Here is a 55,667-nt window from a genome sequence, read left to right as displayed (position 1 = left end):
TCGAGGGCTAGGCGAAGGCCAAGGCCGCCCGGGCCCGGTCGGCCAGGGCGAAGAAGCGCTCCTTGGTGAGGGGAATCTTTCCCGTCACCAACCCTTTCCCGGGCTCATAGTGGGCGTGCAGGTGGATATGGGCCCGGGGAAGCCGGATGCCGATGCGCTTCAGCTGGGCATGCCGGGGGGAGACATCCGCCAGGAGGAAGGGCTCGCCCAGGGCGTCGGAAAGGGAGGCGGTCATGATGGTGGTGGGGAGGGCGTAAGGGCGCTCCATGCGGTAGATGAAGTCGGGGAAGTCGGCCTCCTTCTCAAACCGGACCCCCTTTTCCCGGGCATACTCCCGCATCCAGGAGAGGAGCTCCACCCAGGCCTCATAGAGTTCCCGTTCATGCGCGGCGCTCATGGCCCCAAGTATACCCTACCGATCCAGCGTTTAAGAACGGTGTAAGGTCCCGCGACTACCTTGGGCAGTGAGGGGGTGATAAGATGAAAAATCCTCCCGCGGCTAAAGGTTTGGGTTGGCTTTGGACAGGGATTTTCCTACTGGCGCTAAGCTTGAGCGGCTGCAGCCCACGAAGCGCCGATAACTCCTTGGGAACACGCTGGACCCTGAGGCAGTCTGGGACGTCCGCCCACCTCTTTAGCGTGGCTTTCGGTAACGGCGTGTACGTGGCAGTGGGAGGGAATGGAACCATCCTCACCTCAACGGATGGCGTAGTCTGGACACCGCGCTCCTCGGGAACCACGGCCCTCCTGCGCAGCGTGATCTATGCCAACCAGCGCTTCGTAGCGGTGGGGACAGGTGGGACCATCCTGGTTTCCCCAAATGGAGCCACCTGGAACTCGCAAACCTCGGGAACCGATAAGGAGCTCCTAGGGATTACCTACGGCAACGGACGCTATGTAGCCGTGGGCCGGAGCGGCACGGTGTTGACCTCCTCCGATGGGACGATCTGGAATAGCCAAAACTCCGGAACTGACAACGACCTAGAGGGCATCGCCTTTGCCAACGGCCGTTTCCTTGCCGTAGGTGGCAGGGGTACCATCTTGATCTCCAGTGACGGCACCACCTGGTCCCCTCGCCCCTCCAACACCCTGGTCACGCTGGAAAGCGTGACCTTCGGAAGAAACCGCTGGCTGGCCGTGGGTGGGGGTGGCGTAGTCTTAACCTCCCCCGATGGAACCACCTGGTCCTCCTTAAACTCGGGCACCACCAAGTACCTCACCAACCTTACTTTCGCAGCCAACCTTTTTGTGATTGTGGGCGAGAACGGCACTATCCTGACCTCCCCTGATGGGTCCAGCCTAATCGCGCAAAGCTCTGGGGTAGGCGATTGGCTCGAGGGAGTTAACTTCGCCAACGGGCAGTTCGTGGTGGTAGGGAGAAGCGGAATAATCCTCACCTCGCCTTGAAGGACCGCGAATCCCGATTAAGAAGCCTGGGCCCTATGCCCAGGCTTCTTAATAGACAAACTCCCGGATGTCGTACCGGGCCACCCTTAGCCCCATCCGGCGCAAGGCCGAGGCCCAAGCGGCCAGCTCCTCCTCCACCTGGGGAAGGGGCTCCAAACCCAAGGCGGCATAAGGGGTACCCGGCTCCACCTGGAAAGGGGATAGGTAGACCACGTCCTCCTTCCCCAAAGGGAGCTCGGCCAGGAGGGCCAGGCTTTCCCGGCGGTGGGCCTCGGCATAGGCCACGCCCCCTGCCCCCACCAGGAGGATCACCCCCAGGGAAACCCCGGCCCCTTTGAGGCTTCGCCCCAGGGAGAGGGCTTCCCTCGGGTGCCCGGGCTTGTTGAGGAGGGCCAAAAGGGGGGCGTGTCCTGTCTCCAGACCCACATACACCCGCCCCAGGCCCAAGGCCTTTAGCCTTTCCCACCAAGAGGGCTCCTTCCTAACCCCGGTGAAAAGGTCCAGGAAACCCAGGATGGCCTCCTGAGGAAAGACCCGGCGCACCTCTTCCAGAAGGGGAAGAAGGGGCTCGCCTAAGGCCAGGGCATTGCCATCCCCCAGGAAAACCCCCTTCCGCAATAGCCTTCCCTTGCCCAGTAGCTCCAACACCCGCTCCACATGCTCCCGGAAGGCCTCCGGGCTTCGTTTTTGAAAGGGGCGGTCCTGGTAAAAGGAGCAGAAGGCGCACCGGTTCCAGGTGCATCCCGTGGTGGCCTGGAGGACCACGGAGAGGTAGGCATCGGGAGGAAGGATGCTCACGGGCCAGGCGTAGGCCCTCCGGTAGGGGGTGGGGTCCAGAAGCCCCTCGGGGGTCCAACGGAGGACCTCGGCCCGGCGCACGGGGTCCTGCAGGTGGGCCTCCGCCAGCTCCAGGATCTCCCCGTAGACCTCCAGGGCCTCCCCTTCCCCCAGGCGGCGCCTTTTCCGCGCCTCCTCCCGGTAACGGAGGTGCAGGCTCCCATCCAGCGACCGCTTGTAGGTGAGCCCCTGGCGGAAGTAGTGGTAGGGCCGGCCCTCCCGGTCAAAGGAAAGGACCCGATCCCCCAAGGAGAGGACCGTGGCCTCGAGGCGAAGAAGCTCCACGAGCCCAGGTTAGCCGATGGCGGCTTCCAAGGGGGGAGGGCCGTTAAAATAGAGCCCGTGGCGGTTTCGGCCCTGAAGGGCCTCCTTCCCCCCGAACGCCTTCCACGCATCACCCCTCTGGGCGGCTTTGAAGCCCGGGTGTACACGGATGGAGACCAGGTCTACAAGGTATACCGCCCACAGGAAGCCCATCTGGCGGCCCTCGAGGCCAGGAGGATGGCCCGGGCAGGCCTGGGAAGCTTGGTGCTGGGAGTGGCCCAGGTGGCCGGGCACGGGGTCCTCATCACCCGCCGCTTCCCGGGAGAGCCCTTTACCCCCAAGTTCTTTACCCCCAAAGCCCTGGCTGCCCTTTCCCACCTCTTCCTCTCCCTCCACCGCCTGCCCGAGCCCGGCTACGTGGAACACCAGGAGCTCCAGGAACGGCTTGAGCTATTCGCCGAAAGCCTCCACGAGATACCCGAAGCCCGCTCCCTGATCCAAGCCCTAAAGCGGGAAGTGGGCATGGCGGCAGGCGTGGAGCGCCGTTTTTGCCACCGGGACGCCTGGGCGGGAAACCTCCTCCTCAAGGTGCCGGAGAGCCCTTTCCAGGAAGGCCCCGAGGTGCTCCTGGTGGACTGGGTCCGCTCCGGAGGCGACGATCCCGCCCGGGACCTGGCCCTCCTGAAGACGGGAAGCCTAGACCTTTTGGGAGAGGAGGCCGCCCGAAAGGTCCTCTTTCGCCTGGCGCGCTTCTACCCAAGGGAGGTACGGGAGCGACTGGCCTTTTACGTGCCTCTCACCTACCTCCACGATCTCCACTGGTTTCGCACCAAGAAGCCCGAGGGTTTCCAGGAAGCTCTGGAGGAAAAGCTCCCCCGGGCCCTGGGCTTCTTCCAAGACTGCTTTCCCCCAAGAAAGCGGGCATGCTAGGCTTTGGGGGATGAGGATCACCCTGGTGGACCACCCCCTGGTCCAGCACAAGCTGGCCCACCTTCGCGACGCGCGCACGGGCGCCAAGGACTTCCGTGAACTGGCCGAGGAGGTATCCCTCCTCATGGCCTACGAGGCCATGCGGGACCTGGAACTCACGGAGACAGAGGTGGAAACCCCCGTGGCCCCCGCCCGGGTCAAGGTGCTTTCCGGGAAGAAGCTGGCCCTGGTGGCCATCCTGCGGGCTGGTCTGGTCATGGTGGAAGGTATCCTCAAGCTGGTGCCCCATGCCCGCGTGGGGCACATCGGCCTCTACCGGGACCCCGAGTCCCTCCAACCCGTTCAGTACTACGCCAAGCTTCCCCCCGACATCCACGAGCGCCGGGTCTTCCTCCTGGACCCCATGCTGGCCACGGGAGGTAGCGCCAGCCGGGCCCTCTCCCTCCTCAAGGAAAAGGGGGCCACGGGGATCAAGCTCATGTGCCTCATCGCCGCCCCCGAGGGCCTGGAGCGCATCGCTCAGGACCACCCGGACACCGAGGTGGTGGTGGCCGCCATAGACCAACGCCTGAACGACCACGGCTACATCGTCCCCGGCCTAGGGGATGCCGGGGACCGGATCTACGGGACCAAATGACGGAACTCCTTAGGAAAATCGGGGTGGCCGAGCCCGGGGGCACCGGCTGGCTCACGGTGGTCTTTGTCTTCCTCCTGGCCCTCTTTTTCACCTGGCGCTTCCTGCCCCAGGTGCGCCGCTTCGCCCTCAAGGTGGGGTGGGCGGACATGCCCAACGAAAGGCGCCTCAACCGGGAGCCCCTGCCCAACGCCGGGGGCCTCGCGGTCTATGCAGGCGTGGTCCTTGCCTTGGTGGTGGCGGCCTTTTTAAGGCCTATCCTGGTGGAGCACGTTCTTATCCAGGTCCTGGCCATCCTCCTCGGGGGGGCCTGGCTGGTGCTGGTGGGCTTCATCGATGACCAGTTCGCCCTCCCTCCCCTTTTCCGCCTCTTTGCCCAAACCCTCTCGGCCCTCCTCCTCATGGCGGTGGGGGTGCGGTTTGAGGCCGCCTTCGGCACCCCTTTGGACCCCGCCTTGGGGCTTTTCCTCACCTGGCTTTGGGTGGTGGGCCTTACCAACGCCTTGAACCTGATGGACGGCTTGGACGGTCTGGCCGCGGGCATCGCCTACATCAGCGCCATGAGCCTCCTCTTCGTGAGCGCCCAGTTCCCCTACTGGGCCGCAGGCACCCTGGTCCTGGCCGCCTTAGCCGGGGCCGCCTTAGGCTTTCTGCGGCACAACCTCCACCCCAGCCGCATCATCCTGGGGGATGCCGGGGCCTACTTCCTGGGCTACACCCTGGCGGCCACCGCCCTTCTGGGCAACCTAAAGCTCACCACCTTTTTAGGGCTCTTGCCACCCGCCCTCTTCCTCCTCCTGCCCATCCTGGACACCACCCAGGTGGTGGTGCGCAGGCTTTTAAGGGGGCAGAACCCCCTTTCCACCCCGGGCAAGGACCACATCCACCACCGGCTTCTCGCCCGGGGGCTTTCGCAAAGGCGGGTGGCCTTCCTCCTCTGGGGCCTGGCCCTCCTCTTCAACCTCCTGGCCATGGCCTATCTGGGGATGCCCAAGGAGGCGATTTTGGCAAGCTTCTTGGCCACAGTCTCGGGCCTGGGCTGGGTGACCTACCGCCGCCTAAGGGCCCTGTGGAAGGGGGTGGAATAGCATGAAGCGGGTGGTTCTAGCCTTTGGAACCCGGCCCGAGGCCACCAAGATGGCCCCGGTCTACCTGGCCCTGAAGGGGCATCCCCATATCCAACCCCTAGTCCTCCTCACGGGGCAGCACCGGGAGCAACTCAGGCAGGCCTTGGGGCTTTTTGGCATCCGGGAGGACAGAAACCTGGACGTGATGCAAGAACGCCAGGCCCTCCCCGACCTGGCGGCCCGCATCCTGCCCCAGGCCGCCAGGGCCCTGGAGGAGCTGCGGGCGGACTATGTGCTGGTGCACGGGGATACCCTCACCACCTTCGCCGTGGCCTGGGCGGCCTTTCTGGTGGGGCTTCCCGTGGGGCATGTGGAGGCAGGCTTAAGAAGCGGCAACCTCAAGGAACCCTTCCCCGAGGAAGCCAACCGCCGCCTCACCGACGCCCTCACCGACCTGGACTTCGCCCCCACCCCGCTGGCCCGGGAAAACCTGTTGCGGGAAGGCAAGCCCCCCGAAACCATCCTGGTCACCGGCCAGACCGGGGTGGATGCCGTGCTCTTGGCCGCCCGCCTAGGCCAGCTTCCCCAGGGACTTCCTCCGGGGCCCTACGTGACCGTCACCATGCACCGCCGGGAGAACTGGCCCATACTTTCCGAGCTGGCCCGGGCCTTAAGGAAGGTGGCCGAGGCCTTTCCCCACCTCACCTTCGTCTACCCCGTGCACCTGAACCCCGTGGTGCGGGAGGCCGTCTTTCCCGTGCTCAAAGGGGTGAGGAACTTTATCCTGCTGGATCCCCTGGACTATGGCCCCATGGCCGCCCTCATGCGGGAAAGCCTCCTTCTCGTCACCGACTCCGGCGGGCTGCAGGAGGAAGGGGCCGCCTTGGGGGTGCCGGTGGTGGTGCTCAGGAACGTGACGGAAAGGCCGGAAGGCCTGGAAGCGGGCATCCTCAAGCTGGCAGGCACGGATCCCGAAAGGGTATACCGGGTGGTGGCCGGGCTTTTGCGAAACCCGGAGGAACTGGCCCGCATGCGCCAGGGCAAAAACCCCTATGGGGACGGCAAGGCGGGAGTCCGGGTAGCCCAAGGGGTGGCCTGGCGCTTGGGCCTCGGGCCTAGGCCGGAGGACTGGGCTCCGTAGGCCAGGCACGCAGCTGGTACAGGCCCACCAGGAGCACGGCTCCCCCTAGGACCAAGGCGGCCAGCTGTCCTCCCAGATGTTCAAAAAGGAGGCCGGTGAGGTAAGCCCCCAAAGGCCCGGTTCCCAGCATCACCAGGCTGTACACCGCCATGACCCGGCCCCGGATCCGGTCGGGCACGGAAAGCTGCACCAGGGTATTGGCGTTGATGAGCACGGAGATCATGCCAAACCCCCCCAGGGCCAGAAACAAAGAGGCCAAGGAGGCCTGGGGCAGGTAAAGGCCGAGATGCGCCAGGGAAAGGAGAAAAACCCCTAGAAGTAGCCTCTTCGGCTTGGGCTTACCGGTAAAGGCCATGACCAAGGCCGCCCCCAAGGCTCCAAGCCCCACGCTGGAAAGCAAGGCCCCATACCCGGTGGCGGAAAGACCCAGCACCAGCCGGGCATAGGCGGGCACCAGGGTCTGGAAGTTCATCCCCAGGAGGCTGGCAAACAGCACCAGCCCCACCACCCGGCGCACCAGAGGGTTTTCCAGGACAAACCGCACCCCCTCTTGGGCCTCCCGCCACCAGCGGCCATCCCCCTCCTCGCCCCTGGAACCGGGGGGCACCTGACGGAGGACCCAAAGAAGGGGCAGAAAGGAAAGGGCGTTGGCCAGATAGGCCACCCCCACGCCGAAAAGGGCGATCAAAACCCCGGCCAGGGCTGGCCCCAATAGCCGGCTCAGGTTGAAACCGAAGGAGTTTAAGGCGATGGCCCCGGGGTAGCGGTCCCGGCCCGCCAGCTCCACGGTGAAGCTTTGGCGCACGGGAAGGTCCATGGCATTCAGGGCCCCATAGAGGAAGGCGAAGAGGAGCACGTGGCCGTAGCGCACCCACCCTGTGAGGATGAAAAGGGCCATGAGAAGGGCCAGGAGCATCATGCCCCCCTGGGTGAAGAGAAGGAGGTTCCGCTTGGGGTACCGGTCCGCTAAAACCCCAGCGGGAAGGGAGAAAAGCAAGGAGGGCAGGAACTGCAAGGCCACCACCAGCCCAAGCCGTTCGGCGCTCCCCGTAAGGAGAAGAACCAGCCAGGCTTGGGCCGCCGCCTGCATCCAGGTGCCCATCTGGGAGGTGAAAAGGGCCAGCCAGTAGGCGCGGTAAAGGGGATCCCGGAGGAGGGCCAAGGCCAGCACCCCCCTATCCTAAGCCTGACTGACCGGTCATTATCAAGGCCCCCATCGCCACCCCCCTATACTTGAGGCATGTTCCAGCGCGGCCTAACCCTTTTCCGCCTCCTGGGGATCCCCATCCAACTGGACCTTTCCCTTCTCCTGATCCTGCCCCTTTTGGCCTTCCTCATTGGGAGCAACCTGCCCATCTACCTGGAGCTTTTTGGCCTGCCGCAAGACCCCAGCCTCCTCCAAGGCCCTTGGCCCTTTCTTCTGGGCCTTTTGGCCGCCTTGGGTCTTTTTTTCTCCGTGCTCCTGCACGAGCTCGGCCATGCCCTCACCGCCCGGCGCTTCGGCATTGAGACCAAGCGCATCACCCTCTGGCTTCTCGGAGGTGTGGCCCAGATGGAGCGCATCCCCCAAGAACCCAAAAAGGAGCTCTGGGTGGCCCTGGCAGGCCCAGGGGTGAGCTTCGCCCTGGCCCTTTTTTTCCGCATGGCCCGGGTAGAAACCGGGGCCTTGGGCTTTCTCACCCACTACCTAGCCCTGGTGAACCTGATGCTGGGGCTTTTCAACCTCCTCCCTGCCCTGCCCCTGGATGGGGGACGGGTCTACCGGGCGCTGTTGGCCTTCAGAAAACCCTACCTCCAGGCCACCCGGCAGGCCCTGGCCTTAAGCCAAGCGGTGGCCTGGGCCCTGGGGCTATTCGGTTTGGTGGTCTTCAATCCCTTCCTGGTCCTCATCGCTTTTTTCGTGTACATGGCCTCGAGGGCCGAGGTGGAAGCCACCCTCCTGGCCCAGGCGCTAAGTGGGCTCAAGGTCAAGGACCTCATGACCCCAGAACCCTTGGTCATCCCCCCCTCCCTTCCCGTCCAGGAGGTCTTGAGCCTGGCCTTGGTCCATAAGGTTTCCGGCTTCCCCGTGGTGGAGGAGGGGCGGGTTTTGGGGGTGGTGGGCCTCGAGGGCCTGGAGGGCGCCAACCCCCTGGCCCCAGTGGCCCACTACCTGAAGGAGCCCCTGGTCCTTTCCCCTGAGGAGGACGCCCTCACCGCCTTAGAACGCATGGCGGAACAGGGGTATGCCCGGGCCCTGGTGATGGCAGAGGACCGCCTCGTGGGCATCCTCAGCAAAACCGACCTCCTAAGGGCCTTCCAGGTGCGCATGCTGGGGCGTCCCTCACCTTGACAGGCGGAGGGCACTGGGGTAGGTTAGGGGCGCAAAAGCAGACGGGAGGTGACCATGAAGAGAATCCTTATCCTCATCGGCTTGGTGGTCCTAGGACTGGCCCTAGCCCAGAAACCCAAGGTGGTGATCGGCACGGGCAGCACCGGAGGGGTCTTCTTCTACTACGGTACCGCCCTGGCCGACATCCTGAACAAAGCGGGGGTGGCGGAGGCCCAGCCGGTGCAGACCGGCGGCTCCTACGACAACCTCCAGCTCCTGCGGGACCGCACCTCGGGCACCACCTATTACTGCGCCCTCACCACCACCGACTCCGCCTATGTGGCCTACACCGGGGAGGAGCCCCGCTTCAAGGACCGCCCCGCCAAGAGCCAACGGGTGCTCTTTTACATGTATCCTTCCTTCATCCACATCGTGACCACGGAAAAAAGTGGCATCAAGGTGGTGCAAGACCTTAGGGGCAAGCGGGTCTCCACCGGCCAGCCGGGCTCCAGCACGGAAAACCTGGCCCTTCTGGTCCTCCAGGGGGCCGGGGTCAAGCCGGAAACCTTCGCCAAGCGGGAGCGCCTGCCGGTGGCGGAAGGGGCCAAGGCCCTGGCCGAGGGCACCCTGGACGCCTTCTTCTGGGTGGGGGGTGTGCCCACCAGCTCCATCGTGGAGCTCTCCCAAACCCTGGCCCGCAAGGGGGACCGGATCTACCTGATCCCCATTGACCCCAAGAGCACCACCGCCCAGGTGGCCATGAAGAAGTTCCCGGGCTTGGTGGATCCTTACAAGGTGCCCAAAAACGTATACAACACCCGCACCGATGTGCCCGGGCTGGCCACGGGCAACATCGTGGTGTGCCCGGATAGCCTTCCCGCGGAAGCCGGCTACGCCATCATGAAGGCGGTCTTTGAGAACCTGGATACCCTGCGCACCGCCGTGGCCGCCGCCAAGGACACCAGCCTCGAGGCCACCGCCAAGCTCTACGGCAAACTCCCTATCCCCTTCCACCCGGGAGCCGAGCGGTACCTGAAGGAAAAAGGCCTCATCAAGTAGGCCATGAAACCGCCCGGGTGCCCTGGAACCCTCCAGGCCCCGGGCTTTTTTGGAGGAAGCTATGGAGCTGGAACACCCCCAAACCCCAGCCACCCCTTTATCCCGGTTCACCCACTGGATCCTGATCCTTGGAGCCCTTTATAGCCTCTATCTAGTCCTCCACCCCTTCACCCCCTTGGCCCGGGCGGAGATACCCATCCTGGACATCGTTCAGCTCCAGCGAAGCACCCACGTCCTCTTCCTCCTTTTGGGAGGCTATCTGGTTTCCTTCTACCTTCCCCGGAAGCGCACCTTTGGTTCTTGGGTTTATTTCCTTTTCACCCTCATCCCCCTTTACAACTTCCTCGTCCCCAGCGTCCCCGGGCTAAACCTGCCCTGGGAGGCTAAGGCGGTGGGCCTCCTCTACTGGGCAGTGGCGGCCTTGCCCGCCCTCCTCCCTGGTCTAAAGCGGCCCGCAGACCTCCTGGCCGTCCTCCTGGCCCTCTTTCCCACCCTCTACCAGCTCCGCTTCTTTGAGGAACTGGTCTACCGGGCCGTGCTTCCCGAACCCTGGGACATGGCCATGTCCTTCGGGCTCATCATGCTGGTCCTGGGCCTCGTCTACCGCCTTCTGGGCCCGGTGATGCCGGTTCTGGTCCTCTTCTTTTTCAGCTACAACCTCTACGCCGACCTCTTCCCCGGGGCCTTTAGGGGAAGCCGCCAAGGCATAGACCTCCTCCTGGGCAAGACCTATAACGAAACCGAGGCCGGCATCTACGGCCTCATCACCGGGGTTTCCGCCAAGTACCTGGTCTACTTCACCCTGCTTTCCGGCATGATCGGGGCCTTGGGTCTGGGAAAGGTGGTGGCCAACCTGGCCTTAGCCCTGGTGGGCAAGCACCCCGCCACCCCGGGGCGGGTCACGGGGTTGGCCAGCGTGTTCATGGGCATGTTCTCCGGATCGGGCGCCGCCGATACCCAGTTCGTGGCCGCCCTGACCAAACCCCTCTATGAAAGGGCCGGCTATGACCGCCTGGTGGCGGCGGGCTTGGTGGCCACCGCCGGCACCATCGCCCTCATCACTCCCCCGGTCATGGGCTCCATCGCCTTCATCATGGTGGAGATCCTCCAGATCCCCTACCTGAAGGTGATCGTCATGGCCTTGGGGCCGGCCCTGCTTTACCTGACCGCCGTTTTGGCCTTCAACGAGTTCTATTCCCGCAAGGCGGGCCTGCCTCCGGTGGGCGCTGAGCTGGGCATGAGCCGGAGGGCCTACGCCCTGCGCTATAGCACCCTCTTCTTGCCCATTCTGCTCATCATCGCCATGCTCTACCTGGGCTACGAGGTGCGCACCGCCGCCAGCCTGGCCCTCCTCTTCTTCATCCTCTTGACCTACCTGGACCCCACCCTGAGGCCCAAGGGGATAGCCCCCATCTTCCAAGGGCTAGCGGATGGCTTCCGCACCCTACTTCCCATCGGCACCGCGGTGACCGCCGCCAACCTCATCTTCGCCATGATGGTGATAAGCGGCCTTCCCTCCAAGTTCAGCCAGCTTTTGCAACAGGTCTCCGGGGAAAGCCTGCTGCTCGCCACCCTCATCACCGCCATCTTCAGCCTGGTGCTGGGCATGGGGGTACCCCCCACGGCCACCTACGTGCTCACCTCGGCCCTCACCGCCCCCGCCATCATCGCCCTGGCTAAGCAAAACGGCATCCCCGACTCCGCCGCCCTCCTCGCCACCCACATGTTCCTCTTCTACTATGCGGTCCTGGCGGATGTAACCCCGCCCGTGGCCCTCTCCGCCTACGCGGCCAGCAGCGTCTTCGGCACCAACCCCCTGATCACCGGGGTCTACGCCGCCCGGGTAGCCCTTTCCAAGTACCTGGTGGGATTTTTCTTCCTCCTCTCCTACTCGGGCACCGCGCTGCTCATCATCCCTGTTCTGGAAAACTCCCCCCCAGGGGAGGCGTGGCCTTTGGTTCTGGAGCGCTTCCTCTCTGTAGCCGCAGGCATCGTCTACCTGTCTGCCTCCGCAGCGGGTTACACCCGCAGGCCCTTGAAGCGCTGGGAGGCCTGGGCTTTGGGCATTCTGGCCGTATTGCTCTTTGTGCCCTACGGGCTTCTCAACCTGGTGGCCTTCCTCCTGGGGCTTCCCTTCTTCCGCAAAGGGTTGACGGGAGCGCGCAAAGAGGCTTAGCGTAAGACCGAAGGCAAGGAGGTAGAACGATGAAAAGAATCCTCTTGGTCCTTTTGGCCTTGGCGGGCCTGGCCCTGGCCCAAAAACCCAAGGTGGTGGTGGCCACAGGCGGCGTGGGGGGCGTGTACTTCTACTATGGCACCACCCTGGCGGAGATCTGGAACAAGGCCGGGGTGGCCGAGGCCCAGGCCATCCAGACGGCAGCCTCCATAGACAATCTGCTTCTTTTGGAAAACCGCACCGGCGGAGGAACCTACTACTGCGCCACCGTGTTGCCGGACTCCGCTTATCTGGCCTACACCGGGCAGCACGACCGCTTTAAGGACAAACCCGCGAAAAACGTCCGCATCCTCTTCGCCATGTACCCCAACTTTTTGCACATCGTCACCCGGGAGGGCACCGGCATCCGGGTGGTGCAGGACCTAAAGGGCAAGCGGGTATCCACCGGGGCCCCGGGCTCGGGGACCGAGGTGGAGGCCCTACTGGTACTGCAGGCGGCGGGGCTATCCCCCAAGGACTTCGCCAAGCAGGAACGCCTAGGGGCCCAGGAGAGCGCCAATGCCCTCTCTGAGGGCAACATCGACGCCTTCTTCTGGTCGGGGGGCCTGCCCACGGGGGCCATCACCGAGCTTGCGGCCTCCTTGGCCCGGAAAGGGCAACGAATCCACCTGGTGCCCCTAGACCCCAAGAGCACCGTGGTCCAGACCTTCCAGAAGCGTTTCCCCGGCCTTGCCGGCCCCGGGTTGATCCCCAAGGCCATCTATGGTACCCGGGCCGACACCCCCACCCTCACCTTCTGGAACCTCTTCGTCTGTCCGCAAAGCCTGCCTGAGGAGGCTGCGTATGCCCTCACCAAGGCCACCTTTGAAAACCTGGCCACCCTACGCCAGGCGGTGGCCGCCGCCCGGGATACCAGCCTGGAAAACGCCGTGCGCTTCGTGGGAGGTACCATCCCCTACCACGAGGGGGCCCTGCGGTACTTCCGGGAAGCCGGGGCCTTGAAGTAGGGCCGTGAAACCCGCTCCCTTCCCCACCAAGCTGGCCCAGCTCCCGAGGAGCTGGGCTTTTTGGTCGGCCCTGGTCCTCCTGGCCCTGGTGCGGGTGGTGGCGGTGGAAGAGGGGACCAAAAGGCGGTATCTGCTCCTCACCCCCTGGGAAAAGGGGCAGGTGGAGTTCGTGAACACGGTCACGGGGAAACCCGTCCTTGTGGAGTTTCACCCGCTTTGGGCCTTCCAGGGCTTCCAGGTCTACACCGACCCGGAAACGGAAGCCTACTATACCGCCGGGGAATACCCCTGGAACCAGGCCCTGGCCAAGGAGCGGCGGAAGGTCCTGGCCTACTGCTCCGAGGTGGGCCTGGCCTTGAAGCTAGGGGACACCTGGTTCCGGGTGCAAAAGGGATGCCTGCGGCTACGCCTCCTCTGGCCCCCTTAATCCCCTGGCTAGCGGATCACCTGGGGTACCACGCGCACGGTGAAGGTGCGGCCTTGGCGCCAGACCTCGAGGCTCACCGCCTCCCCCGGCTTCTTGCTGTAAAGAACCCGCCGGAGCTGGGCGATGGAGGCTAAGGGCACGCCGTCCGCCTTGAGGAGGACGTCCCCATCCACCCCCACCTGGAGGGTCTCCCCCGTGGGGAGTTGCAGGTAGGCAAAGCGGCTTGGAGCCCTCAGGCCCGCCCGGGCGGCGGGGCTATTGCGCTCCACCTCCTGCACCATGAGGCCCGAGGCGGGAAGCCCGTACTGCTGGCGCAACCTCTCGGGGTAGACGGAGAGGGGAATGAGGGAAACGCCAAGGCGAGGCCGGTTCCTAATGATCTCCTCCGCAGTCAGGGTCTTCCCCGCCTTGAGCTCCGGCAGGTACTGCTTCACCAGGTTGATGGGCAGGGCAAACCCCACGCCAGCGAACTGGGCGGCCCCAAACTGGCCCGTGGGGGTGAGGATGGCGGTATTGATGCCGATCACCTCCCCCCGGGAGTTGAGAAGGGGCCCCCCGGAGTTGCCAGGGTTGATGGCGGCATCCGTCTGGATCACCTGGGGCACCAGGCCCGACTCATCCCCGATGGCCCCGGGGTTCTCCCGGATGGCGGAGACGATCCCCTGGGTCACGGTGAACTCCAGGCCGAAGGGATTCCCCATGGCGATGGCCTTCTGCCCCACCCGGATGCGGTCGGAGTCCCCAAGCGGCAAGGGTACCAGCTTTTCCTTGGGCGCCTCCACCTTGAGGAGGGCCACATCCAAAGGGGGGGCTGCCCCCACCAGCCGGGCCCGGTACTCGCCCGGGTCGTTGTGGAACTTCACCGTGATGCGGCTTGCCCCCTCCACCACGTGGTAGTTGGTGAGGATATAGCCCTCCTTGTCAATGACAAAGCCCGAACCCGCTCCTTCCTGGGGAGGCATCTGCAAGAAGGGGGCGAAGAACTCAAAGCCCGGGGGCAGCTGGACGCTTTGCGGACGGGTCACCACCCCCACGTAGACCACCCCGTCCCCGTACCTTTCCACGATCTCCACCGTGTTGCGCTCGTATTCCAAAAGCCCGGCATCGGAAGGCGGTGGGGACTGGGTACGCTGGGTCTGGCCGTTGCTTAACCCCCACCAAAGCACCGCCCCCGCCATCAGGGCAAGGACCAAAAAGCCCAAGAAGGACCGGCTGAGGTTCATGCACCACCTCCTGGTCCCACCTTACGCCTTTGCGGTTAGGCCCAGATTAGACGAAGACCACGGTTTTGTTGCCGTGGACCAGGATGCGGTCTTCCAGGTGCCAGCGCACCGCCCGGGCCAAGACCGTGCGTTCCAGCTCCTGTCCCAGCCGGCGCATCTCCGCCACCGTGTGGCGGTGGGATACCCGCACCACGTCCTGCTCAATGATGGGCCCTTGATCCAGCTCCTCGGTGACGTAGTGGGCCGTGGCCCCGATGAGCTTAACCCCCCGCTCATGGGCCTGGCGGTAGGGGTCGGCCCCGGCAAAGGCCGGCAGGAAGGAATGGTGGATGTTGATGATGCCCATGGGGTAGCGGGCCACAAACCGGGGGGAGAGGATCTGCATGTAGCGGGCCAGGACCACAAGCTCTACCCCTTCCTCCTCTAGGAGGGCCAGGATCCTCTCCTCGGCTTCCTCCTTCTGCCCCTTTTCCACGGGCACATGGTGGTAAGGGATACCGAAGCGCTCCACCTCCTCCTGGTGATGGGGATGGTTGGAGACCACCATCCGGAGGTCCATGGAAAGCTCCCCTACCCGGTAGCGCCAAAGGAGTTCCAAAAGGGCGTGGGCGGGCCGGGAAACCAAGATGGCCACCCGTTTCCTTTCCGAAGCGTAGGCCAAGCGCCACTCCATCTGAAAGCGGCTGGCCACCACGTCCTGGAAGGCCCGCTCCAAAGCGGGGCGGGAGAGGTCCAGGTGGGGGGTGGTGAAGGCCAGGCGCATGAAGAAGGTGCCGCCTTCCGGGTCGGTGGAATACTGCTGCAGATCCGTGATGTTGGCCCCGTGGGCGTAGAGGAACCCGGACACGGCAGCCACGATGCCGGGCCGGTCCGGGCAGGTGATGAGGAGCCGCGCCTCTTCCATAGGGGCTACTATATCCCCATGGACTGGCGGACCACCGACCTTGCGGACGCCCACCTCGAGGCGGAAACCCTGCCCATGGTCTTCAAGAGCTTTGGCGGAAGGGCCCGCTTTCAAGGGCGGGTACGCACCCTCAAGGTGTTCCAGGACAACGCCTTGGTGCGCAGGATGTTGGCGGAGGAAGGAGCCGGCCAGGTGCTGGTGGTGGATGGGGGAGGCTCCTTGAAAACCGCCCTTTTGGGCGGCAACCTGGCCCGGCTAGCCTGGCAAAGGGGTTGGGCCGGGGTGGTGGTGCACGGGGCGGTGCGGGATGTGGAGGAGCTCCGGGAGGTGCCCCTGGGCATCCTGGCCCTGGCGGCCACCCCCAGGAAAAGCGCCAAGGAGGGGCTGGGAGAAGTGGATATACCCCTTAGCCTCCCTTGGGCCACGGTTTTTCCGGGAAGCTTTCTTCTAGCAGACGAGGACGGGATCCTTCTCCTGCCCTCGCCCCCTGGCGGCGGCCAAAGCGCCGGATGAGGTCCTCCTCCCTAAGGGCCAAAAGGGTGGGGCGGCCATGGGGGCAGACCCAGGGGGTTTCGCACCCTAAGAGGGCGTCCAAAAGGGCCTGGCCCTCCGCCTGGGATAGGGGATGCCCCGCCTTCACTGCCGGCAGGCAGGCCAAGCGGGCTAAGAGTTCCCTTAGGCTCCTCCCCTCCCCCCCCAAGACCTCCTTGAAGGCCTCGGCCAGGAGAAGGGGGTAGGGGTGGAGGAAGGAAGGAGCCATAAGGAGCCGCACCCTCCCAGGACCAAAGGCCTGAAAGGCAAAGAAAGCCATCAAGGCCTCCCCTCTTTCCTCTAAAAGGGCCTCCTCGGCTGGGGAAAGCTCCACCAGCACCGGGTAGGGAAGCTCCTTTAGTCCTTCTTCCCTAAGACGCCTTTGAAACTCCTCGTAAATCACCCGCTCATGGGCGGCATGCTGGTCCACCACGTAGAGGGTATCCCCCGCCTCCGCCAGAAGGTAGCTCTCCCTAAACTGCCCCAGGTAGCGGAGGCGGGGAAGCCCTGAGGGCGTGGGCGGACTCAGGGGCCCCAGGGGCCTGGGCTCGGGAAGGCTTCGGGCCAGGTTTTGGCTTTGGAAGGCCTGGCGCAGGCTTTCCTCCAAGAAGGCCTCCACCTCCTGGGAAACCTCCACCTCCTCCTTCCGGGCATCCAACCGCAGGCGGAAGGCCCCTAGGGGCAGGGTGAGGTTCAAGACCCCCACGGGGAAATGCCCCTCCGGCAAAAGCTCCCGGTAGGCCCGGCGCACCACCTTCAGGAGCCTTTGGGGCCAGGCCACAGGGCGGCCGTTGATGGCAAGAAAGAGAAGGTCGGGCCGGGTGCGGGAGGCCTGGGGCCCGGAAAGAAGCCCTTCCAGACGAAGGCTGCCAGCCTCTCCCTCCAAGTGGAGAAGCCTTTCCGCCAAAACCCGGCCAAAGGCCAGCCGGGCCGCCTCCTTAAGCCCCGCCCCGGGGAAGAGGAGCCGGGCCTCCCCCTCGGCGAAGAAGGCCAGGGAAAGCCAAGGATAGTGAAGGAGGTAGCGCCTTAAAAGCTCCCCCACCTCCTGCTCCGAGCCCCTCCCCGAAAGGCCCACCACCTCCACCCGGGTCCCCGGGGGGGCAGGCGCCTCCTTAAGCTCCACCCGGTCCCCCTGGGCCAGGAGCAGCCCCCCACCCACCTGGAGGCGGGGCCGGGAACGGATGCGCAGGAGGGCCGCCTGCCTTAGGGCATAAAGGGCCTGGCCGCGGAAGCCCAAGGTGGTGATCCTCTCCGGGTCCTTGAGCTTGCTGGTGGCAAAGGGCTCCACCGCCAGGGGAAGCTCGGCGAAGGGAATGCCCTCCCCGTCATCCTCCACCACGATCCTTTCCCCTCCGCCAAAAAGCTCCACCCGCACCCTTCTGGCCCCTGCGTCCAGGGCGTTTTCCAAGAGTTCCCGCACCGCATCCCTAAGGGAAAAGACCACCTCGCCCCAGGCCAGAAGCCCCCGGAGCTCCTCGGGAAGGATGCGGATCACCCCTTCATGGTATCCAAAGGGGTGCCTAGGGCCAAGGCCTTTAGCTCATGGAGAAGGCGGAGGGCCTCGAGGGGGGTGAGGCTATTGGGGTCCAGGGCCAAAAGCCTTTCCAACACCGCCTCGGCCACCCCCTCCCTCCGGGCGGCCATGGCCAGGAGGAGGGCCTTGGCCCTTTCCACCACCTCCCAAGGGAGCCCCGCCATGCGGGCCACCTCCACCCCGTAGCTCTTGGAGGCGGGGCCGGGGAGGACCTGGTGGTAAAAGACCAAGCCCCCTTCCTCCTCCTTGGCGGCCACGTGCAGGTTCTTCAGCCGGGGCAGGGGCAGGGCGGTGAGCTCAAAGTAATGGGTGGCGAAAAGGGTGTAGCAGCGCCTTGCGTGCAGGGCCTCGGCCACGGCGGTGGCGATGGCCACCCCGTCCAAGGAACTCGTCCCCCTCCCCACCTCGTCCAGGAGGACCAGGCTGTTTTCCGTAGCCTCCTTTAGGATTAAGGCCACCTCCTCCATCTCCACCATGAAGGTGCTCCGGCCTCCCGCCAGGTCGTCGGAGGCCCCGATGCGGGTGAGGATGCGGTCAAAGAGGGGAAGGGTGGCCTCCTCTGCGGGCACAAAGCTGCCGATCTGGGCCAGAAGGGCGATGAGGGCCGTCTGGCGCAGGTAGGTGCTCTTCCCCGCCATGTTGGGCCCGGTGACCAGGACCAGCTCGTGGGCCATCTCCAGGTCGTTGGGAACAAAGCCCGTGCGCCTTTCCACCACCGGGTGCCGCCCCCCCCGGATGCGCAGATGCTCCGCAAAACGGGGCCGGGTGTAGCCCTGGCGCACCGCCACCTCCGCCAAGGCGGCGTAGACGTCCAGCTCCGCCAGGACCCGGGCCGCTTCCCTGAGGGCCTCGGCCTCCCCCTTGGCCTTTTCCCTAAGCTCCAGAAAGGCTTCCTCCTCCCGGCGGCGGATCTGGGCCTCGAGGCGGTAAAGCTCCCTTTCCCGCTCCTTGATCTCCGGCAGGGTGTAGCGCTGCCGGTCCTTGAGGGTCTGGATGGCCTTGTACTCGGGGGGAACCCGTTCGTAATAGGGCCGGGTCACCTCCAGGTAGTATCCGAAGACCGCGTTGTACCCCACCTTAAGGGTGGGAACACCGGTTCTCGCCTTCTCCCTCTCCTCCAGCTCCAGAAAATAGGCCACCCCCTCCCGCTGAGCCTGGCGCAGAGCGTCCAGGTGGGGGTCATAGCCCTCGCGGATAAGCCCCCCCTCGGAAAGCTTTAGGGGAGGATCCTCCACCAACGCGGCCTTGAGCTCCTCCAGAAGGGGCGTCAGGTCCGGCAAGACCACCTCCTCCCCAAGAAGGGCGGCGATCTCCGGAAGGATCTCCAGGCTGCGCCGCAAAGACCCCAGGTCCCGGGGGCTTGCCCGCCCCAGCTCCAGCCGGGTGGCGAGCCGCTCCAGGTCCGCCATGCGGAAGAGGAGCCTCCTTATCCCTTCCCGCAAGGCCCCTTCCCGCACGAACCGCTCCACCCGGTCCAGGCGGGCCTCTATGGCCCCCCTCTCCACCAAGGGGTGGCGCAACCAGCTGTGGAGAAGCCTGCGGCCAAAGGCGGTGCGGGTCTCGTCCAACACGCCAAAAAGGGTGTCCTGCCCCCGGATGGGCTCAAAGACCTCGAGGGCCCTTAAGGTAGCCTCCGGCAAGCGCATGAAGGCCCCAGGGTCATAGAGGCGAAAGGGCCTGGGGGAGAACCCTTCCCCTTGTGTCCAGCGGGCGTACCAAAGGAGCGCCCCCTGGACCCGGCGCAGGGCCAAGGGCCCCTCGCCCACGGGATCGAAGGGGGCCTCCGAGAGCATCACCGGAAAACGCTTCTGAAACTCCTCCACAAACGCCCCGTTCTCCCGTAACTCCGGCGCCAAAAGCACCTCCGCGGGCCGGTGGCGAAAGAGCTCGTCGTAGAGGGCGCTTTTGCTCTTAAGAACCGTCCCCTTAAACTCCCCCGTGGACACGTCCAAAAAGGCCACCCCAAACCCGTCCCCTGTGGCCACGGCCGCCAGGTAGTTGGCCTCCTTAGGCAGAAGGGCCTCCTGCACCAAGGTGCCCGGGGTGAGGAGCTGGGTCACCTCCCGCCTTACCAGGCCCTCCGCCTCCTCCGCGGGCTCCACCTGGTCGGCCACGGCTAGGCGGAAACCCATCCTAAGGAGCCTTTCCGCATACGCGTCAAAGGCCCGGATGGGAATCCCCGCCATGGGGGTGGTGAAGTCCTTGCTGGACTTGTGGGTCAGGGCCAGGCCCAAGGCCCGGGCCAGCCTTTCGGCATCCTCTCCGAAGCACTCGTAGAAATCCCCCACCTGGAAGAGGAGGAGGTATTCGGGGTACCGGTCCCTTAGCTCCACATATTGTTGGAGAAGGGGGGGAAGGGGGCCTGGACCCTCGCCCTTCAGCATAACCCTCATCATAAGCTTCCTATACCCCGGTACATACCTTTTCCCCTCGTCCCATGCCCAAGGGCTAAACGGCAGCCTACCCTAACTTGACATCGGTAGGGTGTGCTGGTTAGCATAAAAATCCAAGGGACAAAAGTCCTAAAGGGGAGGTCAGGTTATGCAGAACCTTAACCGGCGCACCACTTTGAAGCTCATGGGTATGGGCGCAGCCCTTTTGGCTGCAGGCGGGCGTGGCTGGGCCCAACAAGCCCCCACCGCGGACCAACTGGTTAAGGGGAAACACCCCAAGCTCATCGTCCTTTCCCAGCGCCCGGTGGTCATGGAAACCCCTTATGACCTCTTGGTCAGCCAACCGGAAAAGACGCCCAAGGAGATCCTTTTCATCCGCAACAACGTGGACCTTCCCGGTTATAACACGGTGGAGGGGGCCAGCGCCCAGGGCTGGAAGGTGGAGATAGGGGGGCTGGTGGACAAACCCTTCAGCTTTGAGGTGAGCGAGCTCTTCGCCCTACCCCAGGCCGAGGTCACCATGGTCCTCCAGTGCTCGGGCAACGGGCGCACCCTCTATGACCCCCGCCCCTCCGGCAACCCCTGGCAACGGGGTGGGGTGGGCAACGTCACCTTCCGCGGCGTGCGCCTAAAGGATTTCCTGGCGGCCAAAGGGGTGAAGCCAAGCGAGAAGGCCCTCTTCATCACCGCCCACGCCAGCCGCCAAGGCAATGCCCCCGAGTTCGTGCGCAGCGTGCCCATCCACGCCCTGGAACACGCCCTCCTGGCCCTCTCCATGAATGGGGAACCCCTGCCGGCGGTGCACGGAGGGCCCGTGCGCCTGGTCTTCCCGGGCTACTTTGGCGTGAACAATGTGAAGTGGGTGGAGAAGATCGAGTTCACCGAGGGGGAGAACACCACCGCCGAGCAGGTGCCCCGCTACCGGGTGCCCGTAATCCCCAACACCCACCTCCCCTTCCTGCCCCAGGAACCCGGCCAGCGCTACCCCTACAATCTCCAAAACTCCCGTCCCAACTGGCTGGTCACCCTGAATAGCCTCATCTTTGCCCCCCTCGAGGGCCAGACGGTGGAAGGCCCTTACGTGCGGGTGGAGGGGGTGGCCTTCAACGACGGGATTGTCCCCATCGTGAGCGTGGAGGTTTCCACCAACGGAGGGCGCACCTGGCACCAGGCGCAGCTGGCCACCCAGGGGAAAACCTTTGCCTGGGTCCGCTGGCGGGCCACCCTCTACCTGCGCCCTGGGCAGCACGAGATCATGGCCCGGGCTTGGGACGCCGCCGGCCGCAGCCAGCCCCTGGATGGCAACATCGCCTGGAACGAGCGGGGCTACGAGTATAGCGGTGTGATGCGGGTGAAGTTCACCGTGGCCTGATATGCCTTGGCCCCTGGCCTCTGGCCAGGGGCTCTTTAGGCCTGGAAGATGTACCCACCGGGGGTAATATGCGAAGGCTAGAAAAGGGCTTTCTTCCTTGGATGGCATTGGCCTTAGGGCTTTTGGGCTACCTGGCGTTTGGGCAGTACACCCTACCGGAAGGACCGGGGAAGGACCTGGTTCTGGGCAAATGCCAAACCTGCCACGACATCGGTTTCGTTGCCCGGGAAAGGCTTTCCCGGGACCGCTGGGACGGGATCATAGACGAGATGGTGCTCCGGGGCCTAAAGCTCACCTCCGAAGAGAGGGGCGCCATCCTGGACTACCTGGCCACCTACCTGGGCACCGAACCCCCACCGGCTCCGCCCCAGGTCCAAGCCTCCCCTGCCCCCAAGACCGGGGCCCAGGTCTACACCAACTGCGCTGGGTGCCACGGACCCCAAGGGGAGGGCAATCCACCCAACTTCCCTCCCCTCAAGGGGCACGTGGCGAGCCTCCTAGGGGCGGAGGGGGGCCGAAGCTACCTTCTTCTAGCCGTACTGTACGGGGTGCAAGGGACCATCCGCATAGGGGGCAAGGAGTATGGCGGCCTTATGCCGGGGTTTAGCTGGCTTTCCGACGAGGAGATTGCCCTGGTGCTGAACCACCTGGCGGAATGGGGAGCCCCCAAGGACTTCAAAGCCTACACCCCGGATGAGGTTAAGGCTGCCCGGGCCAAGGGACTCACCCCAGAAGAGGTCTTGAAACTTAGGCAAGGGCTAAAGTTGCCATGACGGGAAAGGTAATCTCCCTCCACCTGGGCCTGGGCTCGGGTTTACCCAAGCCCCAGGTGGAAAGCTTGGAGCTCCTTGCCGGTTTCGGCGCCAAAGGGGACCGGCACGCGGGCAAAGACCCCGAGCGGGCGGTGTTGGTGGCGGGGCTTCCCGCCTACGAGAGGGCTAGGGAAGCGGGGATTGAGCTCCCCTTTGGGGCCTTAGGGGAGAACCTCCTCCTGGACCTGGATCCCCATGCCCTTCCCCCAGGTGCCCGGCTGAGGGTGGGGGAGGCCCTTTTGGCGTTCTCCTATGTGTGTACGGTCTGCTCCAGCCTTTCCCAGTTTGACCTCCGGCTCCCCAAACTCCTCTATGGGGGCCGGGGCCTCTATGCCCGGGTCCTCGAGGGGGGCTGGGTACGGGTGGGCGACCCCGTCTGGGTTCTGGTTGCCGTCTAGCTGGGACAAGGCCCTGGGGGCCCGAGGAAACCCCTCGGGCCCCGTATGGCCAGGAAAACCCTTACACCGTCACCGGAACCGCAAAGGGCCAGTAGGCCGGCCTTTCCCCCTTGGGCTCGTTTAGGACCTCAATCCGGCCCTCTATGCCCGCCTCCACCTCCTTGAGTTCCCTCAAGTAATCCATGAAGCTTTCCGCGTCGCTGAACCCCGTGTCCACCCTATAGCCTTGGGCCTCCTTGAGCACGGTGAAGCCGTCCCCACCAGCCGCGATGAAGTTGTTCACCACCACCCGGTAGGTGGCCTCGAGGTCCAGGGGCACATACCCCTTCTCCGTCTTCACCTCCACCCGCACCACCCGGTCGCCCACGGGGCGGGAGAGGTCAAAGGCGTAGCGCAGGCCGGAAACCTGGAGGAAGCGGCCTGCCGTCTGCTCCCACTGGGAAACCCCGTTCTCCAACGCCGCCTTGATCTCCTTGCCCTTTAGGTCCATCACCACCAGGGTATTGCCGAAGGGCAGGACCTCGTAGACCTTTCCCACGGTGATGGGACCCTTGGGAATGGAAGCCCGGATCCCCCCGCCGTTTTGCAGGGCGATCTGCACCCCCGCATTCCGCGTCTTCCACACCATGCCGTCGGCGATCAGGTTCCCCAGGTTGCTCTCCCGCCTCCGCACGATGGCCCTTTCCCCGATGAGGTCCACCTTGGCCTGGGCGATCACCTGCCCCATCAGGGCTAGAACGGGCTGGGCGTAGGCCAAGAGGGCCTCCTTGGCGAAGAAGTCTTCCGGGGCCACCTCGGGGGTCATGAGGAAGGGTTCCCCCTTGTAGGCCAGAACCTCCCCCTTGGCGTCAAAGGTCACCTCCAACAGGCCCACCACCTTGCCCCACTCCCAGGCCTGGACCACCAGCACGTCCTTGCCCTCAGGGTTCTTCACCACCGTGGGGTAGGGCCCCGCCGGGGCGAGCTCCTTGTGGGGGAAGCTACCCAACAGGGTGTGGGAGTGCCCGCCCACGATCACCTGCACCCCCACAAGCCTCCGGGCCAGCTTCAGGTCCTCCCCGTAGCCCAGGTGGGAAAGGACCACGATCTTGTTGACCCCCTTTTGCAAAAGCTCGTACACCGCCTTCTGGGCGGACTCATAGGGGTCCAGGAAGTCCACGGTGGGCCCGGGGTTGGCGATCTCCCGGGTAGCGGGAGTGGTGAGGCCGACCACCCCCACCTTCTCCCCCCCCACCAGGACCACGGCATAGGGGGCAAACAACCCCTTCAGCCGGGGCTCCCGCTCCACCCCCACGTTGGCGGACACCACCTTGAACCGGGCTCCCCGCAAGAACTCCGCCAAGGGGCCAGGCCCTAGGTCAAACTCGTGGTTGCCCAGGGCCATCACCCGGTAGAGGGCCCGGTGCATGAAATACCGGTCCGCCAGGCCCCGGTACTGGTTGAAATAGAGGGTACCTTGGAAGACATCCCCCGCATCCAGGAAAAGGAGGTTCTTCCGAGCCGCCCTTAGGCGGTCAAAGAAGGCGATGCGCTGGGCCACCCCCCCCACCTGCACCTTCTTGCCGGAAAGGGTAAGCTCCATGGGCTCCAGGTGGGCATGGGTGTCGTTGGTGTGCACCAGGGTGAGGGTAAACCCCCCCTGGGCCCGCCCCAGGCCCAAGCCCGCCAAGCCTAAAGCCGCTCCCGCCTTCAATACTTCACGCCGTTTATACATACCCGACCTCCAGGCCTTAGTCTACCCAAAGCCCGGTCAGGGGACGGTCAAGAACCCAAGGCCCCCACAGACTTTCGCGGTGACACCACAACCCTTGACAACATGCACAAGATGGCTGTACACTTCGCACAATCTGCTGGGGAGAAGAGCGGCAAACCCGGCCTCGGCAGGTCAAGGAGGCAAGAAATGGCTTACACCAAGGCAGAAATCCTCAAAGCGCTCAAGGCGGAGAAGGTGAAGTTCCTGAGGCTCCAGATCACCGACATCCTGGGGGTGGTCAAGAACGTGGAGGTCCCCGAGTCCCAGTTTGAGAAGGCCCTGGACGGGGAGATCATGTTTGACGGCTCCTCCATTGAGGGCTTCACCCGGATTGAGGAATCGGACATGCTCCTCAAGCCCGACTACAACACCTTCGTCATCCTGCCCGACAGCCTGGAAGACCCCGCCCGCGGCCGGGTGGCCCGGCTCATCTGCGACGTGGCCTACCCCGACGGCCGCCCCTTTGAGGGAGACCCGCGGTACGTGTTGAAGCGCCAGGTGGAACGGCTGCAAAAGCTGGGCTTTGACAACATGTATGTGGGCCCCGAGCCGGAGTTCTTCCTCTTCCTGCGCACCCCTGAGGGCCTGCCCACGGTGGAAACCCACGACCGGGCGGGCTACTTTGACCTAGCCCCCATTGACAAGGGCGAGGAAGCCCGGCGGGACATGGTGAACGTCCTGGTGGCCATGGGCTTTGAGATTGAGGCCTCCCACCACGAGGTGGCCCCCGGCCAGCACGAGATTGACTTCAAATACGGGGAGGCCCTCACCACCGCCGACAACATCGCCACCTTCAAGTGGGTGGTGAAGCGGATAGCCCTAAACCACGGCCTCCACGCCACCTTCCTGCCCAAGCCCATCAAGGGGATTAACGGCAGCGGCATGCACACCCACCTCTCCCTCTTCAAAGGTGGGGAAAACGCCTTCTATGACCCCAAGGCCGAGTACCAGCTTTCCCAGACCGCCCTCCACTTCATCGCCGGGCTTCTGGAGCACGCCGAGGGCATGGTGGCCATCACCAACCCCCTGGTGAACTCCTACAAGCGCCTCACCCCCGGGTACGAGGCCCCCACCAACATCGCCTGGTCGGCGGCCAACCGCTCGGCCATGATCCGCGTGCCCGCCCGCCGGGGCGTGGGCACCCGGGCGGAGCTCAGGATGCCCGACCCCTCCGCCAACCCCTACCTGGCCCTGGCGGTCATGGCCGCTGCCGCCATAGACGGGATGGAGCGCAAGCTCCTCCCCCCACCCCCCATCCAACGCAACATCTACCAGATGAGCGTGCGGGAGAGGCGCAAGCACAAGATCCGCGAGCTTCCCGGGACCCTAAGGGAGGCCCTCGAGGCCCTGAGGAAGGACCCCGTGATCCAGGAGGCTTTGGGGGAACACATCTACACCCACTTCCTCCAGGCCAAGCAGATGGAGTGGGACGACTACCGGGTCACGGTCCACCAGTGGGAGCTGGACCAGTACCTGGCCACGTACTAAGGGTGGGTATTAGGCCCCTCCCCCTGGGAGGGGGAGGGGCTGACCCGTGGGTCAGGCATAAACTTACGAGGGGGCATTGACAAGAACCGGTACCCCCCCCTTAGAATGGGGCCGCAACGCGAACGCGTGCTCTTGAGGAGGTGCGTATGAGGAAAATCGGCTTGCTGGTAGCAGGTGTGGCCGCCCTGGGCATGGCCCTGGGCCAGGCCAACGTCATCAAGATCGCCACCCAGTCTCCCCTTTCCGGCCCCCAGGCCGCCCTGGGCGAACAGATCAAGCTGGGGGCGGAGCTGGCCATTGAGGAGGCCAAGGCCAAGTTCAAAGCCTTGGGCTTCGACCTGGTCCTGGTCCCCTACGACGACCAGGCCAACCCCGACGTGGGCGTGGCCAACGCCAACCGCATCATCAACGATCCCGACATCCTGGGCGTGGTGGGCCACCTGAACTCCGGCGTGGCCATCCCCTCCAGCGAGGTGTACGCCCGGGTGAACCTGGTCATGGTCTCCCCCGCCAACACCAACCCCCGGGTCACGGACCGCAAGCTCCCCAACGTGAACCGTATCTGTGGGCGGGACGACGTCCAGGGTCCGGTGGGGGCGGAGTACGCCTTCAACAACCTGAAGGTGAAAAACGTCTTCATCATCCACGACAAGACCGCTTACGGCCAGGGCCTGGCAGAGGAGTTCAAGAAGCGCCTCGAGGCCCTGGGCGGCAAGGCCGTGGCCTTCGTGGGCACCGAGGAGACCTCCAACTTCGTGCCCATCATCAACCAGATCCGTGGGGCCCGGCCCGTGCCCGAGCTCATCTACTTCGGGGGCATCTACAGCCAGATTGGCCCCTTTGTGAAGCAGCTGCGCGAGCGGGGCCTCAAAACCCGGCTCATGGGCGGGGACGGGCTTGACTCCAGCGAGTTCGTGCGCCTGGCGGGTAAGGAGAACGCCGCCGGCACCTTCTACACCACGGTGGCCGGCCCCGTTTCCGCCTTCCCCAAGGCCAAGGCGGTGGCCCAGCGCTTCAAGCAGAAGTTCGGCAAGGACCTGGAGGGCTTTGGCATCTACGCCTACGACTCCGCCAACGTGATCCTGGCCGGGCTGGAAGCCGCCATCAAGGCTGCGGGCGGCAAGAAGCCCACCCGGGAGCAGGTGGCCCAGGCGGTGCGCCAGGTGAAGATGGAAGGCCTCACCGGCACCATTGAGTTTGACGACAAGGGCGACAACAAGAAGGCCAAGTACTTCATCATGCAGGTGGCCTCCACCGGCAAGTGGGACGACAACAAGCTGATCCGGGTCATTGAGATGGCCGCCCCAGGCGCCAGGTAAACGGGGATGCCAACCCAAGGGGGTGGCCTTAAGGCCACCCCCTTGGCCCGGAGAAAGGAGGCACCTTGCTGGAGCACATCCTAGCCCTACTGCCCCAGGTGATCTTTGACGGGCTCATCCTGGGCTTCGTCTACGCCATGGTGGCCTTGGGGTACACCATGGTCTACGGCGTCTTGGAACTCATCAACTTCGCCCACTCCGAGATCTTCATGATCGGGGCGGTGGTGGGGGTGGAGGTCTTCCGCTATCTGGCGCCCCACGTGGGTAACGGTTTCCTCCTGCTCCTCATAGCCGTGCTCCTGGGCGGGGTGGTGGCCGGGATCACCGCCATCTTGGTGGAACGCTTCGCCTACCGCCCCTTGCGGGCCCGGGGCACCACCAACCGCCTGGTCCCCCTCATCACCGCCATCGGGGTTTCCTTCATCCTCCAGGACCTGGTGCGCCTGGTGGAAGGCCTTTGGCACAACGAGTTCTTCCTGCGCATGCGCACCGTGGAGGACCTCGAGGGCTCCGTGGAGCTCTTCGGCGGGGCCATCTTTGCCCAGACCAAGTCCTTTATCCTCATGGGGGTGTCCATCCTCATGCTGGTGGGCCTCACCTACCTGGTGAACCGCACCAAACTGGGGGTGGCCATCCGCGCCGTGGCCCAGGACCTCCACACCGCAAGCCTCATGGGCATAGACCCGGACCGCATCATCTCCCGCACCTTTCTCATCGGAGGTTCTTTGGGCGGGGTGGCGGGGGTGCTCTTCGCCCTGCAGTACACCACCATCACCCCTTACGTGGGCTTCCTTCCCGGCATCAAGGCCTTCACCGCGGCGGTCTTAGGGGGGATTGGCAACATCCCCGGGGCCATGCTGGGCGGGCTGGTCCTGGGCCAGCTGGAAAACTTTTTTGGCACCTACCTGCCCATCCTGACGAGCGGTAACTTCGGCACGGAGTACAAGGACGTGGTGGCCTTCCTCATCCTGATCTTCATCCTCTTGGTTCGGCCCCAAGGCCTCTTGGGGCAGGTGGTCCGGGAGAAAGTATGAGCACCCTCTCCCTTCTCCTTAGCCTGGCCTATCTGGGCCTGGTCTTTCTGGCCCCAGGGGCTCTCAGCAACCTCTTTGGCCTTCTGGCCCTGGGCGCCACCGCCTTCCTTAGGCTTTCCCCCACCTGGCGCACCCTGAACCTAGCCCTCCTCACCCTGGCCTTTACCCTGGGCCTGGTGCGCTCGGGGAACACCCTGGGCCTCATCGGCCTGGTGGGGATCCTGGTGGCCCTCACCACCCTACCCCGTATCCCGGGCGGGATCCGGGTCCTCTTGGGCCTGGCCATCCTCCTCCTCAGCGTGCCCATGGCCGGCTTCGCCAACACCTTCATCTTTGAGCTGGGCATCCAGATCGGCATCTATGCGGCCATGGCCCTAGGCCTCAACGTGGTGGTGGGGATGGCGGGGCTTCTGGACCTGGGCTACGCCGCCTTCTTCGCGGTAGGGGCCTACACCTGGGCCATCTTTGGCAGCGAACAGGCCAAGAACTTCATGCAGGGCAACTTCCCCCTTCCTGGGGAGTACATGTATCTGTTCATGGGGATCGCCATCGTGACCACGGCCCTGACCGGCCTTCTCATCGGCCTTCCTGCCCTTAGACTGCGCGGGGACTACCTGGCCATCGTGACCCTGGGCCTGGGGGAGGTGGTGCGGATCCTGGCCAACAACCTGGACCACCCCATCAACTTCACCAACGGACCCCAGGGCATTACCCCCGTGCAACGCCCCCCCATTGAGTGGTTCCGGGAGCTGATGGGAAGCCTGGGGGTAAGGCTGGACCAGACCACGGACTACCAGCTCTTCTTCTACCTCTTGGTCCTCCTCATGATCGGCCTGGTGGTGCTGGCCAACGTGAACCTGGCCAACTCCCGCTTTGGCCGGGCCTGGGTAGCCATCCGCGAAGACGAGGTGGCCGCCCGCTCCATGGGGATTCCCCTCTTGCCCACCAAGCTCCTGGCCTTCATGACCGGGGCCGCCTTCTCCGGGGTCATGGGGGTGATCTTCGCCGCCCAGCGCACCTTCGTCTCCCCCGAGTCCTTCACCCTTCTGGCCTCCATCACCATCCTGGGCATGGTGATCCTGGGGGGCATGGGCTCCATCCCCGGGGCCATCCTGGGGGCCGCAGCCCTCACCATCCTCAACCTGGACGTGCTCAAAACTTTTAGCGAGTTCGTGCGCACCAGCCTGCCCCAGATCCCGAGCCAGGTGGACCCCGCCAAGTACGAAAGGCTGGTCTTCGGCCTTATCCTGGTCCTGATGATGATCTTCCGTCCTCAAGGCCTCATCCCCGAGAAGCGCCACAAGGCGGAGATGGAGGAAGCATGAAGGCCCTCGAGGTCACCCAGGCCACCAAGCGCTTCGGCGGTCTGGTGGCGGTGAACAACGTGAGCCTTTCCGTAAACCAAGGGGAGATCTTCTCCGTCATCGGCCCCAACGGGGCGGGCAAGACCACCTTCTTCAACCTCCTCACCGGCATCTACCCTCCCGATGAGGGAAAGATCCTCCTCTTTGGCAAGGATGTGACCGGCCTACCCCCCGACCGCATCGCCAAGGAAGGGGTGGGGCGCACCTTCCAAAACATCCGCCTCTTCGGGGCCATGACCGTGCTGGAAAACCTCCTGGTGGGCATGCACATCCACATCCGCGTGCCCTACTTCCACGCCCTCTTCCGCACCCCCCTGGCCCGGCGGGAGGAGAGGCGGGCCGAAGAGGAGGCCAAAAGGCTTCTGGAGTACGTGGGGCTTTCCCAGCGCAAGGACGAGCTGGCCAAGAACCTGCCTTACGGGGAGCAACGCAAGCTGGAGATCGCCCGCGCCTTGGCCCTAAGGCCCAGGCTCCTCCTCCTGGACGAGCCTGCGGCGGGCATGAACCCCCGGGAAACCGAGGAGCTTCAGGCCTTCATCCAGCGCCTCCGGGAGGAGCTTGGCATCACCATCGTCCTCATTGAGCACGACATGCGCCTGGTTATGCGCATTTCCGACCGCATCGCCGTGCTGGAATACGGGTCCAAGATCGCCGAGGGCTCCCCGGAAGAGGTGCGCACCAACCCCCGGGTCATCGAGGCCTACCTGGGCAAGGGGGCCGCGGGAGGTGCCGCATGAGCCTCCTGGAACTCAAGGACGTCCATACCTACTACGGCCACATCCACGCCCTCAAAGGCATCTCCCTGAGGGTGGAAGAAGGGGAGATCGTGACCCTGATTGGTTCCAACGGAGCCGGCAAGAGCACCACCTTGCGCACCATCAGCGGCCTGGTCAAACCCCGACAGGGGGAGGTCCTCTTCCAGGGGAGACCCATCCACCGCCTCCCCGCCCACCAGATCGTGGCCCTGGGCGTGGGGCACGTGCCCGAAGGCCGCCGGATCTTCCCCCGGCTCACCGTGGAGGAGAACCTGGAGATCGGGGCCTATCTGGAAAAGGACCGCAAGGTGGTGCAAGGGCGCAAGGAGGAGGTGTTCGCCCTCTTTCCCCGGCTCTACGAGCGCCGGGGGCAGAAGGGGGGCACCCTCTCCGGCGGGGAGCAACAGATGCTGGCCATCGGCCGGGCCCTGATGCAAAACCCCCGAATCCTCCTCATGGACGAACCCTCCATGGGCCTGGCCCCGGTGCTGGTGGACTTCATCTTTGAGATCATCCAAAGGCTCAACCGGGAAGGGCGTACCATCTTGTTGGTGGAGCAAAACGCCCGCCTGGCCTTGCAGATCGCCCACCGGGGCTATGTTTTGGCCACCGGGGAGATCACCCTGGAAGGCCCGGCCCGCGACCTGGCCCAGAATCCTGAGGTGCAGAAGGCCTACCTGGGGGAGGGATAAGGGAAAGGGGTGTAGGGGGCAGAGGATCCCTGGCCCCTTTTCAGGTATACCCTGGGCTTGCGCCAACCAGCCCAGGGGAATATACTCCTTGTGGTCTTAGGGCAAATAGCCCTCGGAAAGGAGGCCTTTATGAGAAAAAGCCTTTTGGCTTTAGCTTTGCTGGCGTTAACGGGCGCCTTAGCCCAGCGCCTGGTGGTAGCCCAAGGTACCGACCCCATCACCCTTGATGCTCCCTTGGCCCAGGACTCCCCCTCGGCCACAGTGGTTACCCACATCAGCGAAACCCTCTTCGAGCTCACCCCGGAGGGGCGGATCGTACCCCTTTTGGCCGAAGGGCACAGCTTTTCTGATGGAGGGCGTACCCTGGTTATCCGCCTCAAACGGGGCATAACCTTCCACGACGGCACCCCCTTCAACGCGGAAGCGGTGAAGTTCAACCTGGAGCGCTTCATCTCCCGGGAGTTGGCGAGCCCCTTTGCCTTTCTCCTCTCCGAGTTGGAGCGGGTGGAGGTGGTGGACTCCCACACCGTGCGCCTCCGCCTTAAAAACCCCTTTGCTCCCATCCTGGCCCACCTGACCCATAGCTCTACCGCCATCCAGAGCCCCACCGCCATCCAGCGCCTCGGAGCCCAGTACCGGGATAACCCCGTGGGCACCGGGCCCTACCGCTTCCAGGCCTGGCAAAAGGGACAGTTCGTGGACCTGGTGCGCAACGAGGCCTACTGGGGCGAGAAACCTCCCATCCCCCAAGTGCGCTTTATCCCCGTCCCTGAAGGCACTACCCGGGTGGCCTTGGTGGAGACGGGCCAAGCCCATGTGGCCGTGCGCATCCCCCCCCAGGATATTGCCCGCCTCCAGGCCAACCGGGCCATCGAAGTGGTGCGCACCCCTAGCCTCCGCACCATCTACATTTACTTCAACACCCAGCGCCCCCCCTTCAACGATGCCAGGGTACGCCAAGCCCTGAACCATGCGGTGAACAAGGAAGAGATCCTCCAGTTCGTCCTGGGTGGAATCGGTCGTATATCCGACGCTCCCATTGCCCCCGGAATCTTCGGTTACAGCCCCGTTGGCCGATACGAGTACAACCCCCAACGGGCCCAGGAACTCCTGCGCCAAGCTGGCGTGGCCACGCCCCTTAGGATTACCCTTCACTGCCCCACGGGCCGCTACTTCCAGGACATCCAGGTGTGCGAGGCCATTCAGGGCCAGCTTAGGCGGATAGGGGTGGAAGCCTCCATCCAGACCCTGGAGTGGGGAGCCTACCTCCAGGAAACCCAGCGCCCGCTGAAGGAAAACCGAATCCAAATGGCCATGCTGGGGTGGGGAACGGTCACGGGAGACGCGGACTACGGCCTCTACCCCCTCTTCCATTCCAGCCAATGGGCCCCCGGTTTCAACCGGGCCTTCTACCGCAACCCGCAGGTGGATCAGCTGCTGGCCCAGGCACGCATCTCCACCCTGCCCCAAGGCCGGCAGCAGCTCTACCGGGAGGCCATGACCCGGATCTGGCAGGACGCCCCCTGGCTCTTCCTTCACTCCGAGGTCCAGGTTACGGCCATCCGCCAGGAGGTCCAGGGCTTCCTCGTCCACCCCACAGAGCGTTACCTAGCGTACAAAGCCAGATTCCGCTAAAGGAGCCTTACCTACCCCCGTGGGGTTCTCCCCACGGGGCCTTATTGAGGCAAGATGCTAGCCTACGCCTTAAGGCGCCTTCTCATCGCTGTACCTACCCTGTTCGGGGTCGTGCTCCTGGTCTTCCTCATGGTGCGCCTGGCCCCAGGGGACCCGGCAGTACTCCTGGCGGGGGAGTTTGCTACCCCTGAGACCCTCGAGGCCATCCGCGCCCGCTATGGCCTGGACAGGCCCCTTCCCGAACAGTTCCTCATCTACCTAGGAGCCCTCCTCCAGGGGGACCTGGGGGAGTCCGCTAGAAGCCGAAGACCCGTCCTGGAGGAGATCAAGACCTATTTCCCCAACACGGTGGAACTGGCCAGCGCCGCCATCCTTGTAGCCCTTCTCACGGGAATCCCTTTGGGAATACTGGCCGCCCTACGGCCCGGAAGCGGGCTGGACCTTGGGGTCATGGTCTTGGCCCTCATCGGGGTCTCCATGCCCGTCTTCTGGTTTGGCCTCCTTGCCATCCTCATCTTCTCCGTACAGCTTGGCTGGTTTCCCGTGGCGGGCAAGGGCACCCTGGCCCACTTGGTCCTTCCGGCCATCACCCTAGGGGTAAACGCCACCGCCTTACTAGCCCGCATGACCCGGGGCGCCCTTCTGGAAGTGCTCTCCCAAGACTATATCCGCACCGCCCGGGCCAAGGGGCTGGCTGAGCGGGTGGTTGTCTTTAAACACGCCCTGCGAAACGCCTTGATCCCTGTGGTCACCGTGGCGGGGCTGGAGTTTGGAAGCCTGCTGGCCGGAGCCGTGATCACAGAGACCATCTTCGCCTGGCCGGGCTTGGGTCAGCTGCTGGTGGGCTCCATCCTGGCCCGGGATTATCCGGTGGTGCAAGGCGCGGTCCTTCTGGTGGCCACCACCTTCATCCTGGTAAACCTCCTGGTGGACCTCCTCTACGCCTGGATCGATCCGAGGGTGCGCTATGACTAGACCTTGGCGCCGCTTTCGCCGCAACCGCTTGGCTCAAGCCGGCATGTTCCTTCTGGGCCTCTACCTTTTGGGAGCCCTCTTCGTTCCCCTCCTAGCCCCCTACTCCCCCTATACCCAGGACCTCCGCTCCACCTATGTGCCTCCCCTGGCCGGGCTGAGCCTACGGGGGCCAGGAGGGGAGTTGGGCCTCTATGTTAGCCCCGTCTTCCGGCACCCCCTGGAAGGGGTACGGGTGGACTGGGAGGAAAAGTACCCGGTTCGGCTTTGGGTGCGCGGAGAGGAGTGGCGGTGGCTGGGAATCTCCGGCAACCGGCACCTCTTCGGAGTGGATGGTCCCGTGCGCCTCTATCTCCTCGGCACAGATGAGCAAGGGCGGGACCTCCTCTCCCGCATCCTTTACGGCATCCCCATCTCCCTGACCATTGGCCTCGTGGCGGTGGGCATCGGTCTCATTTTGGGAGTCCCCTTGGGGGCTCTGTCGGCCTATTTCGGAGGGCGGGTGGACCTCTTGATCCAGCGCCTGGTGGACGTGATGCTGGCCTTTCCCGGGATCCTCTTGGCCATCGTCCTCGTGGCCATCTTGGGGCCAGGGTTAGAAAACGCCATGATCGCCGTGGGCATCGCTGCAGTTCCCATCTATGCCCGGCTGGTGCGCGGGCTGGTCCTCTCCTTAAAGGCTCTGGACTACGTGGAAGCCGCCAGGGCCCTTGGCGCCAGCCATACACGGGTTCTTCTCCGCCACATCCTCCCCAATGCCCTCGGTCCGATTCTCATTCAATCCAGTCTACAGATGGCCATTGCCATCCTCTTCGCCGCCGGATTAGGATTCTTGGGCCTAGGGGCCAGGCCACCGGAGCCCGAATGGGGGCTGATGCTAGCCCGGGGAAGGGAGTACCTGGCGGTCGCCCCTCACGTAGCCACCTTCCCAGGCCTGGCCATCGTGGGCCTGGTCCTGGCCTTTAACCTTATGGGGGACGCCCTCAGGGACGCCCTGGACCCCAGGAGCCGGTGAAGGTTAAAGGTGGGCTTAAGGAGGGGGCAAGCCCCAAAGGGGTATCATGGAACCATGAGAAAAGGCCTCTTCTTTCCCCTGTTGCTCCTCCCCCTCCTGAGCGCCTGCGAGCTTTTGGAAGGCACGGGTTACCGGGTGGCCGAGGCCCAGCTCCTCTTCCCCGAGGCCACGGAGCGCTGGACCTACTTCTACGGGGAGCCCCGGGAAGTAAAGCTGGGCACCCGGGTCCTGCGCCTGGAAAAGGCCACCGGGGAAAGCCTTTGGGCAGTGCCGGGAACGCTATGGGTAGAGGGAAACCCGGTGCTAAGGGAGGTGGGCCCCGCCCTTAGGCCCCTGGCCGAGGCGGTGCGGGGGGTTCAGGGAAGCCTCCTCGAGGTCCGGACCCAGGCCACCTTGCGCTCCAGTTGGCTCTATGACGGGGTGGGCTGGGTGCAGCTTACGGGAAGCCTGAGGGAAGGGGAGAAGCGCACCCTGGTCCAACCCACGGGCTACAAGACCCCGGACCTCTACGCCTTCACCGGAGGGGAAACCCAAGTCCTCCTGCGGGAGGTCCTGGCCCGCCGGGGGGGAAGGCAGGTGGTGGTCTTTGAGCTTGCCGAGCCCGTCTTAAGGCCCCTGGCCTTGGATCCCCTCCCCGACGGTTACCGGATCGGGGCCCTGCAGGTGCAGTACGGGCTTAAAGTGGAGGTGGTGACCCCGCCCCCACCCGCCTACCGCATCCTGGACCGCGGCGTCAACGCCGCCTACGGGGAAACCGAGCCCCGGGCCTTCCTGGCCAACAACCCCACCCGCTTCGCCGAGGTCTGGAACCTGGTGGTGGGCAACCGCATCCCCCGCCCGCCCGCCCCCAGCGTGGACTTCCGCAGCCAAAGCGTGGCCGCCTTCTTCTGGGGGCTTAAGCCCACGGGGGGGTATGGCCTCGAGGTGGTGGGGGTCACCTATGCCGCCGGCACCGCCCGGGTGGTCCTAAGCCTACAAAGCCCCAGGCCCGGGGCCATCGTCACCCAGGCCCTCACCAGCCCCTACGTGCTCTTGGAACTGGAAAGGGTGAGCCGGGTGGTGTTCACGGACCCCTCAGGGAAGGTTTTGGCCGAAGCCCGGGAGTAGCCGGGCCCGCAAGGCCCCCACCAGGTAAAGGGAGCCCGTGGCCAAGACGGGGAGACCATCCGCCCTAGCCCTTCCCAGGGCCTGGGCCAAAGCCTCCCCCGGGTCCTCAAAGAAGGGCTCCCCCAGCTCCCGCCCCAAGGCCCCTTCCCCGGCCCGGGTGTAGCGGACGCTTTTGGCCCGGGGAAGGAGGTGGGCCAAGACCCCCTGCACGTCCTTCCGGGGAAAGGCACCGAAGACCAAGTGGTAGGCGGGAAACTCCCGGCTTAGGGCCAAGGCCGCCGGAGGGTTATGGGCCCCGTCCAAAAAGACCTCCACCCCCTCCACCAAGAAGCGCTCCAAACGGCCTGGATGCCGGGCCTCCCGAAGGGCTTGGGCGATGGCCTCCTCGGGGAAGGCCAAAAGCCTTAGGGCTGCTGCCGCCAAACGGGCGTTTTCCTCCTGGAAAGCCCCCTTCAAGGCGGGCGGGGCGGGAAGGGCAAAGAGGGGGTCCGAGGGGTCAAGAACGTACAGGGGGCTTCCCCGGGTGCGGGCCACCTCCTCGGCCACCCGCAGCCCTATCCCCCTGGCCCCCGTGACCACCGGAACCCCTTGGCGGAAGGCCCCTGCCTTTTCCCGGGCCACGGCCTCGAGGCTCCCCCCCAAGGCCTCCAGGTGGTCCTCTCCCACGTTGGTGAGGACGGTGAGGGCCACCCGGGGGAGGATGTTGGTGGCGTCCTTCTCCCCCCCCACCCCCGCCTCCACCGCGGCCAAGGCCACCCCTTTTCTTTGGAAGTGGTGGAAGGCCATGGCGGTGGCCAGGTCAAAGAACCCCGGGGGCTCGGGCCAGGCCTCCCCCATGGCCCAGGCCACGAACTCCACCACCTCCTCCTCGAGGATCACGCCCAGGTGGGTGCGGATCCGCTCCCGGAAGTCCTGGAGGTGAGGGCTGGTATAGGCCCCATAGGCCAGCCCCATGGCGCGGAAGGCGGCCTCCAGATAGGCCACCACGCTTCCCTTGCCGTTGGTGCCCAACACGTGCACCGCCGAAAAGGCCTCCTCCGGATGCCCCAGGCGCTCCACGAGGGCCTTTACCCGGCCCAGGCCCCGCTTTCCCTGGCGGCGCTGGGCGAAAAGCCACTCCGTGGCCTCCCGGTAGACCATGGCCTAGCCCTCCGCGTACTGGAGCCGGTAGAGGGTGGCATAATACCCTCCCCTCTGGAGGAGCTCCTCATGGGTACCCTCCTCCACCAGCCGCCCTTTTTTGAAGACCAGGATGCGGTCCACCCGGCGGATGGTGGAAAGGCGGTGGGCGATGATGAGGGAGGTCCTTCCCTCCATGGCCCTATAGAGGGCCTCCTGGAGGCGCCTTTCCGTCTCCGAGTCCACGTTGGCCGTGGCCTCATCCAGGATAAGGAGGATGTCGGGGCTGGCCAGAAGGGCCCGCACCAGGGCCAGAAGCTGCTTCTCCCCCGTGGATAGACCCGCTCCCCTCTCCCCCACCCGGGTGTGGTACCCCTGGGGCAGGCGCAAAATGGCCTCGTGCACCCCCAAAAAGCGGGCCACCTGCACCACCTTTTCCTCGGGGATGGCCTCATCAAAAAGGCGCAGGTTATCCAGAATGGTGCCCGAGAAAAGAAAGGGGTCCTGAAGGACGATGCCCACATGCCGCCTTAGCTCTTCCTGACGGTAGTGGCGCACATCCTCCCCGTCTATGAGCACCTGGCCCCTTTGGGGATCGTAGAAGCGGGCGATGAGGCTCACCACGCTGGTCTTACCCGCCCCCGTGGCCCCCACCAGGGCCACCTTCTCCCCCGGAGCGATGCGGAAGGAAACCCCTTTTAGGACCCAGTCCTTTTCCGAGGGCTCTACGCCCTTAGGGACGTAGGCCAGCCAGACGTCCCGGAAGGCCACCTCGCCCCGGAAACGCCCGATGGGCTTGGGGTTTGGGGGATCCTTTAACTCCTCCTCCGTATCCAAAACCCCGAAGATGCGCTCGGCGCTGGCCATGGCCCCCTGGAAGAGGTTGAACTTGTCGGAAAGGTCCTGTAGGGGCTGGAAAAGCTGGCGGGTGTAGTCCACAAAGGCCACCAGAAGCCCCAAGGAAGCCATGCCCTGGACCACCTGTCCCCCCCCATAGAAGAGGAGGCCCGCCACCGCCAGATCCCCCAAAAAGCCCACCACGGGAAAGAAGAGGGCAAACCAACGCACGATCTCCACCCAGGCCTCGAGGAGGTCCCGGCCTAGGCGGTCAAACTTGCCCTCCCGCTCCCTCTCCTTCACGAAAAGTTGGACCGTCTCCACCCCGGAAAGGTTTTCCTGCAAGGCCGCATTGAGGCGGGCCAGGCGCAGGCGCATCTCCCGGTAGGCGGTGCGCATGCCGTTCCGCACCCAGGCGGTGACCCAAAGGAGCACGGGCACCACCAGGAGGACCACCAGGGTGAGCTTGGGGCTTAGGACCATCATGAAGGCCAAGAGGCCCAGGATGGTGAAGAAGTCGGCGATGACCCCCACGAGCCCCCCGGTGATGAACTGGTTGATGGCGTCCACATCGGAGGTGATGCGGGTCATGAGGCGGCCCACGGGATTTTTGTCGTAAAAGCCCGGGTGGAGCCGCATGAGCTTGCCGAAGAGGGCGCTTCGCAAATCCAAGAGCACCCTCTGCCCCACCCACTGGATCAGGTAGGTCTGCCCGTAAGTCGCGGCGAAGTTCACCCCCCGCACCAGGAGAAAGCCCAGGCTCACCCAAAGGAGCAGGGCCAGGCGTTCCTCCAGGGGTTTGGCCTCCTTGGGCACCAGGGCCCCATCTATGGCCCACTTGAAGAAAAGGGGCGTGAGGGCCGCGGTGAGGGTGGTGAGGAGGAGGAAGAGCAGGGCCAGGGCCACCTGCCCCCTATAGGGGTGGACGTAGCGGAGGATGCGGGCGAAGAGAACCCGATCAAAGGCCTTGGTGTAGGCGTCTTCGTGGGTCACCCTTCCACCTCCCCTTCCATGCGCTGGATGCGGTCCAGCTCGGCGTAAAGGCCCCCGGCCTCGAGGAGGCTCTCATGGGTCCCCTCCTCCACGATCCTCCCCTCGTCCATTACGATGATCCAGTCCGCATGGCGCAAGGTGGCGGTGCGGTGGGAGATGAGGAAGGTGGTCTGGCGGCCCAAGACGCCCTTCAGGCCCTGAAGGATCCGGGCCTCGGTCTCCGTGTCCACGGCGCTTAAGGCATCGTCCAATACCAGGATTTTGGGCCTTTTGGCCAAGGCCCTGGCCAGGGCCACCCGCTGCCTCTGGCCTCCCGAAAGCGTCACCCCCCGCTCCCCCAGAACCGTCTCGTAGCCCTTGGGGAAGGAGAGGATCTCCTCGTGGATGCCGGCGAGCCTGGCCGCCCACTCCACCCGCTCCCGATCCGGGGTTTCCAGGCCGAAGGCGATGTTCTCCAAAAGGGTTTCGCTGAAGAGGAAGGGCTCCTGGGGCACCACCCCCACCGCCTGGCGCAGGGTGGCCAGGGGAATCCTCCGCACGTCATACCCCCCCACGTACACCCGCCCCTCCGTGGGATTCAGGAGCCGGGGTATGAGGGCCGCCAAGAGGCTTTTCCCCGACCCCGTGCGCCCGGTGATCCCCAGGGTCATGCCCTCGGGTACGGTGAGGGTAAGGTCCTTAAGAAGCCAGCGCCCCTCCCGGAAAAGCCCCACACCCTCGAGGCGCACCTCCCCGGAAAGGTCGGCCACGGCAAGGGGCAGGGGGTCCTGGTCGCGGACAGCGGGCTCCTGGTCCAAAAGCTCCAAAAGCCTCCTCAGGCTGGTAAAACCCCGCTGGTACATGGCCATCACCCAGCCCAGGCCCAGAATAGGCCAGGTGAGCTGGGCCAGATAGGCGTTGAACTGCACCAGTTGGCCCACGGTGAGCTCGCCCCGGACCACCATCCCCCCGCCCACCCAGAGCACGGTGAGGAAAGCAAAGCCCATCAAGAAGCCCAAGAGGGCGTGCATGGGCCCCTCCACCTTGGCCAGGGCCAGGCTTTTGCCCATATAGACGCGGTTTAGCTCCTGGAATCGGCTAAGCATGCGCCCTTCCAAGGCGTACCCCTTCACCACCCGGATGCCGCTGAAGGCCTCCTGGGCCAGGGTGCTGATCCGGTCAAAGGCCTCCTGGGCCTCCCGGTAGCGGCGGTCCACCAAACGGAGGAGGAAGGCCATGACCAAAGCGATGGCGGGAAGGATCAGGGTGAGGTAAAGGGCCAGCCTGAGGTTCACCCAGTACATGGAGACGAAGGCCAGGAGGACCAGAAAGGAAAGGCGGCTCCCCATCATGATGCCCGGGCCCACCATCTCCCGCACCGCGGACAGGTCGGTGTTCAGGCGGTTCATCAGGTCCCCCACCCGGGTCCTCTGGTAGAAGTCCCGGTCCAGGCGGAGAAGGTGATGGAATAGGTCCTTCCTCAAGTCGTACTCCACCAACCGGCTCGCCACCACCGCCAGCCGGCGCATGAAGTAGGCAAGCAGGGCGCTAACCCCCGCCGAGAGGACCAGTAGGAGGGCATACCGCCCATAGGGTCCCCCCTCCCCCACGGCGTCCACCGCCAGGCGCAGGAAGTAAGGGCTTAGCACGAAAAAGAAAATGGAGAGGAGGCCCAACAAGACCCCCAGGGCATACCGCCCGCGATAGGGGGCCAGGTAGGCCCCCAGGCGGCGCAAGGGAGCGACTGACCAACTGGTCATACGCCTGAGTTTACCCTAGATCCGGTGGGCGAAGGAGATGTAGACCACACCCTAGCCCTCCTGGATCTCCCTCCGCAAGGAGCGCAAGGCCTCTGTCCAATCCTCCCCCAAGGTGAGGAGGCGGTGGGGCTTGAGAAGCCTGCGGGCGGCCTTGCGCAAAAGCCCAGGGATGGGAGGGCAGGCATAGGAAACCACCAGCAAAAGGGCCTTCACCCGGCCCAGGCGGTGAAGGTAGTGGACCATGCCCAAAAGTTCCCGGTCCGTGGGAAGGTCCACGGGAAGAAGCCTCTCCCCCTCCTCCCTCAGCTTCTCCGGGGGGAGATCGGGGAAGTAGGGGATGAGCCCCTCCCGAGCCAAGGCCTCCTCCACAGCTTTGCGGAAGCCCTCGTCTTCCAAAAGGTAGGGCTGGGCCACCACCCCCACGCTCCCCAGAGGGGTCTTGAGGGGAGGAGGGGGCTTCAAAAACCCCCGCACCCGGTCCAGGGCCCGGCCCACCAGCATGGGGTTCTGGGTGAGGAGGTGGCCCACCTCCCCCGCCCGGCCCAAGACCCGTTGGGAGAGCTCTGCGGGGACCTTGAGCACCGGGGGAAGCCCTGGGAAGTAGCGGAGGAGGGTGGCCTCCAGGTCCAAAAGCCAGGGGCACTGCCCCCCGCCCTTCTCCGACTCCACCCCCCCTTGCAGGTCGGGGAGGAGCAGGTAGTCCACCCCTTGGGCCTTCAGGGCCTCCACCTGGGCCAAAAGCTCCTGCACGGGGAGGCAGTAGGGCTGGTGGCGGGCAGGGGGAGCTTCCGCCCGCACCACCTCCACCCCCAAGGCCTCTAGATACGCCTCCCAAAAGCCCAGGTACCGCCGGGAGAGGAAGCCCTTCAGGATGCCCACACGCATACGCCCTATCCTAAGCCAAGGGCCCTGAGAAAGGCGAGGAGCACCTCCCGCCCCTCCCGGAGGCTTTGGGGGAGCACCCATTCCTCCGGGGTATGGGCCCCGCCCCCCCGGTACACTCCCAGGGCCAAGGCGGGGATGCCCCGCTCAATGGCGGCGCTGGCGTCGGTGGAACCCGGCTGGAACTGGGGCTTTTCCCCAATGCGGGCCAAGGCGGCTTCCGCCGCCCGCAGGAGCTCTGGGGTGGCCGTGCTTCCCGCTGGCCTTTCCCCCAAAACCTCCAAGCCTAACTCCACCCGATGGCGGCCCGCCACCTCCCAGAGAACCCGCTGGGCCTCCCCATAAAGCCGGTGGAGATGCTCCCCTTCCAGGGCCCGGATCTCTAGGAGCACGGAGGCCTCCTGGGGAATGGCGTTCACCGCCAGGCCCCCCTGGAGGCGGCTGGCGTTAAGGCTGGCCTCGCTCCCCACCTCCTTGAAAAGGGCGTGCAGCCGGGAAAGCCCCTCCGCCAGGGCAAACACGGGATTGGGCATCCCCCTGTCCCCCCAGGCGTGGCCACCCCGGCCCCGGAAGGTAGCCCGGAAGCGCAGCGAGCCTAGGGCCCGGTCCACCACCCCCGGCAGATACCCATCCACCGCCACCACCATCTCGGGCGCCAGGGTCTCCACCAGGGCCCGGGCCCCCCTAAGGTTCCCTAAACCCTCCTCCCCCACGGTGAAGCCCCGGACCACCCCCGGGATCTCGGGAAGGGAAAGGAGGACGGCCACCCCGCTGGAGTTATCCCCTACCCCGGGGCCGTAGAGCCTCTCCCCTACCCGCCTGGGGGGCTCTGGGGGCAAAACCGTGTCCAGGTGGGCGAGGAGAAGCACCCGGCCTTCCCCGGTCCACACATTCCCCAGGCCGTCCCGCCGGGCCCGGGGAAGATGGGCGGCCACAAAATCGCCCCTCACCCCCTCCCCCACCAAGGGAGCAAGCCCCATAAGAAGCGGCACCGGGTCCACTACTCCTGGGGCTCAGGCCCGGCCAGGCCTTCCCGTATGGCGTACAGGGCCGCCTGGGTGCGGTTGTTCAGGTGAAGCTTCTGGAAGATCTCGGAAAGCCGGTTCCGCACCGTCTTCTCGGAAAGCTGAAGCTCGGCGGCGATCTCCAGGTTGGTGTACCCCTGGGCCACCAGCTTGAGGATCTGGATCTCCCGCTCGGAAAGCTCCGCGTGCAGGGGAAGGCTGGACTCCTTCTTGGCCCGGAAGTCCTGGATGATGCGCCCAGCCAGCTCGGCATCCAGGAGTACCTCCCCAGCGTGCACCCGGCGGATGGCCTCAATGAGCTCGCTGGCGTCGGTGTCCTTTAGGAGGTAGCCCCTGGCCCCCGCCTTCACCGCCTCAAACACGTAGGCGTCCTGGCGGTACATGGTGAGGATGATCACCTTGGCCTCAGGCCACTCCTTGAGGATGGCCTGGGTGGCCTGCACCCCGTCCAGGTTGGGCATCTGGATGTCCATGAGGATCACGTCCGGCTTGGCCTCGAGGGCATGCCGTAAGGCTTCCCAGCCGTCCTTGGCCTCCCCCACTACCCGGAAATCCCCTTCCGCCTCCAGAAGGCTTTTAAGCCCTTGGCGAAAGAGGGCATGGTCGTCCGCTAACAGTACCCGAATCACCCCTTCATCTTAGCGCCAAGGGGCTTGGTGTAGGGTGGAAAGGTGAAGGTTCTCACCGTGGAGAAGCTGGTACCGGGAGGCTACGGCCTGGCCCGCACCGAGGAGGGAGCCATTCTCATCAAGGGAGGTTTACCGGGGGAGGTGGTGCGAGGAAGGCCCGTGCGCCGCAAGGGAACCCTATTCCTGGAAGAGGTGGAGGTGCTCACCCCCCGCCCCGACCGCTACCCCCACCCCCTCCCCCCTTCCGCCGACCTCCCCCTGGCCTACGAAAGCCAGCTCCCCCTGAAGGAAGGCCTGGTGCAGGACGCCCTCATGCGCATCGCCAAGCTCTCCTTTCCCCTGGCCCCCATCCGCCCCTCCCCCAGGCCCCTGGGCTACCGCACCGCCGCCCAGTACGCCCGCCATCCCCTAGGGGGCCTGGCCTACCGCTTGCCGGAGGGCCAGGAGCTCTTCCGGCTGGAGGAGGATCCCCTGCTTTCCGAACCCCTGGCCTGGGCCTTCTCCCTCCTGAAGACCTGGCCCTTGCCCGTGGAGGAGGTGGCCCTAAGGGGAAGCCTGCTGGAGGGCCGGGTGCTCCTTGGCCTCATCGGGGGAAGCCCGGAAAGCCTAAAGCGCCCCGCCAAGGCCCTGGTGGCGGAAGGCTTTGCCGGGGTGGTCTGGGCCGAACCCTCCCCCAAAGGGCGTTTCCGGGGGAGGGTCCAGCCCCTACATGGGGAAAGAACCCTCCTGGAAAAGTTTGGCCCCCTCACGGCCACGGTGAGCGTAGAAAGCTTCAGCCAGGTGAACCCCTTGGCCATGGGGGAGCTTTTAGAGGAGGCCCAGGGCCTGGTTTCGGGAGGGGAACGAGCCCTGGAGCTCTATGCGGGAAGCGGCCTCATCTCCTTCCTCCTGGCCCCCCGCTACGGGGAGGTGGTGGCGGTGGAGATCAGCAAGGAGGCGGTACGCCGGGGAGAGGCGGACAGGAGGCGGCTTGGCCTGGAAAACGTGCGCTTCCACCGCGGGGATGCCAAGGAAGCCCGCCGGCTGGGCCGTTTTGACCTGGTGGTGCTGGACCCTCCCAGGGCGGGGCTTTCCCCTGAGGTGCGGGCCTACCTGCTGGAAAGCCGGCCCAAGGAGATCCTCTACGTGGCCTGCGACCCCGCCACCTGGGCCCGGGACGTGGGGGCGCTTCAGAAGGGAGGATACGCCCTATCCTTTGCCCGCCCCTACGACTTCTTCCCCTTCACCCACCACGTGGAGGTCCTTTCCCTCCTGCAGCTAGGGTAGGGGGAGGCCCTGGAAAAAGGGCAGGGGGTCCACGGGAACCCCCCAAAGGCGCACCTCCAGGTGCAAGTGGGGCCCTGTGGAAAGCCCCGTATTCCCCAAAAGCCCCAGCACCTGGCCCCCTTTGACCCTCTCCCCCACCCTCACCCGCCTTTGCGCAAGGTGCCAGTACCCGGTGCAAAGGCCCATGCCGTGGCTAAGGATCACCGCCTCCCCCCGCACCTTCAGCCTCTCGGAAAGGACCACCACCCCCTCGGCCACCGCCCGCACGGGGGTGCCTGGGGGGGCAGCGAAGTCCAGGCCCTCGTGGTAGGAGGTGAAAAGGTTGCCGTAGCGCCTTCTGGTACCGAAGGGACTGGTGATCCGCCCCTCCAGGGGCCTTAGGAACCGGGAAAAGGTCAGGACTCCCTCTTTGGGGCAGACCCCCACCACCTTTTCCCGCTCCGCCCTTAGGCTGGGGTCCCGGAGCAGGCCCTCCAGGGAAGGGCTCAGAACCAGGGTTTCCTGGCCGTAGCCTCCCGGAGCCACCTGAAGGGCAAGGGGGATTTCCTCCCCCTCGAGGCCCAGGCGCAAAGGATGCGCCTTGGCCTCCACCAAAGCCCCCACCGGCAAAAGGGTCCATAGGCCCTTCTCCCCGGGCACCAAGGGGTACCGCTCCCCCAAAAACCCCACCCACCCCTGGGCGTACCCCTCCACCCGAAGGCCAAAGGCCCGCCCCTGGACCGGGGGGAAGTAGACCAGCCTTCCCTTGGGCAAGGCCACCTCCTCCCTGGACCGCACCAGGAGCGCCTGGCCCACCTGGATGCGGTTGGGGTCCCTTAGCCCGTTGAGCCGGGCCAGCTCCTCCACCGTGGTGCCATAACGCCGGGCGATCTGAAAGAGGGTTTCCCCGGGAGCCACGGTATGGACCAGACCCCGGGGGCTTTGGGCTAAGCCCCAAAGGGAGGCCAAGAGCGCTACTCCAATAGGCCAAAGGCGGCGCACAAGGGGTATCCTAGGGCAAAAGGAGCCCCTATGGTGCTGATCCTAAACGGACCCAACCTGAACCTTCTGGGCCTGCGGGAGCCCGAGGTCTACGGGCGCACCACCCTGGAGGAACTGGAAACCCTCTGCGAGGCCTGGGGGGCGGAGCTGGGCCTGGGGGTGGCCTTCCGCCAAAGCAACTACGAGGGGCAGCTGATAGAGTGGGTGCAGCAGGCCCACCGGGAAGGGTTTTTGGCCATCGTCCTGAACCCTGGGGCCCTCACCCACTACTCCTACGCCCTCCTGGACGCCATCCGGGCCCAGCCCCTCCCCGTGGTGGAGGTCCACCTTTCCAACCTCCATGCCCGCGAGCCCTACCGCCAGCACTCCGTGACCGCCCCTGCCTGCCGGGGCATCATCTCGGGGTTCGGGCCCCTCTCCTACAAACTGGCCCTGGTGTACTTGGCGGAGGTCCTGGAGGTAGCCCCGCCAGGCTGACCGAGGTGGGCCAGGCCTAGAAGCCCTTCCCCGGAGGGCCGGCCCTATGGACCGGCCCATCTGATATACTGAAAAAAGGCTTTGGCCCGAGAGGAAGACTATGCCCGAGACGGTCATTCCTGTAGAAATCACAGAAGAACTCAAGCAGAGCTTCATCAACTACGCCATGTCCGTCATCGTGGACCGGGCCCTGCCCGACGTGCGGGACGGGCTTAAGCCGGTCCAGAGACGAATCCTTTTCGGCGCCTACCAGGAGGGGGTGCTCCCGGGCCGCAAGCACGTGAAAAGCGCCAAGATCGTGGGCGAGGTCATGGGTAAGTACCATCCCCACGGGGACGCCGCCATCTACGATGCCCTAGCCCGCCTGGCCCAGCCCTGGAACCTGCGCTACCCCCTGGTGGACGGCCAAGGAAACTTCGGCTCCATAGACGGGGACCCGCCCGCAGCCCAGCGCTACACGGAAGCCCGGCTTTCCCCCTTAGGGGCGGAGATGCTTTTGGACATTGACAAGGAAACCGTGGATTTCCGCCCCAACTACGACGGCTCCCTCAAGGAGCCCGAGGTCCTCCCCGCCGCCATCCCCAACCTCCTGGTGAACGGGGCCAGCGGCATCGCCGTGGGCATGGCCACCAGCCTCCCCCCCCACAACCTCAGCGAGGTGGTGGACGCCCTGGTGGCCATGATCGAGAACCCGGGGATCACCCTCGAGGAGGTCATGCGCCACCTCCCCGGCCCCGACTTCCCCACCGGAGGCAAGCTCTCCCGCAAGGGCATCCAGGAGGCTTACGCCACGGGCCGGGGGAGCCTCAAAATACGGGCCAAGGTGCGCATTGAGGAGAAGGGCCAGAAGCCCATGCTGGTGGTCACCGAGATTCCCTACCAGGTCAACAAAGCCAGCCTCATCGCCCAGATCGCCGCCTTGGTGAAGGCCAAGAAGCTGGAGGACATCGTGGCCCTCCGGGACGAGTCCGACCGCCAGGGCCTGCGCATCGCCATAGAGCTCAAGCGGGGAGCAAGCCCCCAGGTGGTGCTGAACCAACTCTACAAGCACACCGCCTTGCAAGCCTCCTTCACGGTGAACCTCCTGGCCATCGTGGACGGGGAGCCCAAGGTCCTCTCCCTCCTGGATCTCATGCGCCACTACCTGGACCACCGCAAGGAGGTGATCCGGCGCAAAAGCCTATTTGAGCTCAAGAAGGCCGAGGAAAGGGCCCACGTGCTGGAGGGCCTCCTCATCGCCCTGGACCACATTGACGAGGTCATCGCCTTGATCCGGGCTTCCCAGGACGCAGGCGAGGCCCGAAAAGGGCTTATGGAGCGCTTTGGCCTCAGCGAGGTCCAGGCCCAGGCCATCCTGGACATGCGCCTGCAACGCCTGGTGGCCCTGGAGCGGGAAAAGCTCTTGGAGGAGTACCGGGAGCTCATGGAGGAGATCGCCCGGCTTAGGGCCATCCTCGAGGAGGAGGGGCGGCTTTGGGCCGAGGTCAAGAAGGACCTCCTGAGGGTCAAGGAGAAGTACGGGGATGCCCGGCGCACGGTGATCACCGAGTTTGAGGAAAGCTTCAACCCCGAGGACCTCATAGAGGACGAGCCCATGGTCATCACCCTCACCGCCCAGGGCTTCTTAAAGCGCCTTCCCCTGGAGAGCTACCGGGCCCAGGGACGGGGCGGGAAAGGGCTTATCGCTGGCAAAACCAAGGAGGAGGACGAGGCCATCCAGGTCTTCGTGGCCCAGGCCCATGAGGACCTCCTCCTCTTCACCAACCGGGGCCGGGTCTACCGCCTGAAGGTCTACGACCTTCCGGAGATGGGCCGCCAGGCCCGGGGGGTGCACGTGAAGACCCTCCTCCCCCTGGCCGAGGAGGAGGAGGTGGCCGCCTTGCTTTCCGCAAGAGGCTTGGACGGGGAGGGCCACCTGGTCTTCGCCACGGAGAGGGGCCTGGTGAAGCGCACCGCCCTAAAGGAGTACCAGAACCTGGGCGCGGCAGGGCTCATCGCCATCCGGCTCCTGGAGGGGGACCGGCTTATTGGGGTGGCCCTTTCCGACCCCGAGGACGAGGCCATCCTGGCCACGGAGGAGGGGCAGGCCATCCGCTTCCCCCTGGAGGAGGTCCGGGCCACGGGCCGGGACAGCCAGGGGGTGACGGGGATCCGCTTCAAAAAGCCCGGGGACCGGGTGGTCTCCCTGGTGACGGTGAAGCCCGGGGAGATGGTGGACCTCCTGGCGGTGAGCACCCGGGGCTACGGCAAGCGCACCCCCCTGGCCGAGTACCCCTTGCAGGGGCGTGGGGGAATGGGGGTCATCACCTACGCCACCTCCCTTAAGGTGGGGCGCCTGGCCGCCCTCCTCAAGGTGCGGGGCACGGAGGATCTCTTGGTCCTTTCCAAGAAGGGCCTGGCCATCCGCACCCCGGTGGCCGAGATCCGCCAGTACTCCCGGGCCACCGCCGGGGTCAAGATCATGAACCTTCCCGAGGACGACGAGGTAGCCAGCGCCTTTGCCGTGGAGGAGGAGCCGTGATGGAGGAAGTGGTCCTGATCACCGCCCCCAACGAGGAGGTGGGCCGCACCCTGGCCCGCACCCTGGTGGAGGAGGGCCTGGCCGCCTGCGTGAACCTGGTGCCCGGCCTCACCTCGGTCTACCGCTGGCAGGGGGAGGTGGTGGAGGATAAGGAGGTCCTACTCCTGGTGAAGACCACCACCTTCGCCTTCCCCCGGCTTAAGGAGCGGGTCCTTTCCCTCCACCCCTACACCGTGCCCGAGGTGGTGGCCCTGCCCATCGCCGAGGGGCACGGGCCCTACCTGGAGTGGCTTCGGGAGAACGTGCGGTGACCCCGGAGATGCTGGATTTTCTCCGGACCCTGCACGCCAGCGGGGCCAGGTTTTTGGTCATCGGGGGGTATGCCCTGGCCTTTTTCGGCCGCCCCAGGTTCACCAAGGGCCTGGACCTATGGGTGGACGCCCAGGAGGCGGACAAGGTCCTTGCCGCCATCCGGACCTTCTTTGGCGGGGATGATCTGGGCCTAACCCCCTCCGATCTGGCCACTCCCGGGGTGGTCCAACTGGGGTACGCCCCCAACCGCATTGACCTGGTGATCCTGGAAAGCCCCTCCTTTGACGAGGCCTTTGCCAGGGCCACGGTGCATCAGATTAGGGATGTGGCGGTGTACGTGGTCCATCCCGAGGACTTTAAGGCCTTAAAGAGGGCCTTTGGCCGCCCCATAGACCTACGCGACCTCGAGGAGCTATGAAAATCCGGCCCCTCGCCCGCAGGTTTCCCCTGCACACCCCCCCGGACGACCGGGGGGAGTGGCAAGGTCTGTCCCTGGAGGAGCGGCTTGAGGCCCTTTGGGAAATGGCCCTCTTCTGGGCCGAGCTGGAAAGGGAAAGGGCCAGGAAGGAGGGAAGGGAGCCCAGGATTTCCACGGACCGGCTTCTGCCCATAGCCCACAAAAGGCCCCTGGACAAGGGGTAGGGCAGGAGGGATTTTTGTAACCCATGGGTTTACAAAACCCTCCGCGGGTGGTACCTTGGAGGCAAGGAGGTAACCATGACCCAGGCCCGCGAAACCGTAAGCTTCAAGCCCGGCGAGGTCATCCTGTACCCCGGGGTTCCCGGGCCTCGGGACCGGGTGTATAGGGTCCTGGAGGGCCTTGTGCGCCTCGAGGCGGTGGACGAGGAGGGCAACGCCCTCACCCTGCGCCTGGTCCGCCCCGGGGGGTATTTCGGGGAGGAGGCCTTGGCAGGCCTTGAACGCACCTACTTCGCCGAGGCGGTGACGGAGGTGGTGGCCGAACCCCTTCCCAAGGAGCCCCACCTCGAGGAGGTCCGCCAGGTGCTCCTGAGCCTAGCCCAGGCCCTTTCTGAGTCCTACCGGCGCATAGAGCGCCTGGCCACACAGCGCCTGAAAAACCGCATGGCCGCGGCTATTCTGGAGCTGGCGGAAACCCCCTTGGCCCACCAGGAAGCGGAAGGCCTGGTCCTCCGCGCCACCCACGACGAGCTGGCGGCCGCGGTGGGTAGCGTGCGGGAAACCGTGACCAAGGTGATCGGGGAGCTCACCCGGGAAGGCTACATCCGCTCGGGCTATGGCAAGATTGTCCTGAAGGACCTAAAGGGCCTTAAGGAACTGGCCCAAAGCCGCGGGGACGGGCGCTAGCCCCGCCACCAAGCCTGGCTGGGGCCCTGCCCGGCCCCTCCCCCCTTTCCCGTAAACTAAGGGGCATGCGCCTGCGCCAGAGGTTCCTCACCGGGCTGGTCACCCTCCTCCCCCTTCTGGTCACCCTGTACTTTCTGGCCTGGGTCTACACCTACTCCGGGGGCTACATCCAAAGCTTCCTGCGCCTTTTGGACCTGGAGGTGCCCCGGGCCTACCAGCCCTTCCTGCCCTTCGTGGGCCTTCTTCTCGCTGGAGTGCTCATCTACCTGGTGGGCACCGTGGCGGAAAACTATCTGGGCCGAAGGCTCATCGTTTCCCTAGAGCGCTCCCTTCTCCTCTTCCCCATCGTGCGGGACATTTACAAGGCAGTGCAGCAGATCACCCACACCCTCTTCGGCCATCAGGAGGTGAAGTTCAGCCGGGCGGCGGTCATAGAGTATCCCCGGCGAGGGCTATACACCCTTTGCTTTGTGGTGCAGCCCGTGAACGGCCGCCTTCCTCCCTTACCGGAAGGGTACACCGCCGTCTTGGTGCCCACCAGTCCCGTGCCCGCCAGCGGCATGGTGATCCTGGTGCCCTCAGAAGAGGTGATACCCCTGGAGATCAGCGTGGAGGACGCCCTTAAGTACGTGGTTTCCGCCGGCTTCCTCCTCCCCGAAAAACCTTCAGGCTCCTTAAGCTCTCTCCCACAAAGGGCTGGGCCCCCGGCGTAGAATGGGAGACGATGCGTCCCCTGATCCTCTTTCTCCTTTTCCTGGGGACGGTTTCGGCTGCCCTTCCTCCCCTCCTGGGGCCTGGCCTCCCCCCGGGCACGGAGCTGAGGCTTTTCTCCCAGGACCTGCGCATCCTGCACGGGGCTTGGCGGGTGGAGGGCAAGAGGCTGATCCCCCTCTCCTCCCCGGTGCCCCCTCGGCTGGGCCAGGAGGTGCAACTCCTTTTGGTGCTCCCAGGGGAGAAGCCCCGCACCTTTCCCGGGGTGGCCGAGCGCGGGGATGTGGTCCTCCTGCAAGACAAGGAGCGGGTGAGCCTGCTTAGGCTCCTCAAGGAGGTCTATGGCCTCGCCCCTCCGGAAAGGCTGTGGCCATGAAGCGCATCCTGCTCATTGAGGACGATGCGGAGGTGGCCCGCCTGGTGGAGCTGGAGCTAAAGGAGGCGGGCTTTGCCGTGGAGTGGGCCAAAAGCGGCATGGAGGGCCTGGTGAAGCACCGGGAGAGGAAGCCCGACCTGGTGGTCCTGGACCTGGGGCTTCCCGACCTGGACGGGGCCGAGGTGGCCCGGAGGATCCGGGCCACCGACGACACCCCCATCCTGGTCCTCACCGCCCAGGATGCCGTGGAGCGCAAGGTGGGCCTCCTTTCCGATGGGGCCGACGACTACCTGGTGAAGCCCTTCCACCCCGCCGAGCTTCTGGCCCGCATCCAGGTGCAGCTGAGGCACAAGGAAGGAAGCGAAGTCCTGAGCGTAGGACGGTTAGAACTTTACCCCAAGAGGCGGCAGGTCTTTTTTGGGGAAAGGGAGGTGCGGCTTTCCCCCAAGGAGTTTGAGCTTCTCCACCTGCTCATGGGCCGCCCGGGGAGGGTCTTCCCCCGGGAGGAGATCGAGGAAAAGATCTGGGGTAAGCCCCTGGGCCGGGATTCCAACGTGCTGGATGTGCACGTGGCCAACCTCCGGGCCAAGCTAAGGGAAGCCGGGGCCTACGGCTACCTGCGCACGGTGCGGGGCCTGGGGTATGCGGTCCGCCCGGGAAAGGGCGAGGAGGAAGCCTAGCCCGGCCCCATGTCCTTCCGGCTTCGGCTTTTCCTCTCCTTCAGCCTCCTCTGGCTCCTCTTCCTGGTGGGGGCCCTGTACCTGGCGGGGCAGGGGGTGGAGCGGGCCCTTAGAGGCCACCTCGAGGCCACCCTCCTGGAGGATGCCAAGCGGGCGGCGGAGGCCTACCGCAAGGGCCAGACGGGGGCCCTCCTCACCACCGGGGGAGTCTACCTTCACCTGTATGCGGAAGACGGGGAGGCCCTGGTCCTCACCCAGGAGGCCCACCGCCTCCCCCCGGAGGCCCTAAAGGGGGTAGGCGAGGCCCCGAGGGTCACCTGGCAAAGGGGCTTTGCCGCCGCCTTGGTGCGCACCCCCTTGGGCCTTCTCGCCCTGACCCAGGACACCGCCCCCATAGACTTGGCGCAAAAGGCCCTGAGGCAGGCCCTCCTCGAGGCCTTCTTCCTCCTCTTCCCCTTGGGCATGGCCCTGGTCTACCTCACCGCCCGGCTCACCGCCAAGCCCCTGGAGGAGGCCGCCAGGGAGATCGCCCGGCGTAACCCCGAGCGCCTGGACCCCGTACCCCTGAACCTTCCTAAAGACGAGTTTGGCCGCATGGTGGAGGCGGTGAATGGCCTCCTCTTTGCCCTTAAGGAGGCCAAGGAAAAGGAACGGGCCTTTCTGGCCGAGGCCAGCCACGAGCTCAGAACCCCCCTCACCGTGCTTCTGGGCCACCTGGACCGGCTAGGGCGAAACCCCCAAGACCCCGAAGCCCTCCGCACCGCCCGGGCCACCGCGGAGAGGATGCGCCGCCTGGTGGAGGACCTCCTCTCCCTGGCCCGGGGGGAGGCGGAGTGGGCCTTGAACCCCCATATCGTGGACCTCCAAGCCCTAGCCGAGGAGGCCGCCCGGGAATACGGGGTGGCCTTCCAAGGGGAGGCCCTGGAGGTCCTTGGGGACCCGGACCGGCTCTTGCAGATGCTGAGGAACCTCATCGCCAACGGGGTCCGGGCCGCGGGAAGGGAAGGCGTCCGGGTGCGCCTTAGGCGGGAAGGGGAAGACGCCCTTTTGGAGGTGGAGGACCATGGCCCCGGGATCCCCGAGGAACTCCTTCCCCGCCTCTTTGAGCGCTTCGCCCGGGGGCCGGGGGGTGGAACGGGCCTGGGCCTGGCCATCGCCCAGGCCATCGCCAAGGCCCACGGGGGGGAGATCACCGTGGAAAGCCAGCCCGGCCGCACCCTCTTCCGGGTACGCCTGCCCCTTTTGGAGGAAGAGGCCTAAACCTGCCGCCTCAGGGACCAGGCACCCGGTGGAAGGCGTTGAGGAAGAGGGGAAGGGCCTCGGCCCGGGCTTCTTGTTCCCGTAGCGCTTCCTCAAAGGCCAGGGGATCCAGGAGGAGGTGGGGTAGCCGAAGCCAGCCCAGGTAGTACTCCCCCGCCTGCCCGGGGTAGGCAAGGCGGGCCTGTTCCTCGGGGAACAGCAGGGCCTCAAAGGCCAGAGGGGAGGCCCAGTAAGGAGCGTGGGCGGTGCGCCTAAGAAACTCCCTAAGCCGCAAAGGGTTGCTCCAGAAGCCGTAGCGGAGGCGCTCGTCCAGGCTTTCCAGCTGGGACAAGCGGCCTTGCCGGGCCAGCTCCATCCGGCGAAGCCTTAGGCGGGCATACTGGCCCAGGGAAAGAACCTCCCGGGAGTGGCCCAAGGCCAAAAGGAGCCTCGAGGCCACCACGTAATCCTGGTACTCCCGGTAAGGGTCCACGCGTTCAGGATGCCACGGGCCAAGGGAATAGGATGGTGGCATGGATCGCAAGGCTTGGGTCATGCGGGCAGTGGAGGCTTTGCGCTTTGCCACCTTCAAGGAGATCCAGCGCTACCTGGACGAAGAGGGGGAAGCCTTCTCCAAAAAGGAGCTGGAGGACACCCTCAAGGCCCTGGTGGCCGAAGGAAAGTTGGAGGAGAAAGAAGGCACCTACCGCCTGGCCCGCAAGAAGGGAGGCGGGGAGGCCTTTGCGAAACTCTTCGGAGACTAGTCCAAAGCGGGCCCAAGCGCGTAGGTTAAGCCTGGCGGGGGCCCGTTCGCCGTGCCCCGCCCCTCGGAGGCTCCCACGCGCCTGGGAGAAGGGCTTTGCCGAGCCCCCTGCCAGGGCAGAATGGCCTTAGCGGGAATAGTTGGGGGCCTCCTTGATGACCACCACGTCGTGGGGGTGGCTCTCTATGAGGCCCGCCATGGTCATGCGCACAAAGCGGGCTTTTTGCCGGAAGGTTTCTATGTCCGGGGCCCCCACATAGCCCATGGCGCTCCTCAAGCCCCCCACGATCTGGTAGAGGACGTCGGCCACGGGGCCTTTGTAGGGCACCATGCCCTCTATACCTTCCGGCACCAGCTTCTTGGCCTCGGTCTCCCCTCCCCTGCCCGGCTCCTGGAAGTAGCGGTCAGCGGAGCCTTGTTTCATGGCTCCCAAGGAACCCATGCCCCGGTAGAGCTTGTAGCGGCGCCCATCCTTCAACACCTCCTCCCCCGGGGCCTCGTCGGTGCCCGCCAGCATGCTGCCCAGCATCACCGAATGGGCCCCGGCGGCCAAGGCCTTGGCCACATCCCCCGTGTACTTGATCCCCCCATCGGCGATGATGGGCACATCCAGGTCCTCCACTCCCGCCACCGCCTCGAGGATGGCGGAGATCTGCGGCACCCCCACCCCGGTCACCACCCGGGTGGTGCAGATGGAGCCGGGGCCGATGCCCACCTTCACCGCATCCGCTCCCCGCTCCGCCAGGGCCCGGGCCCCTTCCCGGGTGGCCACGTTGCCCGCAATCACCTCCACCTTGTCCCCGAAGGTCTCCTTCAGGTAGATGAGGGCCTCGAGGATCCCCTTGGAATGGCCATGGGCCGAGTCCAGGACCAGGACGTCCACCCCCGCCTCCACCAAGGCCACCGCCCTTTCCGGAAGGTCCCGGCTTGCCCCCACCGCCGCCCCCACCAGAAGCCTTCCCAAGGCATCCTTAGCGGCGTTGGGGTACTGTTTGCGCTTCACGATGTCCTTTAGGGTAAGAAGCCCCTTGAGCCTCCCCGCCTCGTCCACCAGGGGAAGCTTTTCCACCTTGTGCTTGCGCAGGATCTCCTCCGCTTCCTCCAGGGTGGTGCCCGGAGGGGCGGTGATGAGGCGCTCCAAGGGGGTCATGACCTCGGTAACGGGGCGTTTTAGGTTCCTCTCAAAGCGCAGGTCGCGGTTGGTCACCAGGCCCAGGAGCTTCCCGTAGAGGTCCACCACGGGAAGCCCGCCAATCCGGTACTCGCGCATGAGGCGCTCGGCGTCCTCGAGGGTGGCAGTGGGGGGCAGGGTGACGGGATCCTGGATCATCCCCGCCTCGGAGCGCTTTACCTTGCGCACCATTCCCGCCTGGGCCTCAATGCTCAGGTTCTTGTGGATCACCCCAAGCCCCCCTTCCCGGGCCATGGCGATGGCCATCTCCGCCTCGGTCACCGTGTCCATGGCGGCGGAGAGGATGGGGATGTTGAGGTGGAGCTTCCGGGTAAGCCTGGTCCTTACGGAAACTTCCCGGGGCAACACCTCGGAGTACCCGGGCAGGAGGAGGACGTCATCAAAGGTCAGGCCTTCGTAGAGGATCTTCCCCTCGTACATGTTCTCCAGGCTATACGCCCTCCTTACCTCCCGTCTAGGGCCAAAGCCCCTACATCCCCTCTCTCGGCCCTGGCAAAGCATCCAGGTCATTTACCCGGCACAAAGAAGCGGAGCCAGGGAGGCCGCTTAGCCTAGGGCTTCCCGGACCCCGAAACCTAGCCATGCGCACCCTCCCCCGCCATTTCCCAAGCCTGCGTACCCCCCTATACCGCCCAAACCGCCTGTCTCCTGGGTGATGCCTTTACCCGGACTGGCCTTCGGGGTGGAAAGCACGCACGGCGTTCCTGGCCAGGGCCCTGACCCTCTGGTTCCCAACCTCCCCCTTCGGGTGGCCGATGCGGTCCCGGACCAAAGGGGAACCCACCCTCAAGGCAACATCACAAACAAAAATCCCCGGGAGCCTTCCCGGGGACCTCGGGTGGTGGGCGATGGTGGACTTGAACCACCGACCTCACGCTTATCAGGCGTGCGCTCTGACCAGCTGAGCTAATCGCCCCCGCACGCAAAAACCAGCTTAACGAGGGAAAGCCTTTCCGTCAAGATACCAGGAGTCTATCCCTTTGGCCCCCTGAACCCGGACAAACACATGTGAGACTCTGGGCTGGGATAAAAAGAGGG

The 55,667-nt window shown here is 65.3% G+C and carries 54 protein-coding genes and 1 tRNA gene (1 of these 55 running past the window's edge); 37 read left to right on the top strand and 18 right to left on the bottom strand.

Translation table 11 applies throughout. The features are described 5' to 3' along the window. Nucleotides 1–11, top strand: the 3' end of a protein-coding gene (hemW, locus tag L0D16_RS06400) for a radical SAM family heme chaperone HemW (protein ID WP_243030699.1). Its footprint begins 1,096 nt before the window's first position; the window shows 11 of its 1,107 coding nt (coding positions 1,097–1,107); its start codon lies beyond the left edge, outside the window; its stop codon occupies nt 9–11. Here hemW and L0D16_RS06395 read toward each other — a convergent pair. Continuing rightward, the gene (locus tag L0D16_RS06395; RefSeq protein WP_243030697.1) at nt 8–397 is read right to left on the bottom strand and encodes an NADH-quinone oxidoreductase subunit 15; all 390 of its coding nucleotides are present in this window, start codon (nt 395–397) and stop codon (nt 8–10) included. The genes hemW and L0D16_RS06395 overlap by 4 nt on opposite strands. Before the next feature lie 359 nt (nt 398–756). Between L0D16_RS06395 and L0D16_RS06390 the strand changes: the two genes are divergently transcribed. Continuing rightward, a complete protein-coding gene (locus tag L0D16_RS06390) occupies nt 757–1,407 on the top strand; it encodes a WD40/YVTN/BNR-like repeat-containing protein (protein ID WP_243030695.1) in 651 nt (216 codons plus the stop codon). Between the two features lie 48 nt (nt 1,408–1,455). On the opposite strand, the gene L0D16_RS06385 is transcribed toward L0D16_RS06390, so the two are convergent. Further along, on the bottom strand, nt 1,456–2,529 hold the full coding sequence (locus tag L0D16_RS06385) for a radical SAM protein (protein ID WP_243030694.1): 1,074 nt from the start codon (nt 2,527–2,529) through the stop codon (nt 1,456–1,458). 57 nt (nt 2,530–2,586) lie between these two features. Between L0D16_RS06385 and L0D16_RS06380 the strand changes: the two genes are divergently transcribed. Genes L0D16_RS06380 through wecB form a run of 4 tightly spaced genes read left to right on the top strand, consistent with a single transcriptional unit; the run spans nt 2,587 to nt 6,280 of the window. Next, nucleotides 2,587–3,438 (top strand): phosphotransferase family protein, encoded by an 852-nt coding sequence (locus L0D16_RS06380; protein ID WP_243030693.1) that lies wholly within the window; start codon nt 2,587–2,589, stop codon nt 3,436–3,438. 10 nt (nt 3,439–3,448) lie between these two features. After that, nucleotides 3,449–4,075, top strand: a complete 627-nt coding sequence (gene upp / locus L0D16_RS06375) for a uracil phosphoribosyltransferase (protein WP_243030691.1) — start codon at nt 3,449–3,451, stop codon at nt 4,073–4,075. Beyond that, on the top strand, nt 4,072–5,160 hold the full coding sequence (locus tag L0D16_RS06370; RefSeq protein WP_243030690.1) for an MraY family glycosyltransferase: 1,089 nt from the start codon (nt 4,072–4,074) through the stop codon (nt 5,158–5,160). The genes upp and L0D16_RS06370 overlap by 4 nt, the downstream gene beginning before the upstream one ends. 1 nt (nt 5,161) lies before the next feature. Further along, entirely contained in the window at nt 5,162–6,280 is a 1,119-nt protein-coding gene (gene wecB / locus L0D16_RS06365; protein WP_243030689.1) for a non-hydrolyzing UDP-N-acetylglucosamine 2-epimerase, read from the top strand. On the opposite strand, the gene L0D16_RS06360 is transcribed toward wecB, so the two are convergent. After that, nucleotides 6,255–7,451 carry an MFS transporter gene (locus L0D16_RS06360; RefSeq protein ID WP_243030687.1) on the bottom strand — a complete coding sequence of 399 codons (1,197 nt, stop codon included), beginning with the start codon at nt 7,449–7,451 and terminating at the stop codon, nt 6,255–6,257. The two genes, wecB and L0D16_RS06360, sit on opposite strands and share 26 nt — an antisense overlap. A 69-nt stretch (nt 7,452–7,520) precedes the next feature. Here L0D16_RS06360 and L0D16_RS06355 point away from each other — a divergent pair, with 69 nt between their 5' ends. From L0D16_RS06355 to L0D16_RS06335, 5 genes are all read left to right on the top strand, one after another. After that, the gene (locus L0D16_RS06355; RefSeq protein WP_243030685.1) at nt 7,521–8,612 is read left to right on the top strand and encodes a site-2 protease family protein; all 1,092 of its coding nucleotides are present in this window, start codon (nt 7,521–7,523) and stop codon (nt 8,610–8,612) included. A gap of 54 nt (nt 8,613–8,666) precedes the next feature. Further along, the gene (locus L0D16_RS06350; protein ID WP_243030684.1) at nt 8,667–9,650 is read left to right on the top strand and encodes a TAXI family TRAP transporter solute-binding subunit; all 984 of its coding nucleotides are present in this window, start codon (nt 8,667–8,669) and stop codon (nt 9,648–9,650) included. Between the two features lie 61 nt (nt 9,651–9,711). Next, on the top strand, nt 9,712–11,826 hold the full coding sequence (locus L0D16_RS06345) for a TRAP transporter permease (RefSeq protein WP_243030683.1): 2,115 nt from the start codon (nt 9,712–9,714) through the stop codon (nt 11,824–11,826). A 29-nt stretch (nt 11,827–11,855) separates the two neighbouring features. Beyond that, nucleotides 11,856–12,833 (top strand): TAXI family TRAP transporter solute-binding subunit, encoded by a 978-nt coding sequence (locus L0D16_RS06340; RefSeq protein WP_243030681.1) that lies wholly within the window; start codon nt 11,856–11,858, stop codon nt 12,831–12,833. Between the two features lie 31 nt (nt 12,834–12,864). After that, on the top strand, nt 12,865–13,260 hold the full coding sequence (locus L0D16_RS06335) for a hypothetical protein (RefSeq protein WP_243030710.1): 396 nt from the start codon (nt 12,865–12,867) through the stop codon (nt 13,258–13,260). Between the two features lie 8 nt (nt 13,261–13,268). On the opposite strand, the gene L0D16_RS06330 is transcribed toward L0D16_RS06335, so the two are convergent. Together L0D16_RS06330 and purU are read right to left on the bottom strand one after the other, a co-directional pair. Then, entirely contained in the window at nt 13,269–14,483 is a 1,215-nt protein-coding gene (locus L0D16_RS06330; protein ID WP_243030679.1) for a S1C family serine protease, read from the bottom strand. A gap of 46 nt (nt 14,484–14,529) precedes the next feature. After that, on the bottom strand, nt 14,530–15,387 hold the full coding sequence (gene purU / locus L0D16_RS06325) for a formyltetrahydrofolate deformylase (RefSeq protein ID WP_243030678.1): 858 nt from the start codon (nt 15,385–15,387) through the stop codon (nt 14,530–14,532). Nucleotides 15,388–15,405: 18 nt separating this feature from the next. Between purU and rraA the strand changes: the two genes are divergently transcribed. Then, nucleotides 15,406–15,900: a ribonuclease E activity regulator RraA gene (rraA, locus tag L0D16_RS06320; protein ID WP_243030677.1), complete on the top strand. Its 495-nt coding sequence runs from the start codon at nt 15,406–15,408 to the stop codon at nt 15,898–15,900. Here the strand turns inward: rraA and mutL are convergent. Both mutL and mutS read right to left on the bottom strand, forming a co-directional pair. Continuing rightward, nucleotides 15,794–17,413 (bottom strand): DNA mismatch repair endonuclease MutL, encoded by a 1,620-nt coding sequence (gene mutL / locus L0D16_RS06315; protein WP_243030675.1) that lies wholly within the window; start codon nt 17,411–17,413, stop codon nt 15,794–15,796. The genes rraA and mutL overlap by 107 nt on opposite strands. Next, nucleotides 17,410–19,836 carry a DNA mismatch repair protein MutS gene (gene mutS, locus L0D16_RS06310; protein WP_423247862.1) on the bottom strand — a complete coding sequence of 809 codons (2,427 nt, stop codon included), beginning with the start codon at nt 19,834–19,836 and terminating at the stop codon, nt 17,410–17,412. Before mutS ends, mutL begins: the two co-directional genes overlap by 4 nt. A 157-nt stretch (nt 19,837–19,993) precedes the next feature. Here mutS and L0D16_RS06305 point away from each other — a divergent pair, with 157 nt between their 5' ends. The 3 genes from L0D16_RS06305 (at nt 19,994) to L0D16_RS06295 (ending at nt 22,427) form a co-directional block, all read left to right on the top strand. After that, nucleotides 19,994–21,217, top strand: a complete 1,224-nt coding sequence (locus tag L0D16_RS06305; RefSeq protein WP_243030673.1) for a sulfite oxidase — start codon at nt 19,994–19,996, stop codon at nt 21,215–21,217. Between the two features lie 68 nt (nt 21,218–21,285). Next, nucleotides 21,286–21,990: a c-type cytochrome gene (locus L0D16_RS06300; RefSeq protein ID WP_243030672.1), complete on the top strand. Its 705-nt coding sequence runs from the start codon at nt 21,286–21,288 to the stop codon at nt 21,988–21,990. Next, nucleotides 21,987–22,427: an MOSC domain-containing protein gene (locus tag L0D16_RS06295; protein ID WP_243030671.1), complete on the top strand. Its 441-nt coding sequence runs from the start codon at nt 21,987–21,989 to the stop codon at nt 22,425–22,427. Before L0D16_RS06300 ends, L0D16_RS06295 begins: the two co-directional genes overlap by 4 nt. 61 nt (nt 22,428–22,488) lie before the next feature. On the opposite strand, the gene L0D16_RS06290 is transcribed toward L0D16_RS06295, so the two are convergent. Next, complete coding sequence (locus tag L0D16_RS06290; protein WP_243030669.1) at nt 22,489–24,141, bottom strand: bifunctional metallophosphatase/5'-nucleotidase; 1,653 nt, start codon at nt 24,139–24,141, stop codon at nt 22,489–22,491. 186 nt (nt 24,142–24,327) lie between these two features. On the opposite strand from L0D16_RS06290, the gene glnA reads away from it, so the two are divergent. The 10 genes from glnA to L0D16_RS06240 all read left to right on the top strand — a co-directional run bounded on the left by glnA (nt 24,328) and on the right by L0D16_RS06240 (nt 35,561). After that, a complete protein-coding gene (gene glnA / locus L0D16_RS06285) occupies nt 24,328–25,668 on the top strand; it encodes a type I glutamate--ammonia ligase (protein ID WP_243030667.1) in 1,341 nt (446 codons plus the stop codon). Nucleotides 25,669–25,814: 146 nt separating this feature from the next. Beyond that, entirely contained in the window at nt 25,815–26,987 is a 1,173-nt protein-coding gene (locus L0D16_RS06280) for a branched-chain amino acid ABC transporter substrate-binding protein (protein WP_243030666.1), read from the top strand. 65 nt (nt 26,988–27,052) lie between these two features. Next, a complete protein-coding gene (locus tag L0D16_RS06275; protein WP_243030664.1) occupies nt 27,053–28,021 on the top strand; it encodes a branched-chain amino acid ABC transporter permease in 969 nt (322 codons plus the stop codon). Then, a complete protein-coding gene (locus L0D16_RS06270; protein ID WP_243030663.1) occupies nt 28,018–29,346 on the top strand; it encodes a branched-chain amino acid ABC transporter permease in 1,329 nt (442 codons plus the stop codon). Before L0D16_RS06275 ends, L0D16_RS06270 begins: the two co-directional genes overlap by 4 nt. Further along, nucleotides 29,343–30,122, top strand: a complete 780-nt coding sequence (locus tag L0D16_RS06265; RefSeq protein WP_243030662.1) for an ABC transporter ATP-binding protein — start codon at nt 29,343–29,345, stop codon at nt 30,120–30,122. The genes L0D16_RS06270 and L0D16_RS06265 overlap by 4 nt, the downstream gene beginning before the upstream one ends. After that, nucleotides 30,119–30,832, top strand: coding sequence for an ABC transporter ATP-binding protein (locus L0D16_RS06260; RefSeq protein WP_243030661.1), 714 nt, complete (start codon nt 30,119–30,121; stop codon nt 30,830–30,832). The genes L0D16_RS06265 and L0D16_RS06260 overlap by 4 nt, the downstream gene beginning before the upstream one ends. A 129-nt stretch (nt 30,833–30,961) precedes the next feature. After that, nucleotides 30,962–32,467: a glutathione ABC transporter substrate-binding protein gene (locus tag L0D16_RS06255; RefSeq protein ID WP_243030659.1), complete on the top strand. Its 1,506-nt coding sequence runs from the start codon at nt 30,962–30,964 to the stop codon at nt 32,465–32,467. A gap of 54 nt (nt 32,468–32,521) precedes the next feature. Further along, nucleotides 32,522–33,442: a nickel ABC transporter permease gene (gene nikB, locus L0D16_RS06250; protein WP_243030657.1), complete on the top strand. Its 921-nt coding sequence runs from the start codon at nt 32,522–32,524 to the stop codon at nt 33,440–33,442. Continuing rightward, nucleotides 33,435–34,454, top strand: a complete 1,020-nt coding sequence (locus L0D16_RS06245; RefSeq protein ID WP_243030655.1) for an ABC transporter permease — start codon at nt 33,435–33,437, stop codon at nt 34,452–34,454. Before nikB ends, L0D16_RS06245 begins: the two co-directional genes overlap by 8 nt. A gap of 54 nt (nt 34,455–34,508) precedes the next feature. Next, complete coding sequence (locus L0D16_RS06240) at nt 34,509–35,561, top strand: protease complex subunit PrcB family protein (protein WP_243030653.1); 1,053 nt, start codon at nt 34,509–34,511, stop codon at nt 35,559–35,561. Here the strand turns inward: L0D16_RS06240 and L0D16_RS06235 are convergent. The 6 genes from L0D16_RS06235 to L0D16_RS06210 are packed head-to-tail and all read right to left on the bottom strand — an operon-like array spanning nt 35,529 to nt 42,785. After that, a complete protein-coding gene (locus L0D16_RS06235) occupies nt 35,529–36,701 on the bottom strand; it encodes a bifunctional folylpolyglutamate synthase/dihydrofolate synthase (protein WP_243030651.1) in 1,173 nt (390 codons plus the stop codon). The genes L0D16_RS06240 and L0D16_RS06235 overlap by 33 nt on opposite strands. Before the next feature lie 3 nt (nt 36,702–36,704). Continuing rightward, nucleotides 36,705–38,510, bottom strand: a complete 1,806-nt coding sequence (locus L0D16_RS06230; protein ID WP_243030649.1) for an ABC transporter ATP-binding protein — start codon at nt 38,508–38,510, stop codon at nt 36,705–36,707. Next, the gene (locus L0D16_RS06225) at nt 38,507–40,249 is read right to left on the bottom strand and encodes an ABC transporter ATP-binding protein (RefSeq protein ID WP_243030648.1); all 1,743 of its coding nucleotides are present in this window, start codon (nt 40,247–40,249) and stop codon (nt 38,507–38,509) included. Before L0D16_RS06225 ends, L0D16_RS06230 begins: the two co-directional genes overlap by 4 nt. Nucleotides 40,250–40,300: 51 nt before the next feature. Beyond that, complete coding sequence (locus L0D16_RS06220) at nt 40,301–41,134, bottom strand: acyl-CoA dehydratase activase-related protein (protein ID WP_243030647.1); 834 nt, start codon at nt 41,132–41,134, stop codon at nt 40,301–40,303. A gap of 5 nt (nt 41,135–41,139) precedes the next feature. Beyond that, nucleotides 41,140–42,132 carry a M20/M25/M40 family metallo-hydrolase gene (locus tag L0D16_RS06215; protein ID WP_243030645.1) on the bottom strand — a complete coding sequence of 331 codons (993 nt, stop codon included), beginning with the start codon at nt 42,130–42,132 and terminating at the stop codon, nt 41,140–41,142. Continuing rightward, complete coding sequence (locus L0D16_RS06210) at nt 42,132–42,785, bottom strand: response regulator transcription factor (RefSeq protein ID WP_114311887.1); 654 nt, start codon at nt 42,783–42,785, stop codon at nt 42,132–42,134. Before L0D16_RS06210 ends, L0D16_RS06215 begins: the two co-directional genes overlap by 1 nt. Before the next feature lie 42 nt (nt 42,786–42,827). On the opposite strand from L0D16_RS06210, the gene L0D16_RS06205 reads away from it, so the two are divergent. Next, nucleotides 42,828–44,051 (top strand): class I SAM-dependent RNA methyltransferase, encoded by a 1,224-nt coding sequence (locus L0D16_RS06205; RefSeq protein ID WP_243030643.1) that lies wholly within the window; start codon nt 42,828–42,830, stop codon nt 44,049–44,051. On the opposite strand, the gene L0D16_RS06200 is transcribed toward L0D16_RS06205, so the two are convergent. Next, on the bottom strand, nt 44,043–44,999 hold the full coding sequence (locus L0D16_RS06200) for a peptidoglycan DD-metalloendopeptidase family protein (RefSeq protein WP_279231225.1): 957 nt from the start codon (nt 44,997–44,999) through the stop codon (nt 44,043–44,045). The genes L0D16_RS06205 and L0D16_RS06200 overlap by 9 nt on opposite strands. 63 nt (nt 45,000–45,062) lie before the next feature. On the opposite strand from L0D16_RS06200, the gene aroQ reads away from it, so the two are divergent. The 10 genes from aroQ (at nt 45,063) to L0D16_RS06150 (ending at nt 52,695) form a co-directional block, all read left to right on the top strand. Next, complete coding sequence (gene aroQ, locus L0D16_RS06195) at nt 45,063–45,509, top strand: type II 3-dehydroquinate dehydratase (RefSeq protein WP_243030640.1); 447 nt, start codon at nt 45,063–45,065, stop codon at nt 45,507–45,509. Between the two features lie 100 nt (nt 45,510–45,609). Further along, nucleotides 45,610–48,030 (top strand): DNA gyrase subunit A, encoded by a 2,421-nt coding sequence (gene gyrA, locus L0D16_RS06190; protein WP_243030639.1) that lies wholly within the window; start codon nt 45,610–45,612, stop codon nt 48,028–48,030. Then, nucleotides 48,030–48,341: a divalent-cation tolerance protein CutA gene (gene cutA / locus L0D16_RS06185; protein WP_243030637.1), complete on the top strand. Its 312-nt coding sequence runs from the start codon at nt 48,030–48,032 to the stop codon at nt 48,339–48,341. The genes gyrA and cutA overlap by 1 nt, the downstream gene beginning before the upstream one ends. After that, complete coding sequence (locus tag L0D16_RS06180) at nt 48,338–48,760, top strand: nucleotidyltransferase (RefSeq protein ID WP_243030635.1); 423 nt, start codon at nt 48,338–48,340, stop codon at nt 48,758–48,760. Before cutA ends, L0D16_RS06180 begins: the two co-directional genes overlap by 4 nt. Next, the gene (locus L0D16_RS06175; RefSeq protein ID WP_243030634.1) at nt 48,757–48,984 is read left to right on the top strand and encodes a hypothetical protein; all 228 of its coding nucleotides are present in this window, start codon (nt 48,757–48,759) and stop codon (nt 48,982–48,984) included. Before L0D16_RS06180 ends, L0D16_RS06175 begins: the two co-directional genes overlap by 4 nt. Nucleotides 48,985–49,059: 75 nt before the next feature. After that, nucleotides 49,060–49,668, top strand: coding sequence for a helix-turn-helix domain-containing protein (locus L0D16_RS06170; protein WP_243028964.1), 609 nt, complete (start codon nt 49,060–49,062; stop codon nt 49,666–49,668). Between the two features lie 65 nt (nt 49,669–49,733). Continuing rightward, nucleotides 49,734–50,381: a DUF502 domain-containing protein gene (locus L0D16_RS06165; protein WP_243030632.1), complete on the top strand. Its 648-nt coding sequence runs from the start codon at nt 49,734–49,736 to the stop codon at nt 50,379–50,381. An 11-nt stretch (nt 50,382–50,392) separates the two neighbouring features. After that, a complete protein-coding gene (locus tag L0D16_RS06160; RefSeq protein WP_243030631.1) occupies nt 50,393–50,755 on the top strand; it encodes a hypothetical protein in 363 nt (120 codons plus the stop codon). After that, nucleotides 50,752–51,435 (top strand): response regulator transcription factor, encoded by a 684-nt coding sequence (locus tag L0D16_RS06155; protein WP_243030630.1) that lies wholly within the window; start codon nt 50,752–50,754, stop codon nt 51,433–51,435. The genes L0D16_RS06160 and L0D16_RS06155 overlap by 4 nt, the downstream gene beginning before the upstream one ends. 9 nt (nt 51,436–51,444) lie before the next feature. Next, complete coding sequence (locus tag L0D16_RS06150) at nt 51,445–52,695, top strand: sensor histidine kinase (protein WP_243030628.1); 1,251 nt, start codon at nt 51,445–51,447, stop codon at nt 52,693–52,695. A gap of 10 nt (nt 52,696–52,705) precedes the next feature. On the opposite strand, the gene L0D16_RS06145 is transcribed toward L0D16_RS06150, so the two are convergent. After that, nucleotides 52,706–53,167 carry a hypothetical protein gene (locus tag L0D16_RS06145; RefSeq protein ID WP_243030627.1) on the bottom strand — a complete coding sequence of 154 codons (462 nt, stop codon included), beginning with the start codon at nt 53,165–53,167 and terminating at the stop codon, nt 52,706–52,708. A 40-nt stretch (nt 53,168–53,207) separates the two neighbouring features. Between L0D16_RS06145 and L0D16_RS06140 the strand changes: the two genes are divergently transcribed. Further along, on the top strand, nt 53,208–53,438 hold the full coding sequence (locus L0D16_RS06140; protein ID WP_243030625.1) for a hypothetical protein: 231 nt from the start codon (nt 53,208–53,210) through the stop codon (nt 53,436–53,438). A gap of 126 nt (nt 53,439–53,564) precedes the next feature. Here the strand turns inward: L0D16_RS06140 and guaB are convergent, their stop codons facing one another. Then, nucleotides 53,565–55,049 (bottom strand): IMP dehydrogenase, encoded by a 1,485-nt coding sequence (gene guaB / locus L0D16_RS06135; protein WP_243030623.1) that lies wholly within the window; start codon nt 55,047–55,049, stop codon nt 53,565–53,567. Nucleotides 55,050–55,468: 419 nt separating this feature from the next. After that, a tRNA-Ile gene (locus L0D16_RS06130) sits at nt 55,469–55,545 on the bottom strand. Nucleotides 55,546–55,667: the final 122 nt, after the last annotated feature.

The organism is Thermus altitudinis (assembly GCF_022760835.1).
GTDB classification, from domain to species: domain Bacteria; phylum Deinococcota; class Deinococci; order Deinococcales; family Thermaceae; genus Thermus; species Thermus altitudinis.
This window is presented reverse-complemented; position numbering and strand designations above follow the sequence as displayed.

Excerpts from the sequence above, each read along its gene's own strand:
- L0D16_RS06255 (WP_243030659.1), top strand. The coding sequence starts at position 30,962 with ATGAGAAAAAGCCTTTTGGCTTTAGCTTTGCTGGCGTTAACGGGCGCC.
- L0D16_RS06295 (WP_243030671.1), top strand. The coding sequence starts at position 21,987 with ATGACGGGAAAGGTAATCTCCCTCCACCTGGGCCTGGGCTCGGGTTTA.
- L0D16_RS06300 (WP_243030672.1), top strand. The coding sequence starts at position 21,286 with ATGCGAAGGCTAGAAAAGGGCTTTCTTCCTTGGATGGCATTGGCCTTA.
- wecB (WP_243030689.1), top strand. The coding sequence starts at position 5,162 with ATGAAGCGGGTGGTTCTAGCCTTTGGAACCCGGCCCGAGGCCACCAAG.
- upp (WP_243030691.1), top strand. The coding sequence starts at position 3,449 with ATGAGGATCACCCTGGTGGACCACCCCCTGGTCCAGCACAAGCTGGCC.
- guaB (WP_243030623.1), bottom strand. The coding sequence starts at position 55,049 with ATGTACGAGGGGAAGATCCTCTACGAAGGCCTGACCTTTGATGACGTC.
- cutA (WP_243030637.1), top strand. The coding sequence starts at position 48,030 with ATGGAGGAAGTGGTCCTGATCACCGCCCCCAACGAGGAGGTGGGCCGC.
- L0D16_RS06160 (WP_243030631.1), top strand. The coding sequence starts at position 50,393 with ATGCGTCCCCTGATCCTCTTTCTCCTTTTCCTGGGGACGGTTTCGGCT.
- gyrA (WP_243030639.1), top strand. The coding sequence starts at position 45,610 with ATGCCCGAGACGGTCATTCCTGTAGAAATCACAGAAGAACTCAAGCAG.
- L0D16_RS06170 (WP_243028964.1), top strand. The coding sequence starts at position 49,060 with ATGACCCAGGCCCGCGAAACCGTAAGCTTCAAGCCCGGCGAGGTCATC.
- L0D16_RS06155 (WP_243030630.1), top strand. The coding sequence starts at position 50,752 with ATGAAGCGCATCCTGCTCATTGAGGACGATGCGGAGGTGGCCCGCCTG.
- L0D16_RS06265 (WP_243030662.1), top strand. The coding sequence starts at position 29,343 with ATGAAGGCCCTCGAGGTCACCCAGGCCACCAAGCGCTTCGGCGGTCTG.
- L0D16_RS06305 (WP_243030673.1), top strand. The coding sequence starts at position 19,994 with ATGCAGAACCTTAACCGGCGCACCACTTTGAAGCTCATGGGTATGGGC.
- L0D16_RS06235 (WP_243030651.1), bottom strand. The coding sequence starts at position 36,701 with ATGGTCTACCGGGAGGCCACGGAGTGGCTTTTCGCCCAGCGCCGCCAG.
- L0D16_RS06245 (WP_243030655.1), top strand. The coding sequence starts at position 33,435 with ATGACTAGACCTTGGCGCCGCTTTCGCCGCAACCGCTTGGCTCAAGCC.
- nikB (WP_243030657.1), top strand. The coding sequence starts at position 32,522 with ATGCTAGCCTACGCCTTAAGGCGCCTTCTCATCGCTGTACCTACCCTG.
- L0D16_RS06140 (WP_243030625.1), top strand. The coding sequence starts at position 53,208 with ATGGATCGCAAGGCTTGGGTCATGCGGGCAGTGGAGGCTTTGCGCTTT.
- L0D16_RS06225 (WP_243030648.1), bottom strand. The coding sequence starts at position 40,249 with ATGACCAGTTGGTCAGTCGCTCCCTTGCGCCGCCTGGGGGCCTACCTG.
- aroQ (WP_243030640.1), top strand. The coding sequence starts at position 45,063 with ATGGTGCTGATCCTAAACGGACCCAACCTGAACCTTCTGGGCCTGCGG.
- L0D16_RS06270 (WP_243030663.1), top strand. The coding sequence starts at position 28,018 with ATGAGCACCCTCTCCCTTCTCCTTAGCCTGGCCTATCTGGGCCTGGTC.
- mutS (WP_423247862.1), bottom strand. The coding sequence starts at position 19,836 with ATGCTGAAGGGCGAGGGTCCAGGCCCCCTTCCCCCCCTTCTCCAACAA.
- L0D16_RS06240 (WP_243030653.1), top strand. The coding sequence starts at position 34,509 with ATGAGAAAAGGCCTCTTCTTTCCCCTGTTGCTCCTCCCCCTCCTGAGC.
- L0D16_RS06150 (WP_243030628.1), top strand. The coding sequence starts at position 51,445 with ATGTCCTTCCGGCTTCGGCTTTTCCTCTCCTTCAGCCTCCTCTGGCTC.
- L0D16_RS06330 (WP_243030679.1), bottom strand. The coding sequence starts at position 14,483 with ATGAACCTCAGCCGGTCCTTCTTGGGCTTTTTGGTCCTTGCCCTGATG.
- L0D16_RS06355 (WP_243030685.1), top strand. The coding sequence starts at position 7,521 with ATGTTCCAGCGCGGCCTAACCCTTTTCCGCCTCCTGGGGATCCCCATC.
- L0D16_RS06175 (WP_243030634.1), top strand. The coding sequence starts at position 48,757 with ATGAAAATCCGGCCCCTCGCCCGCAGGTTTCCCCTGCACACCCCCCCG.
- L0D16_RS06260 (WP_243030661.1), top strand. The coding sequence starts at position 30,119 with ATGAGCCTCCTGGAACTCAAGGACGTCCATACCTACTACGGCCACATC.
- L0D16_RS06395 (WP_243030697.1), bottom strand. The coding sequence starts at position 397 with ATGAGCGCCGCGCATGAACGGGAACTCTATGAGGCCTGGGTGGAGCTC.
- glnA (WP_243030667.1), top strand. The coding sequence starts at position 24,328 with ATGGCTTACACCAAGGCAGAAATCCTCAAAGCGCTCAAGGCGGAGAAG.
- L0D16_RS06370 (WP_243030690.1), top strand. The coding sequence starts at position 4,072 with ATGACGGAACTCCTTAGGAAAATCGGGGTGGCCGAGCCCGGGGGCACC.
- L0D16_RS06350 (WP_243030684.1), top strand. The coding sequence starts at position 8,667 with ATGAAGAGAATCCTTATCCTCATCGGCTTGGTGGTCCTAGGACTGGCC.
- L0D16_RS06345 (WP_243030683.1), top strand. The coding sequence starts at position 9,712 with ATGGAGCTGGAACACCCCCAAACCCCAGCCACCCCTTTATCCCGGTTC.
- L0D16_RS06290 (WP_243030669.1), bottom strand. The coding sequence starts at position 24,141 with ATGTATAAACGGCGTGAAGTATTGAAGGCGGGAGCGGCTTTAGGCTTG.
- L0D16_RS06340 (WP_243030681.1), top strand. The coding sequence starts at position 11,856 with ATGAAAAGAATCCTCTTGGTCCTTTTGGCCTTGGCGGGCCTGGCCCTG.
- rraA (WP_243030677.1), top strand. The coding sequence starts at position 15,406 with ATGGACTGGCGGACCACCGACCTTGCGGACGCCCACCTCGAGGCGGAA.
- L0D16_RS06280 (WP_243030666.1), top strand. The coding sequence starts at position 25,815 with ATGAGGAAAATCGGCTTGCTGGTAGCAGGTGTGGCCGCCCTGGGCATG.
- purU (WP_243030678.1), bottom strand. The coding sequence starts at position 15,387 with ATGGAAGAGGCGCGGCTCCTCATCACCTGCCCGGACCGGCCCGGCATC.
- L0D16_RS06220 (WP_243030647.1), bottom strand. The coding sequence starts at position 41,134 with ATGCGTGTGGGCATCCTGAAGGGCTTCCTCTCCCGGCGGTACCTGGGC.
- L0D16_RS06165 (WP_243030632.1), top strand. The coding sequence starts at position 49,734 with ATGCGCCTGCGCCAGAGGTTCCTCACCGGGCTGGTCACCCTCCTCCCC.